This is a genomic window from Salipiger sp. PrR002, assembly GCF_010500775.1.
GTDB lineage: Bacteria > Pseudomonadota > Alphaproteobacteria > Rhodobacterales > Rhodobacteraceae > Salipiger.
The window spans coordinates 1-56507 of sequence record NZ_JAAGOU010000028.1 but is presented as its reverse complement, the minus strand read 5'-3'; the positions used below and the strand labels follow the sequence as shown (position 1 = coordinate 56507).

Below are 56507 nucleotides of genomic sequence, written 5' to 3'. Positions count from 1 at the left end.
TGGTTTGGAGAGATATTCTGACGGAGCTACGCTTTCCGCCTTCGGAGGGCGGAAGGGGCCAGCGAAAGTAGAAAACGCCATGCCGTGAAGGACTTAGATAGGATGACAGCATCATAGGGTGTGTGTCCCACTCTGTGTCACACTCGACCGCTTGGCCGCTAACCCTATGATTTAGAAGTAAATGGAGGCGAGTACCGGAATCGAACCGGTGTACACGGATTTGCAATCCGCTGCGTCACCACTCCGCCAACTCGCCGGGGGTGTGGCACTCCATAAGTTTCTTACGGAGTGCCGTCAAGCAGGTTTCCGAAGCGATGCGCGGCTTTGCTCCGGCACTTTGCGTCAGCCCATTGCGGCGGGAGCCAGATAGCCGAACCGCTCCATGACCGCAGCGCAGTTCTTCTGCACCAGCCCCGCCACCTCGGGGGCCAGTTCGGCGCGGGCGGCGTCGTTGATATCGGCCCGCATGTGGCGATTGACGTGGTCGAACGCATGGAAGGTATCGACCTTGCGGGTGCCGATCACCCGACCAGCCGCATCGGTGATCCGCTCCTTGCTTTGCAGGCAGAGGCCCTGCGTCGCATTCGGAGCGAGACCGCAGAGATCGAACACCTCGTCGACGCATTGGCGAAAATCGCCAACCATATCTTCGAGGCGTACCACCTTCAGCGGCAGCCCGCGCTGTTCGAGCCGCAGCAGGGTCTCGCCGAAATAGCGGTAGAGTTCGAGGATCTTGGTGGGGTTGCCGCCACGGGCCATCATACTCTCGCAGATGCCATAGGGATCGCGCACGAGGCCTACGAAACGGGCACCGGGATAGATACGGTCCAGATCGGCGGCGAGGCCGATGTTGTAGTTCATCACCTTCACCAACATCCGGCCACGCCCCGAGGGGACAGCAGGGCCGAGCCCCTGCGCGGCCAGCGCGCGCTTGTAGCGGCGCACTTCGGACAGGTTGCGCTCCGTGGCGCGGGCCAGTTCGCGGGCGATCCACGCCCGGTCGCGCGGGCGCAACGGTCCCGGTGCCCGGCGCGGGTTCATGATGTCGCCGCTGCGCAGAACGGTCGGCAAATAGCCCGCGAGGGTCTTTGCCGTCGCGCCGCGCAGCGCCGGTTTGGGGCGCAGCACCTCATGCATCTCGCCGTCAGGCCAGATGGTATCGGGGTGCGAGCGCAGCGCGTTGAGCATCTGGTTGGTGCCCCCGCGCTGAAGCCCGAGGATGAAGATGGGTGCCTTGTCGGTCATCTCACGCCTCCCCTGCCCCGGTTGCACGGGCGCCAGCGCCCAACTCGACATATTGGCCCAGAAGTGAGCGCGCGGTCTGTCGAATGTCGTAGTCCCGCGCGACGGTGCGCAGCGCGCACACGCCCAGGCGACCGCGCAGGTCCGGGTCCGCCGCCAACGCTTCGAGCGCGGCGCCAAGCGCCTTGCGGTCGTCGACATCGAAGAGCATCCCGTTCTCCCCGTCCACGACGAAATCCATCGCGCCGCCGGTGCGAGCGGTGACACAGGCCAGCCCGGAGGCACAGGCCTCGAGCAGCGCATTCGACAGACCCTCGCGGGCCGAGGGCAGCACAAAGACATCCACCGCGCGCAGCAGGTTCGGCATGTCGGCCACATGGCCCAGCATCCGCACACCGGGCTGTTGCATCAGCGCAGCGGGAATCTCGTCAGCCTCACCGAAAGTGGCCTGATAGCCGCTGCCCGAGGCACGGTTCGCCCCGGCGATCGCCAGTGTCGCTTGTGGAATGCGCGCGCGGATGTCCGACCAAGCCTCCAGCAGCAGCGGCAGGCGCTTCTGCGCCGCGAGCCGCCCCGCAAAGAGAAACAGCGGTCCGGACGGCAAGCCAAAGCGCAATCGCAGCGTGTCCTTCTCGACCTGCGTGCGGGCGGGACGAAAACGCTCTCCGTCAACGCCATTGGGGATGAAGCGCAGCTTGGTTTCCGGAATGCCAAACCCGGCCAGCTCGTCCTCTATCTCGTGGCTGACCATCGGAAAGCGGTCCACCATGCGCCCCAGATAGGCGAGGCGTTGACGTCCAAAGGGCTTTTGCGCAATCGACGTCGCCTCGCCGCCGCACATTGGCTTTGAAAGAAGCGGCGCGCCGGTGAGACGCTTGCCGAGCGCCCCCGCCAGCGAGGGCGAGAACATCGAATGGCAATGGATCACGTCAGGGTTCAGTTTGCGCACCATGCGCGCCGCGCCCAGAATGAACCCCACACCCTTGATCGGCTTGCGTATGGCGATGCGGCGCACCTCGACACCGTCGATGGTTTCACTGGCCGCGAGGCCCGGATAGCGCCGCGTCAGGATATAGACTTTGTGACCCTGTGCGGTCATCAGACCCGCAAGCTGAGCCACCTGTTTTTCCGCCCCGCCCACGATCGGGTGGTAGGACGAGATAATCATGCAGATCCGCAGCGATTGGCCCGCAGCGGGCTCGGCAAGGCCGGGTTTTTGCGGCAGCGAGGAAGATGAGCCAATCATTGTCCGCCCTCCGACGCCGTCTTGACCTGATCGGCGACGGGAAGCGTGGCCGTGCCTGCGGTCAGGCTCGACAGCAGGTCCACCCATTTCGCCACCATGGTTTCCTTGTCGAACAGGGTCACGGCGCGGTGCCTGCCAGCCTCGGCGTATCGCTCGCGCAGGTCGGGGTCTTGCAGAACACCTTCCAACGCCTGCCCGAGCGCGCCCGTGTCGCCAGCGCTTACGAGTCGACCGCTGATCCCGTCTTCCAGCGCATCCGAACACCCATCGACATCCGTAGAGATACAGCAGCATCCGCTCGCCATGGCTTCGAGCAGGGTGATCGGAAGACCCTCCCAATGCGAGCTGAGCACATAGATGTCGAAGGCCTGTAGCGCGCGCACCGGGTCCGACTGCCATCCCAGCATTTTGACACGCTCTGACAGGCCTGCGGCGGACAGCGCCTGCGCGACCTCGCCCTCCATCCGGCCCTCACCGGCCATGACGAATTGCACATGTGGGTGACGCCCCACCAGGTCACGCAGCGACTTTACATAGTCGAGCGGCGCCTTCTGCGGCTCCATCCGCCCCATCCAGCCGACCACGGGCCGATCAGGATCGAGCCCCAGAGCGGCGCGCGCCGCAGCGCGATCTGTTGCGGGCTTGAAGCGCGCCACATCGACGCCGGTCCGGATCACGCTGATCCGGTCCGCCGACATCAGCTTGGCCGCCAGCGTCTGCTGCCGGGCATATTCGGTGAGCGTCACAATGTGTCCGCCGAACCCCCGTGCAGCAAAGTCGAGCGCCCAGTAGAGCGGAGCCTTGGCCCCCTGCACCCGGCGCTGGAACGGCATCGAGGCCTGACGATAGACCACCGGCCGCCCGGTCAGCCGCCCCGCAGCGCGCCCGATAAAGCCGGATTTGCTGCCATGACAGACGATCACATCCGCCGCGTGCTCGCGGCTTGCCGAGACGACCTGGCGCAACACACGCGCGTCGCCACGCGGATCTATACTGTAGCGCGCCATCTCGACCGGCTCTGCACCCAGCCCCCGTTTGGCAAGATCAGCCGCATAGGCTTCGGCGTTTTCAGACAGGCACAGCGTATGAGACCGCACTCCGATCCGCTGGAGTTCGGTCAGTAGGAGCTTGTTGTAGAGGGCAATGCCACCTGTCGACTTCGTCAAGGCGAGTAGACTGATCTGTCGCATGGGAATCCACTAATGAGAAACAAAAAGACTTTGGTGTTCAAAAATCCGCGCCGCGGTGGACCGCGAGGGCGGCGTTGATTCGGCCTCAAATGACCGTCACCGCCCTGCCAGCTTACGACGCTTGTGGCGATTATGCCGCAGCGCACCCCCGCGGAACAGGGCTAACTGCGGTGGCGCCCAAATTTTAGGCACGGCGCTTTGGGCAAAATTCCGCAGCTCGCGGCGATCGACCAAAATAAGTCCATTACCTTGGGTTAACTTAACGTTAACGTACAAAACACATTCAATCTCAACTGTCTCTGTACTGACACAGTGCAGACGGTCGACGCAATTGGACAGATTCCCGCCATTTTTAGCCCCTGATCGCCCGCTTTGATCGGTCGAAATTCTCGATCTGAGCGGGAAACCCCACTCCTGGGGTCGGCGGAAATTCACTCAGTAACCATGGGGAAACTTTCAAACTCGGTGCGTCGCGGTGCGTCCAAAGTTATCCATTTGGCACCGCAAAGGGACTACTCACACACAACATAAGACAGAAAGTCGGGACAAAGGTACACATGGTAGTAGAAAATTCGGAACTCCTTGCGTTTGAGGGGGCGCAAGGGTTTGGAGCAAGTGCGACCGGAGGACGTGGTGGTGAAGTTGTTAAAGTTACAAATCTGAACGACTCCGGCGAAGGTTCTCTGCGTTGGGCTCTGGAAGATCTGGATTATCCGCGCATTGTTGTTTTCGAAGTTGGCGGACAAATCGACCTCGAAAGCCAAATCCAAATTAACGGTGATGTAACCTTGGCAGGCCAAACGGCCCCGGGTGGCATCACAGTCACCGGCGCGCGCCTGCGCGTGGTGGACAGCAACGTGATCATTCGCGGCATGACCGTGCGTCCGGGCGACGATCCCGATGCGCAGAACCCCGATGACCGCGATGGCGTCTCCATCGGGAAAGCTGGCGAAACGGTCGAGAACGTCATTCTCGACAGCAACTCGCTGAGCTGGTCCATTGATGAGGTCGCCTCGACCTGGGGCAGCCCCAGCAATGTCACGATCTCGAACAATATCATCGCCGAAGCCCTGCAGGACTCGCTGCATCCCAAGGGTGACCACAGCATGGGGATGCTGATCGGCGATGAGAGCTCGAACATCAGCATCATCGGCAACCTGCTTGCCAGCAACGAATTCCGCAACGCACTCGTGAAAGATGACGCGCAGAACATCGAGTTCATCAATAACGTCATCTACAACTACGGTCAGGAAGGCCTCGTCGTCGCGGGCAATTCGACCGTCCATGTGATCGGCAACGTCTTCATCAAAGGTCAGGACTCCGGCGGCCGCGAAGCGATCCGCTTCATCGGAACCGACGGCGGCGCCGCCTTCTACGTGCTCGACAATGATGGCGACGTCGGCGGCACCAACGCCGGCAAGATCGTCAGCGATTTCGTCTTCGATCCGGCCACGACCGAAGTGCTGTCTTCTGGCGCCGTGGTGGACTGGGTGCTCTCGAACGTCGGCGCACGCATCGACGGCGAGCTGAGCGAGATCGACCAGCGCATCATCAACTCGGTGCTGAACGACACCGGCAAAATCATCGACTCGCCCGACGATGTGGGCGGCTATGGCGACGGCTCGCAGACCAAAGCGCTGACCGACACCGACGATGACGGCATCCCGGATTTCTACGAGTACATCATCGGCTCGGACGCCAAGACCGCCGATGCCCAGCTCGACGCCGACGGCGACGGCTACGCCAACATCGAGGATTACATCAACGGCCTGCTCGACGGGTTTGATGAGGTCAGCGACGGCGGCAACACCGGCACCCAACCGGACCCGGACACCGGCACCGGCGAAGATGGTGACGACACGGCCACCCTGCTTCCCGAAACCGGTGGCGACACCGGCGCGGGGGTCGGCACCGTGATCACCCTCGAGGCCGAAGACCTCACGCTTTCCGAAGGCTTCGCCGTGAAAAGCGTCGGCCCCGCTTCGGGCGGCGCGGTGATCCAGAACGAGACCGGCGAGGCTCAGACCGCATCCTATGCGTTCGACGGCGACGCGGGCGTCTATGCGCTCACGCTGAACTACTTCGACGAGAACGATGGCGTCAGCACCCTGCGCGTCCTGATCAACGGCGAGGAAGTCACAAGCTGGAACTGGGATGCAGAGCTTGGCAGCGGCAACGCTGACCGCGCGACGCAGACCTCGAAGCTGATTGACGGTCTCGAACTGCAGGCGGGCGATGTTCTGTCGTTGCAGGGCGTGAACGACTCCGGCGAACCGCTGCGCATCGACAGCCTCAGCCTCGAGATGACCGGCACGCTCGACTCGACCGACAGCGATCTCGACGCTGGCACCGAGATCGGCACCGGTATCGAGCCTGGCAACAGCGACGCGATCGGTACTGTGATCAGCTACGAGGCCGAAGACCTCGACCTGTCCGACGGTTTCGCCGTGAAGAAGATCGGGCCCGCTTCGGGGAATGCGGTGATCCAGAACGAAACCGATGAGGCGCAGACCGCATCCTTCGATTTCGACGGTGATGCTGGTGTCTACGACCTGACCGTGAACTACTTCGACGAGAACGATGGCGTGAGCACGCTCAGCGTTCTGGTCAACGGTAAGGAAGTGGCAAGCTGGGACTGGGACGCTGAACTCGGCAGTGCCAATGCCAGCACGTCGACGCAGACCGCAAAGCTGATCGAAGGGCTGGAACTGCAGGCGGGTGACACTGTCACTCTGCAAGGCATCAACGATGCACGCGAACCGCTGCGCATCGACAGCCTCAGCCTCGAGATGACCGATACGCTGGGCACAAATGGCTCCAACGACGTCATCGAAGAGGTCGAGCAGCCGGCGGGTGGTGCCGCAGAGTGGGTCTTCATGGAAGCCGAGGAGTTTGTCTTCGACGCGGATGTCCGCAAGGGTTTCGAAGTGACCAGCCTGATGGCGGCCTCCGGCGGTAAGGTGCTCAGCGCGCTTGGCGACGCACATGCCTCCGCCGACTTCGAAGGCAGTTCGGGCACCTACGACGTGGGCATCGACTACTTCGACGAAACCGATGGCGTGTCCTATCTGGAATTCCGCGTCAACGGCGAAGTGATGGACGCGTGGCACTGGGACGCCGACCTTGGCGACAGCCTCGCGAACAAGTCCACGCTGACCCGTCATGTGATCGAGAATGTCGATATCGACGCGGGCGACGAGCTTGTCCTTGCCGGTTATGGCGACGGCGGCAGCGAGCCCCTGCGGATCGACGCGCTCGAATTCATGCCGAGCGACACAATCCTGGGCTGAACCAGGCAAAGCTGTCGAGCAGCTTCTGGCCGGGCGGTGCGTTTCCTGCACCGCCCGGTTTTTTCATGTCGGGCTGACGTCAGGCCCCCGCAGGATCGCCGCGCCCAACGCTTTCGTAATCGCTGAAGCCCGCGGCCAGCGCATCCTCGTAGGTGTAGATGTTGCGCAGGTCCGCCATCCGCGGCGTGGACATCTTCTTTGCCAGCACGGAAAGATCCAGCGCGCGGAACTCGTTCCACTCGGTCAGGATGACCAGCAGGTCGGCCCCCGATGCAGCCGCGTAGGGATCCTCCTCCCAGGTCACGCCCGGCAGCAGCGCCTCACCCTCGCGCTTGCCCTGCGGGTCGACCACCGACACGCTCGCCCCGCCGCCGACCAGCGACGGCACGATGGTCAGCGCCGGTGCGTCGCGCATGTCGTCGGTGTTGGGCTTGAAGGTGACACCCAGCACCGCGACCTTCTTGCCGTTGAACGAGCCGTCGCAGAGGTCGAGCAGCTTGTCGGTCATCCGCCGCTTGGTGTCCTCGTTGACCTTGATCACTGTCTCGACGATGGAGATCGGCGAGGCATGCTCCTGCCCGATACGGGCCAACGCTTTGGTATCCTTGGGGAAACAGGAGCCACCGTAGCCCGGCCCGGCGTGCAGGAACTTGTTGCCGATGCGCCCGTCGAGCCCCATGCCCTTAGACACGCTTTTCACGTCCGCGCCGACCTTTTCGCAGAGCGCGGCGATCTCGTTGATGAAGGTGATCTTCGTCGCGAGGAAGGCGTTGGCGGCGTATTTGATCATCTCGGCGGACTCGAGATCGGTGGTGACGATCGGGAAATCGCGCAGGTAGAGCGGCCGGTAGATGTCTTCCATGACCTTCGCCGCGCGGTCGGTCTCGACGCCGACGACCACCCGGTCGGGCTTCATGAAATCGTCGATCGCCGCGCCTTCGCGCAGGAACTCGGGGTTGGAGGCGACGTCGAACTCGAGGTCCGGATTCGCGGCGGCGACCACCTCCTGCACCTTGCGGTTCGTCCCCACGGGGACGGTCGATTTGGTGACCACGACGATATAATGATCGGCGGTCTTGGCGATTTCTTCGGCGGCGGCCATGACGTAGGTCAGATCGGCGTGGCCGTCGCCGCGGCGGGTCGGCGTGCCGACGGCGATGAACACCGCCTCGGCGCCATCGATGGCCGACTTCAGATCGAGGGTGAACGACAGTCGCCCGGCCTCGACGTTCTTGGCCATCAGCGTGTCGAGCCCCGGCTCGTAGATCGGCACCTCACCGCGCTCCAGCATCTCGATCTTGCGCGGGTCCTTGTCCACACAAACCACCTCGTGGCCGAAGTCGGAAAAACAGACGCCAGACACAAGCCCCACGTAGCCGGTGCCGATAATCGCAATTTTCATTTCGGGTAATCCTCAAAGAACAATCAATATTTACGGTCTACTGCGACAAAGTCACAACTCAAAGAAGAAACGCAAGACGGTGCCTGTTTCAGCAAACAGCGTCAGGGTTTGTATATTGGGCAGGCAGAAATTCGCGCGTCGCACCAATGGCTCAGAGACGCTTCACTCGGGTGTAGAAGGGTTTCACCAGCGCCCACTCAGCCTCGCCGAGCCGCGGATACCGCGCCTTCAGAAGACGTCGTCGATGCAGCAGCGCGGTGAGCGGGGATATCTTGAACGGCAAGGTGCGCCGCATCCCAAAAAGCTCGTGCAGCATCAGCATCTGCAGATCGAAGGCGAGGCGAAAGCGCCGGTCGCGGCGCAATTTCAAGAGCCAAGGCCAGTCCAGCGCAGCCTCGTTTTGCAGCTGCTCGCGCAACGGCAGAAGGTAGCGCAGGCTGATGCCCCCGCGCGCAAGGCCGGAGTGATGCAGCATGTCGTGGCTGACGTTGATCAGCAGCCGGAAAGAGGGGTCAGGAATGTAGAACCGCAGCCCGTCCCGCTCGCAAAGGATCCGCCGCCTCTGCCAGTCGTCGCCCGAGAGAAACCGCGCGATGTCCTCTTGCAGACCAGCGTGCAGATCGAGCGTTCCGGCATAGCCTTCTTTCCAGAAGCACCCCGGAGAATGCGCATATTCGCTGTCTTCGAGGCACTCGAACCCGGCCTCTGCCAGAAGGCTCTGCGCCTTTGCAGCCTCATGGCGTTCGACCACCATGTCGACGTCGATCATCAGCCGGTAAAAGCTGGCGGGATCCTCCTGCAGCGCCATCTCGCTGGCGCCCTTGATCAGCGTCGGGACAATTCCGGCACCGTTGAGCAGCGCGGTGATTTCAGACACCAGCGCCCAGAGGCTGAGGTTGCGCTGACAGTTGAGCGTGTCGATCTCGCCGAGATAGGCCATGGCCTCGGGCTCGGCGGCGCTTGCAGGCACCTCACGCAGTCGGTGAAACAGGGCGGGGGTGACAAATTCGTCGTTCGCCGTACGGATGAGATCGGCCCAGTTCGGAGCCCGTTCCTTCAGTTGCTCGACGTCCCCCTGAAGGATGCGGCCGAGCGTTTCGAGGGGAGAGGAGGCCAGAGCGCCTGCTTTCATGTCCTTCTCCAATACCAATAAAAATGGAGGCTAACGCCGTTACGCGCGCAGAAAAAATTGCGCTCGAAAGAATATATGAAAAATCACTTAGACAAAAATCACTTACCAAATTGAATTCAGAACTCACGACCTCCGTAAGATCAGGTCACTCTTCGCAGAACCGCGACACCACTTCGAGCGCGCGCGGCAAATCGGAATAGGTCAGGCGACCAAACTTCGCACCGTGCAGACAGGCCGCCATCGCCTCAAACACATCGGGCGACATGGCGTCTTCTCCTGACCACGCGGCGCGCAATAGCGCCCCAAAGACGTCGGACAGGCTCAACTCACTGATCGAGGCTGGCCCGCTCTCCTGCCGGTCCAGCACCAAAATCCAGCCCGCCTTCATCCAGCTGCTGTCTCCTGTCAGCCCCACGTAACGCACGCTCAGCGCGTCGGGTCTGAGATGCTGCGCCGCACCGTCAATCTCATCGCGGCGATGCTCCAGCAGCCGCCACGACCCTTCTTTCAGCGTCACCGGAAACGGCAGCGCGCCAAGTGTCCCGGTCTGCGACATCACCACGATGTCGTCGCTCTGCAGCCGGAAACCGGCAGGCTCCAGCGCCGTCGCGAGGGTGCTTTTCCCCGCTCCGGCATCACCGAGCAGCAAAAGGCAGCGCCCAGCCCTTTCGAGCTGCGCCGCATGCAGCATCACATGATCGGTGTGATCAAAGAGGACCTCGGTCATCTTGATCTTCAGCAGCGGCACCGCCTCATGCGGAGCCACCCAGTCAATGTCTTCATCGCGTCGCCCGATGCCGATATTTCCGGCACCGTCGTTGGCATCGCGCTGGATCACCACATGGTCGTCACCGCGCCGCGGCACGGTGGCGAGATGCGCGAAACTCGGCATGAGTGCGTCGCGCAGGTCTGCGTCCTCGAAGGCGAGCATCACACAAAGCCCGGCCAGTTCGAGTGTTTCGCAACAAGCGACCCGTGCAGGACCGTCCGAGGTGGACAAAGCCTCGAGCGCGCCGATCTGCAACAAATCGCTGAGGATGCCGCCGTCTGGGACGTCGGCGGCATCCGGTCGCACGGTCATAACGCCGAGCTCGAACCCGGCCCATGCCTCTGCCACCGGGGGAGTGGCTGAAAACAGAAGTTCCTTCTCTGGGACCAAGAGAAGATGCTGGCTGTTCACTTCAGCCAGCGTGACCCCTGCTGCGGGGAGGACGAAAAGGTTTTCACTCAACGAAATACGTCAGATTAAAGAAAATAAGACCTAAAGGCCGGGAAATCGGCCTTCAGCGGCTCAGTGGTAACCACCACCGTGCTTTTTCATCTTCATCTTCATCTTGTGCTTATGCTTGTGCTTCATGCCGCCCGAACGGAAGATGCCACCGGCATCGGCCTTCATCGAGGTGGACAGAAGTGCAGTCACTGCCAGCGGCGTAACGGCGGCATACTTGCCCGCCTTGCCCAGCAGTTCGCGGCGGCCCGGGGATTCCAGGGACTCACCTTGCGTGGTCTTATCCGTCATCGTTAAAAACTCCTTTTTACAATGAGTCGGACTATAGCTCAGCGAATGGGGTCTGCCAATTATCTTTAACCACGAGTTAACCTACGAATCCTCGGAATCTTTGTGCCGCCAGGATCGCCCCCGGATCCGCATCGCCAGCACCTCGCCATTTTTGTCTTTAATACAATATCTTAACAGGCCTCGATCCGTTCGCATCGCAACGAAGGCAAGTGAACGCTTTGGCGAGGGATGCCCAAGTTTAATGCCAATTGATGTTGCAGACTCTAGCCGAAAGTCGCCTAACTTACTCAATTGTAGGCCAAGCCACGCCATCTCGTTTCAAAGGCGACACGCCTTGGAAGGAGCGGCTCTCAACCCAAGGTGGTAACGCTCGCAAAGCGCAGCCCATGCCTCGGGCGTCCGCCGCAAAAAAGCAGAGAATTCGCCACCGGATTGAGCCTGTGCCAGAAGCCGGAGGTCGATTGCGATGACGCCAGACAGAAAGATCTTGCTTTGGCACCATCAAGGCCACAAGACATGCTATATTACATTTATTGTCTTATACATTTTTGTAGGAGTTCATTGATGCGCACCGCTTTGGTCACGGGCTCTTCTGGCTTCATTGGGTACCACCTTTGTCAAAGACTGCTGGAGGACGGGTTTCGCGTCATCGGCATCGACAATCTCTCCGACTACTACGATGTGAGCCTCAAACGGCGGCGGCAGGCAATGCTGCTGCAGTCGCCGGGCTTCAGCGTCATCAACCAATCCATCGAGACCGAAGGTTTTCTGGGCGAGGTCTTTGAACGGGAACGCCCCGACGTGGTGGTGCATCTGGCCGCGCAGGCCGGTGTCCGCCACTCTTTGACGGACCCGCGCAGCTACCTTTGCAGCAACATGCGCGGCACTTTCGAACTGCTCGAAGCCGCGCGGGCCACAAAGCCCGCTCATATGCTTCTGGCCTCCACCTCCTCGGTCTATGGCGCCAACGAGACGATGCCCTACTCCGAGACGGACCGCACTGATCACCAGATGTCCTTCTACGCCGCCACCAAGAAGGCGACGGAATGCATGGCGCACAGCTATGCCCACCTCTACGATCTGCCAGCCACGATGTTTCGCTTTTTTACGGTCTACGGCCCGTGGGGCCGCCCGGACATGGCGCTCTTCAAGTTCACCAAGGCGATCCTCAACGGCGAGCCGATCGACGTCTACAACCACGGTCACATGATGCGCGACTTCACCTATGTCACCGATCTGGTGCAGGGCATTCGTCTGCTCATCGACGTGGTGCCCGAGCGTCCGGAAGAAGGTGTCGTGCCGGTCGGAGACTCGCTCTCCCCTGTGGCCCCGTGGCGGGTGGTGAACATCGGCAATTCGCAGGCCATCCCGCTGTCCGAGTTCATCTCGGCCATCGAAGAGGCCACCGGCCTGGAGGCCAAGCGCAACCCGATGAACATGCAGCCCGGAGACGTGCCCGCGACTTGGGCCGATGCCACGCTGCTGCATGAACTGACCGGCTACCGCCCGCGCACCAGCCTTCGTGAGGGGGTTCAGGCCTTCGTCGACTGGTACCGCGATTATTACGATATCGCGGGCTGGCCCGGCACCTCGCTCAGCTCAGGTGACCTGCGCCGAATTTCAGGATGACCGGAACGATCAGATCCTCCTCATCCTCGAGGTGTCGCGACAGCAACCGCTCGAACCGCAGAAGCTCGTCCCGGTAACGGCCGGTCTCAAGCTGGCCCTGTAGCACGCAGTTCGCGGCACCAATGAAGCCGTCGATCAACCCGTCCAGCGCGTGGTGATCGCGGTCCAGAATGTCGAACCCTGCCTGCAGCCGGGGATCGAACCCCTGCAGCACGGGAAAATAATGCGTGTCCTCGATCTCGTGATGCCCGTGTAACTGCTGCACCAGCATCCCGCCCTGACGCGACAGCCGCGCCTGCAGCGCGGCCATCTCCATTCTGGCATCCATCTCCGCCTCGGCGTCACGGCGCAGACCGCCCATCAGCCGGCGGAACATCAGATGCCGGTCGAGCCAGAAGGACACCAGCCCATGAAACTGCGGGTGATGCTCCCACGTCTCGCGCGGCAGACTGTGCAAGAGCACGCGCAGCGCCTCTGGCAGGCCGTCACGCTCTTCCAGTGACAGCGCATCGCGCATGCTCTTCGGGGTGCTGTCGTCGTTGCGGGGCACGGGACCTCGTCATCAAGGGCCCTTCGGGGCCGTTACCGCAGCACGTGTACCGCACAATGGGCATGGCGCACCACCAGCGTCGCGGTGGAGCCGAGGAGATAGTCGCTCATCGCGGGCTGATGCGAGGCGATGACGATCAGATCGTGGCCGTTCTCCTTGGCGTACTCGAGGATGGTCCGACCGGAATGCCCTTCGACCACCAGCCCTTTGCCCTTCGGCAGGTCGGCAGCCATGCCCTGCAGCTCTTTTTCCACCGCTGCGCGGGACTGCACCAGATAGTCCGGCGGCATGTAGGTGGCCGCGTAGCCCGGCACATGCTCCATGACGTGCAGCAAGGTGATCTCCGCCTCGGGCGATGCCAGAGCACGGGCAACCTCGATTGCCTTCTTCGATTTGGAGTCGCTGTCAAACGCGATGGGCACGAGAATGTTCTTATACATGCGAGGCCTCCTTTACTGACCTGCCGCGATCTTGCGCCCCTCGAACGTATAGCGCCTTGATACAAATCATCTCGCGCTGCCCCTGATGCCAACACATTTCGGGCACAATTGCCCCCTATCCCTGTTGGCGGGCTGCAGTATGCGCCGCCTCTCCAGAAGCCTGACGCCAACCAAGCGGGGCCGCGACGGAGAGCGCCCGGCCTCCTTGGATCCGTGTCGATCCGCAGGGAGCACCGGCTGACCCGAAAGAACGGTCACCCTCGCCTTGCAGAACGGATTTGCCGCCCGCCCCGCGCTGGCGGCACTTGGAGGAGCGCGCCCATGCGATACCTGATTGCTGAAACCACTTGGAAAATGATGAGCCTCAGCCACGCGCTGGCCCAAACCGGCACACTGCTGACCAGCTGCGAAGCCGCAGAGGACATCGAGGAATTTCACCGGATCGGCGCCCATGACCTGCTGCTGATCGACGCGGGCGTGCTGCGCCAGCAAACCACGCTCACCCGGCTGCGCGAGTTGAACCCCGAGGTGCCGATCGCCCTGATCGCCCGCGGCGCCGATGGCGCGCAGATCGCCACATGGCTCATGGGGGGCGCCGACACGGTGCTCGCCGAGGATACGCCCGCCGATGAGATCATTGCCCGCCTAGGGGCCGTGGCGCGGCGCGCGCATGGCATCTCGGTGCCGGTCTCCGACTGCGGCCCGCTGCGGATCGACCTTGAAAAGCGCCGCGTCCATATGGGTGCCGCCGTTCTGTCGCTGTCGCCCAAGCTCTACGAGATCCTCGAATTTCTCGCGCTCCGGCCCGGACGGCTTGCAACACGCGAAAAACTCATGAGCCATGTCTACGGCTTCGAGAATGAACCGGCGCCGCGGGTGTTCGACGTCTATATGTGCAACCTGCGCGCCCATCTCGCCTCGCTCGAAGGCGCGCTGACCATCGATACGGTGCGCGGCGAAGGCTACCGCCTGCGTGTCACCGAGCGCCGCAGCGATACGCGAACCATCGCTGCCTGAGCCAGAATGTGTGAGGTGACGGCGTCAGTAGACCGCCGACACCTCGTACATCACCGGCTCGAAGCTGCGGCAAAGGTCGTTGAACCGCCGGTTCCACGCGCGCATCTCGTCGCTGCGCAGCATGGCCTGAAAGTCTTCGCGCCGCTCCCATTGCGAGTAATTGGCGATCCGGGTCTGCGCGTCGTTCACATGCAGGCCCGCCCCGATGAAACCGGCCTGTTTCGAGATGAACCCGGCATAGGCCTCCTCCAGCGCCTCGAGCAAATCCTGACAGGTGCCGGGGCTAGTCTCGAAGGTGGTGATGACCGTCTGGGCGGGGCTTGGATGGCTGATCGTGGGCATGGGCTCTCCTCCTCTGCCCGGGCCAGTGTGCCAGAAAACCCCATTTCGCCAAAGCCTTCCCTTCAAAGGCCGATCCTGTGGCCACAGCGCGCGGAAACCGGCCTGCAGCGCCAGAAAAGGGGGCGCATTCGTATCGCGGACCTGTTAGGCTCTGCGGCAAAACACCGATCACCGCACGGATAGACCGGAACAGGCATGAGCAGTCCCCGAATTGACGAGACGCTGCGCGAGCAGCTCCTCTCGCGTCCCGACATGATTCTCGACGACCGCGATCTGATGCAGGCGCTCATCGCCTCGAATGAGAGCGCCATGGGCAGCAATATCGTCGACCTGCGCGGGCTGGCGATGGAGCGGCTGGAGACGCGGCTCGATCGCCTCGAAGACACCCACCGCAGCGTCATCGCCGCCGCCTACGAGAATCTTGCGGGCACCAACCAGATCCACCGCGCGATCTTGCGCATGCTGGACCCGGTGGATTTCGAACCCTTCCTGCGCGATCTCAACGGCGAGGTCGCCGCGATCCTGCGCGTCGACGTCATGCGGCTGGTGCTGGAGACCGGCCACCCCGATGACACGCGCACCGTCAGCCGCCTTGGCGACGTGCTGTCGCTGGCCGAGCCGGGGTTTGTCGCCAGCTATCTGACCGAGCGCACCGACGCACCGCTGCGGCAGGTCACGCTGCGCCAGCTTGGGACCGGAGACAGCCGCATCTATGGGCCCAAGGCCGACTGGATCCGCTCCGAAGCCTGCCTGCGGCTCGATTTCGGTCCGCGCCGCCTGCCCGGCCTGCTCGTCATGGGCTCGGAAGACAGCAATATGTTCACCCCGCAGCAAGGCACCGATCTTCTGGCCTTCTTCGGCGGCGTCTTCGAGCGCACCATGCGCCGCTGGCTGTCGTGAGCCTCGCGATCACACCCGCCGCGCGCGACGCGCTCGAGGGATGGCTGGACCATGCCCGCGCGCTGAAGAACGCGTCAGAGAACACCATCACCGCCTATCGCGCCGATGTGGCGGAGTTCATCACCTTCCTCACCCGCCACCACGCCGAGCCGCAGGGGCTGAAACCCCTTGCCCGCGTCACCACCCCCGACATGCGCGCCTTCATGGCGCATCTGCACGCAGGCGGCGCGGCGCCGCGCTCCATGGCGCGCAAGCTGTCGGCGGTAAAGAGCTTCTACCGCTGGCTGGCCGAGCGCGAGGGGTTCGAGCCCACCGCCGTGCTCTCGGCCCGCGCGCCGAAGTTCCAGAAGAAGCTGCCGCGCCCGCTGACCGAGGATGCCGCCCGCGCGATGATCGACACGGTCGAGATGCAGGCCACCCAAGGCTGGATCGGCGCCCGCGACGCGGCGGTGGTCACGCTGCTCTACGGCTGCGGGCTGCGCATCTCCGAAGCGCTGGGGCTGACCGGCGCCGACTGGCCCTTTGGCGAGTCGCTGCGCATCCTCGGCAAGGGCGGCAAGGAACGCATCGTCCCGGTGATCCCGGTGGCCCGCCGCGCGGTCGAGACCTACCTGCAGGTCTGCCCCTTCGAGATCACGCCCGAGAGCCCGATGTTCCGCGGCGCGCGTGGCGGCAAGCTGAACCCGCGCCTCATTCAGGCGGTCACCGAAAAGGCCCGCATGCAGCTCGGCCTGCCCGCCAGCGCCACACCCCACGCCATGCGCCACAGCTTTGCCACGCATCTGCTCTCTGCGGGCGGCGATCTGCGGGCCATTCAGGAACTGCTGGGCCACGCCTCGCTCTCGACCACGCAGGCCTATACCTCGGTCGACAGCGTGCATCTGATGAAGGTCTATGAGGCGAGCCACCCCAAGGCCCGCTAGCCTATTGCCCCGCCCTCGCTGCGCGCGCAGAACAGGGGCATGACTGGACCTGACACTTCCCTCGAATCGCCGTTCTGGGCCGAAGGCAAGCGCGTGGCTGGGGTCGACGAGGTGGGCCGCGGCCCGCTCGCCGGCCCGGTCGTCGCCGCCGCCGTGATCCTCGATCCCGCGCTGATCCCCGCTGGCCTGAACGACTCCAAGAAACTCACGCTCAAGCGCCGCGAAGCGCTGGAGCCGATCATCCGTGCACAAGCCATGGTAGGGCTCGGCGTCGCCTCGGTGGAGGAGATCGACGAGATCAACATCCTGCAGGCCACTTATCTGGCCATGCGCCGCGCCGTCGCGGCCCTGCCCCAGAAACCCGACCATCTCCTGATCGATGGCAACCGCCTGCCCACCGATCTGCCCTGCCCCGCCACCCCTGTGGTTAAGGGAGATGGTAAGTCTGTGAGTATCTCGGCCGCATCGATCATCGCCAAGACATGGCGCGACGCGCTGATGCGGGACTTGGCGCAACACCACCCGGGTTATGGCTGGGAAACGAACGCTGGGTACGGCTCAAAAAGCCACATGCAGGCACTCCGAGATTTCGGTGTGACCCCACACCATAGAAGATCCTTCGCACCCATACACAATATCTTGTATCAAGACGGAAACGTAAGGTCCTGATTTAAAAAAACAAATTGACCCCGATTCGCCATTCCCGCATTTTATCCCCAATCCAAGAGCGCAAAAATGCGCCGGGGCAGAGGCAGAGAATGACAGCGATGACCAAGACAAAGGGCGCAACTGCGCTCCCACTCAACACGATTCTTTCCGGCGACTGCATCGAGCAGATGAACGCCCTGCCGGAGGCGTCGGTGGACCTCATCTTCGCCGATCCGCCGTACAACCTGCAGCTGAAGGGCGATCTGCATCGCCCCGACAACTCGCGGGTCGACGCGGTCGACGATCACTGGGATCAATTCGACAGTTTCGCCGTCTACGACCGGTTCACCCGCGCGTGGCTGAAGGCCGCCAAGCGGCTTCTGAAGCCCAACGGCGCGCTCTGGGTGATCGGGTCCTACCACAACATTTTCCGCGTCGGCGCGGCGCTGCAGGACGAGGGCTACTGGATCCTCAACGACGTCGTGTGGCGCAAGTCCAACCCGATGCCGAACTTCCGCGGCAAGCGCTTCACCAATGCCCATGAGACGATGATCTGGGCGTCGAAGAGCGAGGGTGCCAAATACACCTTCAACTACGAGGCGCTGAAGGCGCTGAACGAAGGCGTTCAGATGCGCTCTGACTGGGTTCTGCCGATCTGCAACGGCGGCGAACGCCTCAAGGACGCCAATGGCGACAAGGCGCATCCGACGCAGAAGCCCGCCTCGCTGCTGCACCGCGTGCTGGTCGGCTCGACCAATCCCGGCGACGTCGTCCTCGACCCGTTCTTCGGCACCGGCACCACCGGCGCTGTGGCCAAGATGCTGGGCCGCGACTTCATCGGCATCGAGCGCGAGGAAAGCTACCGCGAGGTGGCGCAAAAGCGCATTGACGCCATCCGCCCGTTCGACCGCTCCTCGCTGGAAGTGACCCGCGCCAAGCGCGCCGAGCCGCGTGTGCCCTTCGGCCAAGTGGTCGAGCGCGGCATGCTCAGCCCCGGCGAGCTGCTGGTCTCCTCCTCCGGCAAAAGCGCCAAGGTCCGTGCCGACGGCACGCTGGTGGGCGACACCGTGAAGGGCTCGATCCATCAGGTCGGCGCCCAGCTCGAGGGGGCCCCGTCGTGCAACGGCTGGACCTACTGGCACTTCAAGCGCGAGGGAAAACTGGTGCCGATCGACGAGCTACGGCAGCAAATCCGCGCCGAGATGGCCGACCGGGCCAACTGAGTTTCCGAGATACCATAAAGGTTTGACGACCGCCGGTGCCTGCTGCGGCAGGCACGACCTGGCCCCGCCTGCGCTTCTGCGCGGCGGGGCATTTTTCGTCCGGCCCCGCGCATTGGCTGCAGGAAAATCGCGTCAATCCGCGCGATCTCGAAGAGTTTGTTTACCCCACGCTGATAGCGAAGACCCGTCCGGCGCGACGCGCCATGTCTTGACGGGAATGGGTGATGAGCAGGTTTTCGATCCGCGTACAGTTGCTGATCCTCGGATCAGCCTTCATGTTCCTGACACTGGCGGTCGCCGTCGCCTCATGGCTCATTCAGGCGCGCATGTCAGACAGCCTCGATTTCGGCAATGATCTCAGGCGGCAGACCTCGGTGCTGATGGCGGCGCAGGGGCGGATCGATCATGCTGGCACGGCGATTCTGCATTTCGAACACAGCGGCACCGAACCGCTGGACGATTTGCGGGCCGATCTTCTGTCGCTGCAGACACTTATCGATGAGTCCAGCAGCGCGTTCCTCGCCCCGGACTCGCGCGAAGCGCGCCGGCCCGAGATGCACACGCGGCTGCAGACGGTTGGGGCCATGGCCACCTCGCTGGTGCCCCAGATCGACACGCTGACCATCCCTGGCTTCACCATATTCGAGCGGGATGCCCATATCAGCACCGTCCTTCTTCCCGCGCTCGACAAGGCGCGCAAAGAGGTCAAAGAGATGCGCGATGCGCTGCGCACTCAGGCCGAGCGCGCCGACAGCATGGCGCGGACCGCGATGGACACAGGCTTCCTGTTGCTCATTGGCGCGAACGGTCTGGCCGTCACCCTGTCGCTGATCTGCGTCGTGGTCTTCGGCAAACTGCTCGCGCGCCCCTTCCAAACCGCTGCCCGCAGCGTCGAGCGTATTGCCCAGCAGGACTTCGAGACCGAAATCGAAGGGCTCGAGCGCGGCGACGAGGCGGGATCCATCGCGCGCAACCTTGAAGCGCTGCGCGACCGCCTGCGGCAGGCCGAAGCCGACCGTACGGAGGAGCAAGCCGCCAACGACCAGAGGCTCGCGCTTTTCAGCGCCCTTGGTGACGCCATGGGCGGGCTGACCCGCGGCGAGACGGGTCATAGGCTCGACGCGACCGACTGGCGACTGTTGGGCGACAACGCCGTGCGCCTGTGCGAGAATTTCAATGCGCTTGCACAGGGCATCAGCAGCCTTGTCGCCTCGCTGCGCGCCTCCACCGACACGGTCCAGCGCAACTCTCAGGAACTCTCCTCCATGTCGCGGGAAATGTCCCGGAGATCCGAGGTGCAGGCCGCCACGCTCGAGGAATCCGCCGCAGCGCTAGAGCAGCTCTCGTCCAGCGTACGCGCCGCGGCAGAACGTGCCGAAGATGCCGACCGCCGCGTTGGCGAAGGGCGCCGCCGCGCCGAGGAAGGCGGCGCCGTGATGGAAAAGGCGCTGACGGCCATGGGCTCCATCGCCGCCTCTTCCGACCAGATCACCCAGATCATCGGTGTGATCGACGACATCGCCTTCCAGACCAATCTTCTGGCGCTCAACGCGGGCGTCGAAGCGGCCCGTGCCGGAGAGTCGGGCAAAGGCTTCTCGGTCGTCGCTTCGGAGGTCCGCTCTCTGGCACAGCGCGCTTCGGAGTCGGCAAGAGAGATCAAAGCGCTGGTGTCCAACAGCTCGCAGCAGGTGAAGGATGGCGGGCAGTTGGTGGAACAGACGGGCACCGCGCTCTCGGACATCGTGCGCAACGTCAGCGAGGTATCGGATCTCGTCGCCGAGATTGCCACCGCCGCCAAGGAGCAAGCGGCGGGACTGCAGGAAATCAACGTGGGCGTGGCGGAACTGGACAAGGTCACGCAACAGAATGCCGCTATGGTCGGCGAGACCAGCACCGCAAGCGATCAGCTCAGCAGCGAAGCGGAACGCCTTTCCACACAGCTCAATCGCTTCATGGGCGTCGAAGCCGCGGATACGCAGGATGTCACGCCGGTGGCCGCGCCTATCGAAAGCTTCGAGCCTGCGCCGCCCTCGGTTCCGGCTGCCCAATCCCAGCCCACACCAAAGCGCGCCGTCGCGGGCGATGACGTGAGCTGGGAAGAATTCTGACCGGGGGCTTCTTGCGGGTCTCTGCGGCGCTGGGTGACCCGCTTTGATCGCCCCCCGCCCCTTAGAGCTCCGTAGCGTGCCTGACGCCACAGGCAAAAGCGACAGAGGCAGTAGCAGTGGCGCCCAGATCAGCCGATCTGACCGCGATTGGACCCAATCTGACCGCGGTGCAGCAGAAGGTGATCGAGGATGACACAGGCCATCATCGCCTCACCTACCGGCACCGCGCGAATGCCGACGCAGGGATCGTGACGGCCCTTGGTGACGATGTCGGTTTCCTCGCCGCCCACCGTCAGCGTCTTGCGCGGCGTCAGGATCGAAGATGTCGGCTTCACCGCGAAACGCACCACCACGTCCTGCCCGGTGGAAATCCCGCCCAGCACCCCGCCCGCGTGGTTCGAGCTGTAGACCGGCCCATCCGGCCCCATGGTGATCTCGTCGGCATTGGCCGAGCCGGTCAACGCAGCCGCAGCCATACCTTCGCCGATTTCCACGCCCTTCACCGCGTTGATCGACATCATCGCCGCCGCCAGATCGGTGTCGAGCTTGCCGTAAATCGGCGCGCCCAGCCCCGCGGGCACGCCGCGCGCGACCACCTCGATCACCGCGCCGACGCTGTCGCCGGACTTGCGCAGACCGTCGAGATAATCCGCCCAGCCCTCGGCGGTTTCGGCATCGGGGCACCAGAACGGGTTGCGCGCGATCTCCTCCCAGTCAAAGCGCGAGCGGTCGATCGCCTGCGGGCCCATCTGCACCATGTAGCCGGTGATCGACACACCCGGCGCCAACTCGGCCAGCGCCGCCCGCGCCAGACCGCCCGCAGCCACCCGCGCCGCCGTCTCACGCGCCGAAGAGCGCCCGCCGCCGCGATAATCGCGGATGCCGTACTTCTGGTAGTAGGTGATGTCGGCGTGCCCGGGGCGGAACTTGGCCGCGATCTCGGAGTAATCCTTGGACCGCTGGTCGGTGTTCTCGATCATCAACTGAACCGGCGTGCCGGTGGTCTGCCCTTCGAAGACGCCGGAGAGGATTTTCACCGCATCGGGCTCGCGCCGCTGGGTGGTGTATTTGTTCTGCCCCGGCTTGCGCAGGTCCAGCCAGCTCTGCAGCGTGGCTTCGTCGATCTTCACGCCCGGCGGGCAGCCGTCCACCGTCGCGCCTAGCGCCGGGCCGTGGCTTTCGCCCCATGTGGTCACACGGAAGAGATGGCCGAAAGTGTTGAGGCTCATGGGGATGTCTCCTGTGTCGGGCCGCGGGGTCTGCTCGCCAAGCCTGTTAGGCCAGCGCGGCCCCTGTCTCAAGGAATTTCCGCAACAAACAGCGACACAAGACGACACCGGACGACACTGGGCACTGCGCGCAATTCCCTTGTCAGAGGCCCCGACCCCGGCTAGGTCTTGCGCTACCTCGGGGTGCCGCGCGATCCGCGCCGGCTGAGATGCGATCCACGCGAACCCGTTGAACCTGACCCGGTTAGCACCGGCGGAGGGAAGGTCACGGCCCAAGGCCCCACGCGCCCCGGCCCATCTTGCCCTCTCGCCGCAAATTTGGAGGATGCCATGAAGGCCATCAGTTTTGCAGCGGGATGTCTCTTTGCCAGCACGGCGCTGGCGCAAGAGCCCGTTCTGACCGTCTACGCAGGCGATTACGTCGTCTCGGAATGGGGCCCCGGCCCGAAGATCGAAGAGATGTTCGAGGCGCGCTGCGGCTGCGATCTGCAGTTCAAGCCCGGCGACCTGCTGCCCCGCCTGCTGCTCGAAGGTGATCAGACCGAGGCCGATGTGGTCTTTGGCCTCAACACCGATGTGACCAAGAAGGCCCGCGAAAGCGGCCTCTTCGCCCCGCATGGCGTGGACCTCTCGCCGCTCACCCTGCCGATCGACTGGACCGACGACACCTTCCTTCCCTACAACTATGGTGAGACGGCCTTCATCTACGACACCACCCGCCTGTCCGAGCCGCCCACCAGCTTTGCCGAGCTGCTCGACGCGCCGGATGATCTGAAGATCGTCATCCAAGACCCGCGCAGCTCGATCTCGGGCCTCGCGATGGCGCTCTGGGTCGAGGCGGTGTTTGGCGATGAGGCCGAAGATGCCTGGCGCAAGCTGGCGCCGAAGATCCTCACCGTCACCAAGGGCTGGTCGGAAAGCTACGGCCTTTTCACCGATGGCGAGGCCGACATGGTGCTGAGCTACACCACCTCGCCCGCCTATCACATCATCGCCGAAGAGGATTACACCAAGAAGGCGCTGATCTTCCCCGAGGGCAATTATTTCATGGTCGAACTGGCCGCGAAACTTGCCAACACCGATCAGCCCGAGCTGGCTCAGGACTTCATGGATTTCATCCTGACGCCCGAGTTCCAGCAGATGATCGCCACCGGCAATTGGTCCTTCCCCGCCGCCCTGCCGCACGAGGACTGGCCGGAAGGGTTCAAGGAGCTCGAACTGCCGAGCAAGGTTCTGTTCTACTCCGAGGACGAGGCCGCCGCGCTGCGGGATGAGGCGATCGAGGCATGGCGTCGCGGCCTCTCGCAATAATCGCGGCGCTTGCCGCGGGCGGGCTGGTGCTGGCACTGGTGCTGGGCCCGGTCGCGGCGGTGCTGGCGCGGGCTGGTGGCTGGGGCAGCCTTGGCCCCGGCGACTGGCAGGCGCTGCGCTTCACGCTCTGGCAGGCCTGTCTTTCGGCGCTGTTCTCGGTGGCGCTGGCGATCCCGGTCGCTCGCGCGCTGGCACGACGGCGCTTTCCGGGGCGCGGGCTGCTGATCTCGCTTCTGGGTGCGCCGTTCATCCTGCCGACGATCGTGGCGGTGCTGGGGCTGCTGGCGGTCTTTGGCCAGAACGGCATGGTCAACGCGGCCCTGCGGGCGGTCGGACTGCCCGGCTTCAGCATCTACGGCCTGCACGGCGTGGTGCTGGCGCATGTGTTCTTCAACCTGCCGCTGGCGACCCGGCTGCTGCTGCAGGGCTGGCTGGCGATCCCCGCCGAACGCTTTCGCCTCGCCGCCTCGCTGGGGCTGTCGCCATGGGCGATGCTGCGCACCCTCGAGGCGCCCATGGTGCTGCGCATCGCGCCCGGAGCCTTCGCGGTGATCTTCGTGATCTGCCTGTCGAGCTTCGCGGTGGCGCTGACGCTGGGCGGCGGCCCGCGCGCCACCACGGTCGAGCTGGCGATCTATCAGGCGGTGCGCTTTGATTTCGACCTCGGACGCGCGGCGCTGCTTTCGGTGATCCAACTGGCGCTGGCGCTGGCGGCGGGGCTGGTGGCGCTGCGGCTTGGCACCGGCGGCGGCTTTGGTGCGGGGCTCGACAGGATGGTGACCCGCTGGGACGGGCGCGCAGGGCTTTCGCGGGCGGCGGACATCGCGTGGATCGCCCTCGCCGCGCTCTTCCTGCTGACGCCGCTCGGCATGGTGGTGGCGCGCGGCCTGCCCGGGCTGGTGCAACTGAGCGCCAGCAGCTGGGAGGCAGCGTGGAATTCGCTGACCGTGGCGCTGGCCTCGACGCTCCTTTGCCTGCTTTGGGCGCTGCCGCTGTCCACCCGCTGGGGCGAGTGGCTGGGGCTCGTGGGCATCGCCGTCTCGCCGCTGGTGCTGGGCACCGGCCTCTTCCTGATCGTGCGCCCCTTCGCCAACCCGCTGTCGCTGGCGCTGCCCGTCACGACCTTGGTGAACGCGCTGGTCGCCCTGCCCTTCGCGCTGCGCATCCTGCGGCCAGAAGCCGAGACGGTGCGCGCCGACTACGGACGTCTGGCGCAGGCGCTGGGGATGACCCCGCTCGCGTGGCTGCGCCTCGTGCTGCTGCCGCGGCTCCGCCGACCGCTGGGCTTTGCCGCCGGGCTCACCGCCGCGCTGTCGATCGGCGATCTCGGCGTCATCGCCCTTTTTGCCGACCCCGACCGCGCGACCCTGCCGCTGCAGGTCTACCGGCTGATGGGCTCCTACCAGATGCAGGCGGCAGCGGGCGCGGCGCTCTTGCTGCTGCTGTTCAGCTTCGGGGCCTTCTGGCTCTGCGACCGGGGAGGCCGCGCCAATGCTGACACTTGAGGCCCTGCGCTACACCGAGGGTGACTTCAACCTTTCGGCCGACCTGTCGCTGGCGCCCGCGCGGCGCGTGGCGATCATCGGCCCGTCGGGCGCGGGCAAGTCGACGCTGCTCGACCTGATCGCCGGGTTCCTCGCGCCCAAGGCGGGCCGCCTGCTCTGGCAGGGTCAGGACATCACCACGACGCCGCCCGACAAGCGCCCCGTGGCCATGCTCTTTCAAGAGAACAACCTCTTCCCGCACCTGAGCCTCGCGCGCAATCTGGGGCTGGCGCTGCGCCCCGGCGGCGGACGGCTGACGGCGGACGAGCGCCGCAAGGTCAACGAGGCGCTGGAGCGTGTCGGCCTCGGCGGGCTCGCTGCGCGCAAACCCGGCGCGCTGTCGGGCGGGCAGCAGAGCCGCGCCGCACTGGCGCGCGTGCTGCTTCAGGCCCGGCCAATCCTCGCGCTGGACGAGCCCTTTGCCGCGCTCGGACCCGCGCTGAAGGCGCAGATGCTGGACCTTGTGCAGGAGGTTGCGGGCGAGCTGGGCGCGCTGGTGCTGCTGGTCAGCCACGACCCGCAGGACGCCCGCCGCTTCGCCGAAGAAACGGTGCTCGTGGCGGATGGCGCGGCGCATCCTCCGGTCCCGACGGACGAATTGTTCGACGCCCCCCCAGAGGCGCTACGCGCGTATCTGGGACTATAGCGCAGCGCGAGCCGGGCGAATGCCCCCCCAAAGCAAAAGGCCCCGCCAGACAGCGGGGCCTTTCCATTCACATCAAGCGAAGATCACTCCGCCTTGTGCTTGAGCGGGCGCCAGATGCGCTTGTTGGTCAGATAGAGCAGCACCGACAGCAGCGTCAGGAACAGCACCCCGACAAAGCCCGCCTGCTTGCGCGCCATCATCTTCGGCTCGGCGGTCCACATCAGGAAGGCCGCGATGTCCTGCGCCTCGTGGTGCAGCTCGTTCGAGTGACCATCGGCGAACTCCACATCCTCCCCAGCGAGCGGCGGGGCCATGGCGATCCAACCGGTCGAAAACGCGTGGTTCTCGTAGAAGGTGGTGCCAGCCTCTTCCTTGGTCTCGCCGGTGTAGCCGGTGAGGATCGAGGCGATGTATTCGGCGCCGCCCATGCCGTTGAACAGCTGCGACAGGCCGGTGCCATACGGGCCGTGGAAGCCTGCACGCGCCTTGGCCATCAGCGACAGGTCGGGCGCGCCGACGCCGTTGTTGACCGGGAAGTGGTCGGTCGGGGTCGCCGGACGGTAGTCCTCCAGCTCTTCGTCGAACACTTCGAAGTTCTGCGCCGCATAGGCACGCACCTGATCCTCGGGCAGGCCGGGGCCGCCCTCGTCACCCAGGGTGCGCAGCGGCACGTAGCGCAGACCGTGACAGGCCGAGCAGACCTCGGTGAAGATCTGCAGGCCGCGCTGCAGCTGGGCCTGATCATAGGCGCCGAAGGGACCTTCGAAGGAGAACGAGAAGTCCTCGACGTGGCCACCCTCACCGGCAGCAAAAGCGCTGCCGGCTGCAAGGCCGAGGGCCGTGACGGCGGAAAGGGCAAGTTTCTTGAACATGACTCTTGGGTCCTTTCTCTTACTCGGCCGGGGTGGACGCGGTCGCGCCCTTGTCCGAGGACTTGCCGTAATGCGCCTCGAAGTCTTCCTCGATGGTCGCGGGCTGCGGCAGCGGCTTTTCGATCACGCCCAGAAGCGGCAGGATCACGAAGAAATAGCCGAACCAATAGGCCGCCCCGATCAGCGAGAAGCTGGCATAGGGCTCTTCCGCCGGCATGGCGCCAAGCCACATCAGCGCGATGAAGTCGATCACCAGCAGCCAGAACCACCACTTGAACTGCGGCCGGTACTTGCCCGAGCGCACCGAGGAGGTGTCGAGCCAGGGTGCCAGCGCCATCGCGATGATCGCGCCGAACATCGCCAGCACGCCGAAGAACTTCGCATCGACGATACCGCCGGTGATGAAGGAGGCGATCTGAACGACCCAGACTTCCGAGGTGAAGGCACGCAGGATCGCGTAGAACGGCAGGAAGTACCATTCCGGCACGATGTGCGCCGGCGTCGCCAGCGGGTTGGCCTCGATGTAGTTGTCGGGGTGGCCAAGGTAGTTCGGCATGAAGCCGACGATGGCGAAGAACACGGCAAGGATCACCGCCAGAGCGAAGAGGTCCTTGATCACGTAATACGGCCAGAACGGCACAGTGTCCTTCGCGGCATCCGCCTTCGACGTGCGGCGAACCTCAACACCCGTGGGGTTGTTGTTGCCGGTGGTGTGGAAGGCCCAGATGTGCACCGCCACCAGCGCCGCGATGACGAAGGGCAGCAGGTAGTGCAGCGAGAAGAAGCGGTTCAGCGTGGCGTTGTCCACCGCCGGTCCGCCCAGAAGCCATGTCTGGATCGGCTCGCCGATGAAGGGGATCGCCCCGAACAGGCCGGTGATCACCGTCGCGCCCCAGAAGGACATCTGTCCCCACGGCAGCACGTAGCCCATGAAGGCGGTGCCCATCATCGCGAGGTAGATCAGCATGCCGATGATCCATGTGATCTCGCGCGGGGCCTTGTACGAGCCGTAGTAGAGCCCGCGGAAGATATGCGCGTAGACCGCCACAAAGAACAGCGACGCGCCGTTCATGTGCAGGTAGCGCAGCATGTAGCCGCCGTTCACGTCGCGCATGATATGCTCGATCGAGGCGAAGGCCATGTCCACATGCGGCGTGTAATGCATCACGAGCACGATGCCGGTGATGATCTGCAGCGCCAGACAGAAGGTCAGGATGATCCCCCAGATCCACATCCAGTTCAGGTTCTTGGGTGTGGGGATCATGATGGTGTCGTAAAGCAGACCGACGATGGGCAGGCGCTTGTGCACCCAGCGTTCGCCACCGGTCTTCGGTTCGTAGTGATCGTGCGGAATTCCAGACATGAGCGCCTCCCCTTAGCCCAGCAGGATCGTGGTTTCTTCCACGAAGGAAGCCACGGGAACGTGAAGGTTCTGCGGCGCCGGGCCCTTGCGAATGCGGCCAGCGGTGTCGTAGTGCGAACCATGGCAGGGGCAGAACCAGCCTCCGACGCCGCCCGCAGTATAATCACCGGCATTGCCCAGAGGCACACAGCCAAGATGCGTACAAACGCCCATCATGACCAGCCACTCGCCCGCCTCGTCGAGGGTGCGGTTCTGGTCGGTGGCATCGGCTCCGGCGGCGACGTTCTCGTTTCGCGCCTCGGTGTCGACGAGCTGATCCATGGTGACCGAGCGGGCTTCCTCAATTTCCGCTTCGGTCCGGCGCCGGATGAACACCGGCTTGCCGAGCCATTTGACCGTAAGCTGACTGCCGGACTCCACCCCGGACACGTCAACACGGATGGTGCTCAGGGCACGGACGTCCGCCGACGGGTTCATTTGGTTGACCAGCGGCCAGACGGCCGCGCCAGTGGCGACTACGCCGGCACCGCCGGTGGCATAGAAGAGGAAATCTCTTCTGGTGCCTTCGTGATCTTCTGCTTGTGACACGGGGTCTTCTCCATTCCTCAGAGGCCGGTTTCGCGGCCGGCCGACACGCAGATAAGGCCGCGCAAGTACGCAGCATTTCCACTGGATGTATTATCGGTCCGCCCTTCGTCCGTAAAGCAAACATAACAGCCACATCCATCAGAGTGCCGATGTGTCGCGGTTGAAACCCTACCGTTGCGGAAGATATTACCCAATTAACAGAACATCCCCAAATGGAGGCAAGGCCATGAAAGCCCTGATTCTGCCCACCGCGCTGCTTGGTTTCGGCTTCGCCGCCCCCGCCTTCGCGCAAGACTTCGAAGCCTCGGTCTACACCGGCTGGCAAACCGCGCCGCACAGCCGCATCACCGGCGAGTATCCCGGCACCGGCGCCGATTTTGACGAGCTCATCGGCTGGGAAGGCAAATCCTTCGAGATGCCCCCCTACTGGGGTCTGCGCGGCACATGGTGGCAAAACGACACCTTCGGCTGGGCGCTCGAATTCACCCACGCCAAAGTCTATGCCAACGACAGCGACCGCGACGATGCGGGCTTCTCGACGCTGGAGTTCACCGACGGCATCAACATCCTGACCGTCAACGCCATGCGCCGCTGGCCCGAGCAATGGGGCAAGCTGACCCCCTTCGCCGGTGCAGGTCTTGGTGTTGCGGTGCCGCACGTCGAAGTGGCCACCACTGGCGGCACGGATGATACCTTCGAGTATCAATACACCGGCCCCGCGGCGCGCCTGCTTGCTGGCGTAAGCTATCCGATCAACGACAAATGGTCGGTCTACGGCGAGTATCAGTTCACCTACTCGTGGAACGAGGCCGATCTCGACGAGGGCGGCACGCTGAAGACCGACATCAAGACCAACGCGCTGAACGTCGGCCTGTCGATGAAGTTCTGATCGGCACCATGCCATCGCGGAAACGACAAAGCGCTCCCCTCGGGGAGCGCTTTTGCTTTGGGGTGGCACCGGGGCCGGAAGAGCCGCCTTAGCGCTTCTTCACGAACTCGGTGCGCAGCACCAGACCCTTGATCGTGTCGTGGCGACAGTCGATCTCTTCGGGATTTTCGGTGAGCCGGATCGAACGGATCACCGTGCCCTGCTTCAGCGTCTGCCCCGCACCCTTCACCTTCAGGTCCTTGACCAGCACCACCTGATCGCCATCGGCCAGCAGGTTGCCCGCGGCGTCACGCACCTCGACCACCGCAGCCGCAGCCACCTCGGAGGCGGGCTTCCACTCGCCGCTGGCCTCGTCATAGACCCACTCTTCGTCTGTGGCCATCTTGGCCTCCCTGCTCAGTCCCGCTCAGTCGGGCGCGCTGCCGCGCATACGTTTCTTCGGAAGCATGATCACCACCGCCACAAGATAGGCCGCACAGAAGAGCGCGAGGGTGATCCATGCGTAGGTCAGCACCGCGGCGCCGACAAATGCCACACCGACCAGCACGTATTTGACGTTCTGGCGCGAGATGCGCGTGGTCTTGAACGACCACGTGGGCACGCGGCTGATCATCGCCAGCCCGGCCAGTACCAGCCAGCCCGCCAGCAGCAGATCGGGGAACATCGGCCCGGCACCGAGCCCAAAGCTCAGATACATCGGCAGCATCGCCAAAAGCGCGCCCGCCGGAGAGGGCACGCCGGTGAAATAGGCGTTGTCGTGATCCTTGTCCTCGGACTTGCGCATCACGTTGAACCGCGCAAGGCGCACCACCGCGCAGACCGCAAACACCAGCACCGCGATCCAGCCGAAGCTGCGGCTGTCTTCCAGCGCCCAAGTGTAGAGCAGCATCCCCGGCGCCACGCCGAAGTTGAGGAAATCGGCGAGGCTGTCGAGTTCGGCGCCCATGCCGCTTTCCGACTTCAGCGCCCGCGCCAGACGTCCGTCGAGCCCGTCGAGCACCGCCGCCAGCAGGATCAGCTGCACCGCCAGTTCGTAAGACCCCTGCAGACCGAAGCGGATCGCGGTGAGACCGGCGCAGATGGCCACCACGGTCAGCACGTTCGGCAGCAGTTGGATCAGCGTCACCTTCTCGGCGGCGCGGACCTTCGGATCCTCTGTCGGCTTCTGATCATTCATTCAGGGGCTCCCCAAGGTCGGCAATGACGCTCTCGCCCGCGATCATGGTCTGGCCGATGGCAACCTGCGGCTCCACCCCCTCGGGCAGATAGACGTCCAGACGCGAGCCAAAGCGGATAAGACCGAACCGATCTCCACGGTTCAGCCGGTCGCCGTCCTTCACCCACCACATGATACGCCGCGCCACAAGCCCTGCGATCTGCACCACGGCGATCTCGCGCCCGTCTTCAAGGCGGATGCGCAGCGCGTTGCGCTCGTTGTCCACCGAGGCTTTGTCGAGCGAGGCGTTGAGGAACTTGCCGGGGCGATAGGCCACCGAGACGATCTCGCCCGTCGCCGGGGTGCGGTTCACGTGGCAGTTGAACACCGACATGAAGACCGACACGCGGGTCAGCGGCACGTCGGGCATACCCAGCTCGGCCGGCGGCACGGCGGGCTCGATCAGCGACACCACGCCATCGGCGGGCGAGACCAGCAGGCCGGGGCGCTGCGGCACCACGCGCTCGGGGTCGCGGAAGAAGTAATAGCACCAGACGGTGAGGCCGACGCCGATCCAGCCCAGCGGGTCCCAGATCAGGAAAAGCACCACGGTGATCGCGGCAAAGATGCCGACGAACTTGCGTCCCTCGGGGTGCATCGGTTTGATGAACGTGTCGCGCATCCGCATGGGGAGGCTCCCTCTTGGCTGGGATTTCGGGGGTGCAGGCAGCTAAGCGCAAGCGCGCCCGCGTGCAAGCCCTTTGGCAACCACGGGGCGCACGGTCAGGCGACGCTGGCGCGGTCAGGCCTCGGCGGCCATCGGGTCGGTCGCCTGCATCGCGGGCCGTTGGGAGAACGCGTCATACCACTCGGCCAGCGCCTCGCGCCCGACACGCCACTTGCGGGCGTCATGGCGGAAATCGAGATACCCCAGCGCGCAGGCGACCGAGATATGCCCCATGTCCACGCGCCCGGCGAGATGGCTCATCCAGCGCGTGTTGAGCGCGTCGAGCGCGCGGCTCACCTTGCTCCACTGGCCCTCGATCCATTCCATCGAGACCTGTTCGCGCGGGCGAAAGCGTTCCTCGTAGATGATCAGCACGGCGGCATCCATGATCCCGTCGCCAGTGGCCTCAAGCGTCAGCGTGTCCCAGATGCGGCTTTCAGGATAGAGCCCGGCCTCGGCGCGGGCATCGAGAAAGCGGCAGATCACCCGGCTGTCGTAGAGCGTCGGCCCGTCGGCACGCACCAGAGCGGGGATCTTGCCCACCGGGTTGGCCGAGACCAGCGCGGGATCAGGTGTCAGCGGAGAGGCGGTGACCTGCACCATCTCGACATCCTCGTACTGGCCGGTTTCATGCAGCGTCACCAGCACCTTACGGACAAAGGGGGACGGTCCGGCCTGCAGCAGTTTCATCGCAGATCTCCTTGCGCGGTTCTCGCTTCGGAGCCTAGCGCGCTGGCCGCGAAAGGAAAATGGCGAAGGCGGCGATGCGCCGAAATGCCCACCGCCCTTGGCAGAGACGCCCCATCGCCAAGGGCGCATCAAACGCAAAACGGGGGGCCGAAGCCCCCCGCCTGCTGCCCGAAGGCAGACGTCCAAATGGACTGGCAGATTACATCATGCCGCCCATGCCGCCCATGCCGCCCATGTCGGGCATGCCGCCGGCCGGCGCGTCTTTCTGCGGCTTGTCTGCCACCATCGCTTCGGTGGTGATCAGCAGGCCAGCAACCGAAGCTGCATCTTCCAGTGCGGTACGCACGACCTTCGCGGGGTCGATCACGCCGAACGAGAACATGTCGCCATATTCGTCGGTCTGGGCGTTGTAGCCGAACTTCAGGTCTTCCGATTCACGCACTTTGCCTGCGACGACCGAGCCGTCGACACCGGCGTTCTCGGCGATCTGGCGCAGCGGAGCTTCCAGAGCCTTACGCACGATGGCGATACCGGCGTTCTGGTCGGAGTTCGCACCGGTCAGACCTTCGAGGGTCTTGGCGCCCTGCACCAGAGCGGTGCCGCCGCCGACGACGATGCCTTCCTGCACGGCTGCGCGGGTCGCGTTCAGAGCGTCGTCCACACGGTCCTTGCGCTCTTTCACTTCCACTTCGGTCATGCCGCCGACGCGGATGACAGCAACACCGCCTGCCAGTTTGGCAACGCGTTCCTGCAGCTTCTCGCGGTCGTAGTCCGAGGTGGTTTCCTCAATCTGGGTGCGGATCTGAGCGACGCGCGCTTCGATCTCGGCTTTCTCACCGTGGCCGTCGACGATGGTGGTCTCGTCTTTGGTGATGTTCACGGTCTTGGCGGTGCCAAGCATGTCCATGGTCACCGACTCGAGCTTCATGCCGAGGTCTTCCGAGATCACCTGGCCGCCGGTCAGGATCGCGATGTCCTGCAGCATGGCCTTGCGGCGGTCGCCGAAGCCCGGTGCTTTCACGGCTGCGATCTTCAGGCCGCCGCGCAGCTTGTTGACCACGAGGGTCGCCAGCGCTTCGCCTTCGACGTCTTCAGCAATGATCAGCAGCGGCTTTTGCGACTGGATCACCTGCTCGAGCAGCGGGACGAGCGGCTGCAGCGACGAGAGTTTCTTCTCGTGCAGCAGGATCATGCAGTCGTCGAGCTCTGCGATCATCTTGTCGGCGTTGGTCACGAAGTACGGCGACAGGTAGCCGCGGTCGAACTGCATGCCTTCAACGACGGTGGTCTCGGTCTCGAGGCCTTTGTTCTCTTCGACGGTGATGACACCCTCGTTGCCGACCTTCTGCATCGCGTCTGCGATCTGACGGCCGATTTCGGCTTCGCCGTTCGCCGAGATGGTGCCGACCTGAGCAACTTCGTTGCTGTCGTTGACCGGGCGTGCAGCTGCCTTGATGGCTTCGACGACTTTGGCGGTTGCCAGGTCGATGCCGCGCTTGAGGTCCATCGGGTTCATGCCAGCGGAGACGGCTTTGATGCCCTCTTTCACGATGGCCTGAGCCAGAACGGTCGCGGTGGTGGTGCCGTCACCGGCTTCGTCGTTGGTGCGGGAAGCGACTTCCTTCACCATCTGCGCGCCCATGTTCTCGAACTTGTCTTCCAGTTCGATTTCCTTGGCCACGGACACACCGTCTTTGGTGATGCGCGGTGCGCCGAACGACTTGTCGAGCACAACGTTGCGGCCTTTCGGGCCGAGGGTCACCTTCACCGCGTCGGCGAGGATGTTCACACCCTTGAGCATACGCGAGCGGGCGTCGCTGTTGAACTTCACGTCCTTTGCAGACATTTGCGAGTTCTCCTAAATCTGTATTGAGGTCAGGCGTATCGGGCCCAAGGGCCCGGAGCGATCAGCGGATCAGGCCGCCTCGGTGATGCCGAGGATGTCCGATTCCTTCATGATCAGCAGCTCTTCGCCGTCGATCGTCACTTCGGTGCCGGACCACTTGCCGAACAGCACGCGGTCGCCGGATTTCACGGCCATCGCGATGAGCTCGCCGGAATCCTTGCGGGCGCCTTCGCCGCAGGCAACGATCACGCCCTCAGCGGGCTTCTCTTTTGCGCTGTCGGGGATGATCAGACCGCCCTTGGTCTTTTCGTCGCTCTCAACGCGGCGAACCAGCACGCGGTCGTGAAGCGGTTTGAATGCCATCTTCGAGTCTCCATAGCTCAAAGGTTGTCCCTGTAGGCCCCCGCTGATAGCCAGACGGCGTCTGACCCGAGAGCCGTTAGCACTCACCCTTGTGGAGTGCTAACGAGGCATAGCTAGGCAGGCCCACGTTTTGAGTCAACACTCCCGTCCGAGAAAATTTCATGACACCCGGCAGAGCGTATCGACCCGCGCCCGAGACATGTGCACGGTCCGGCGCTCTCGCAAGGCAAGCCACGCAGGCCATGGCATATCTCCGCCGAATGTGGTGACCTGACTGAGATCACAGAATCGAGACCCACATGGCCATTCCCTACGCGCCGATCTCGGCGCCCTCCCCGCTGCAGCAGCCGCCGCACGACAATACGCGTGGCTTCCTGTTCATGGCGCTCGGCTTTTTCGGCTTCGGCATCACCGACATGCTGGCCAAATTGCTGACAGAACATCTGCCGCTGATGCAGGTGATCTGGTTCCGGCAGTCGGGTCTTTTCATCGGGGTGATGGTTCTGCTGATGATGCGCGGCAGCCATATCCTGCGCACGCCCCACCCGGTGCTGCAAATCCTGCGGGGGGTGATCGCTCTGGGCTCGGCGGCCTGTTTCGTCATGTCGCTGCGCTTTGTCGGACTGGCCGATGCCACGGCAGTCACCTTCACCGCGCCCTTCATCGTCACCCTCTTCGGCGCGCTCTTGCTCAAAGAGCCGGTGGGGCCGCGCCGCTGGGCCGCAGTGATCACCGGGTTCATCGGCATGCTGGTGGTGATCCGCCCCGGCATGGGCGTCTTTCACCCGGCCATCGGCTTTGCCTTCATCGCGGCGCTCTGCTTCGCCGCCCGGCAGCTTCTGTCGCGCTACCTCAGCGGCGCGGACAGCATCGCCACGACGGTCAGCTACACCTCGCTCACCTCTTTCCTGCTGTGCTCGGTGCCGCTGGTCTTCGTCTGGCAGACGCCGCCCAGCCTTGGCGTCTGGGCCATGTGCCTGATCATCGCCACGACGGCGGGCCTTGGCGAGTTCCTGATCATCCGAGGGCTCGACGTGGGTCAGGCCGTGGTGATGGCCCCGGTGCAATACACGATGATCATCTGGAGCACGCTCTACGGCTTCCTCGTCTTCGCCGATCTGCCCGATCTGTGGACCTTCGTCGGCTGCGGGATCATCATCGCCTCGGGGCTCTACACGCTCTACCGAGAGCGCGTGCTGGCCAAACGCGCGAAACGCGCCGCCGCCGCCGCGCAGGCAGAACTGCAAGCCACGCCAAGCGAGGCCTAAGCAGACGGCCCGAGGGGCGGCGTCACTCCGCCGCCTCGTCCTCCCAACTGCCCGCCCAATGCACCAGCCCCTCGCGTCCCGCATCGGTCAGATCGTAAACCCCCACGCGCACGCGGGTGAACCAGCCATAGTGATTGTCGGCCATCAGCCGCGTCGCCACCTTGACCCCGGTCGCCGCCACCACATCCCGGCCCCGGCTCTCGCCCGCCTCGATCAGGAACGCCGCACAGCGCAGCGCGTCCTGCCGGTAGCCGGTGACGATGCCATGCCGCGTGGCACCGCCGTCGTTGGGATCGCCGGTGATCCGCCGGAACTCGCGCAGCAGCTTGGCCTGCCCCGCCTTGCTCTTGCGCGGCGCATAGGGGCCCGGATCGCAATGCACCTCGGCGCGCCCGTCCTTGACGGTGATGAACCCCAGCCCGAGCCGCCGGCACATGGCCAGATTGTCCTTCAGCGCCCGCCGTGCCGTGCGCCCGCCGGGTTTTGGCACCGCGATATAGACCAGATCGGACAGCCGCAGCCGCGCCAGCGCCTGATGAAACAGCGCCAGCGTGATCTTCAGCTTCAGCTCGACGATCACCGGCGCTTCGTCACCGCGCACCGCCACGAGGTCGGCCGCGCCCACCTCGCCCTTCACCTCGTAGCCCTGCCGGACCAAAAGCGCCTTTACCGGCGCATAGAGTTCACTTTCCCGCAACATGGCCGCCACCATCGCCCCGCCGCTTGCCGCTGGCAAGCCGCTGCCCTAGCCTGCCCCGGTTCCGCGTTCCCCGTGAGGTAGCCCCCGCATGTTCCGTCCGCTCATTGCCCTGCTCCTGATGCTCGCGCCCGCCGCGCTCCATGCCGCCTGCGAAGGCAGCGATCTGCGCGGCACGCTCACCGAGGCCGAACAGGTCGAGCGCAGTCGGATGCTGGCCGAGATCCCTTTCCCGGCGGGAAACCATTGGCGCGCCACCCGCGGCGATGAGGTGATCCATCTGATCGGCACCATGCATCTTGGCGATCAGCGTCTCGACGGGCCGGTGGAGCGCCTCGCGCCGCTGGTCGAGGGCGCCAGCACGCTGCTGCTGGAGATGACCCGCGCCGACGAGACCCAGCTGCAGCAGGCGCTGGCGGCAGATCCGGGGATGCTGACCCTCAAAGACAGCAGCCTGCCCGATCTTCTGCCCGAAGAGACGTGGCAGGCGCTGGCCGAGGCGGCGCGCGACCGCGGCATCCCGGCGATCCTCGCCGCGAAGTTCCAGCCTTGGTACCTGTCGATGATGCTCGCCACGCCGCCCTGCGCCATGGCGCAGCTGCAGGGCAAGACCGGGCTCGACAAACGGCTTGAGGATCTGGCCGAGGGTGCGGGTGTGCCGACCCGCGCGCTCGAAAGCTATGACACGGTGTTCCGCCTGTTCAACGCCGAGCCGATCGAGGAACAGCTCGAAATGCTGCGCACCGGCATCCTCGACACGAAAACCGCCGAAGATCAGTTCGCCACCATGTTCGCCGCCTATTTCGAAGAGGCCCATGCCGACACGCTGGTGATCTCGCGGCTGATCGCCCGCCGGGCTCTGCCCGAGGCCCCCGCCGAGGTCGACAAGATGATGGATGAAACCGAGGCGCAGCTGCTGGTCGCCCGCAACCACGCGTGGATCCCGGTGCTGCTGGAGGCTGCCGAGCAGAGCGAGGAGCCGGTGGTGGCCGCCTTCGGCGCCGCGCATCTGGGCGGCCCCGAAGGGGTTCTGAACCTGCTGGCGGATGAGGGGTTCACCCTCACCCGCGAGGCTTTCTAGGCCGCCAGCCCGCGCCCTTTTAGCAGCGCTTCGACCCCGGGCATGCGCCCGCGGAACGCGGTGTAAAGCTCCTCCGCCTCGACCGAGCCGCCCTTCGACAGGATGAACTCTTCGAGCTTTGCGGCGGTCTTGGGATCGAAGGCACCGCCCGCTTCCTCGAAAGCCGCAAAGGCGTCGGCGTCCATCACCTCGGACCACATGTAGCTGTAATAGCCCGAGGAATAGCCGTCGCCCGCGAAGACATGGGCGAAATGCGGCGTGGCATGGCGCATGGTGATCGCCGAGGGCATGCCGATGCTTTCCAGCACCTGCGCCTGTTTCGCCATCGGATCATCGGCGGCCTTGCCCGAATGGAACTCCAGATCGACCAGCGCCGAGGCAACATATTCCACCGTCTGGAAGCCCATGTCGAAGGTCGCCGCCGCCAGCACCTTGTCGAGCAGCGCCTTGGGCATCGCCTCTCCGGTCTCGGCATGGGTGGCAAACTCGGCCAGCACCTCCGGCACTTCCAGCCAGTGCTCGTAAAGCTGGCTCGGCAGTTCCACGAAATCGCGCGCCACCGAGGTGCCCGAGACCGAGCCGAACTCCACATCCGACAGCATCTGGTGCAGCGCGTGGCCGAACTCGTGGAACAGCGTGCGCGCGTCATCGTAGGAGAGCAGCGCCGGCTTGCCCTTGGACGGTTTGGCGAAGTTGCAGACGTTGATCACGATGGGCGCTTTCGTGACCGGGCGCTTGGCTTGGCTTTGCATCGCCGAACACCACGCGCCCGACCGTTTCGAAGCGCGGGCGAAGTAATCCCCGATGAACACCGCCAGATGCTCGCCGTTCCGCGTGACCTCCCACGCCCGGCAATCGGGATGATAAAGCGGCTGATCCAGCGCGCGGAACTCCAGCCCAAACAGGCGGTTGGCGCAGGTGAAGGCCGCCTCGATCATCCGCTCCAGCTGCAGATAGGGCTTCAGTTCCGCCTCATCGAGATCATGCAGCGCGCGGCGCCGCTTCTCGGCATAGTAGCGCCAGTCCCACGCCCGGAAATCATCGTTGATCCCGTCCTCGCGCAGCATCTCTTCCATCTGCGCCTGATCGGCCATCGCCGCGGCGCGGGCGGGCTGCCAGACCTGCATCAAGAGCTCGCGCACCCGCTCGGGGCTGCCCGCCATCTCGGTCTCGAGCTTGTAGGAGGCAAAATCGGGATAGCCCAGCAGCGCCGCGCGCTCTTCGCGCAGTTTCAGCACCTCGGCGGCAATGCCGCGGTTGTCGGTCGCCCCGCCGTTCTCGCCGCGCGAGGTCCAAGCCCGCCACGCTGTCTCGCGCAGGTCGCGCCGGGGCGAGAACTGCAGGAACGGCACGATGAGCGAGCGCGACAGGGTGATCACCGGCCCGTTATGCCCGCCAGCCTCGCCCGCCGAGAGCGCGCCATCGACGACGAACTCCGGCAGCCCTTCGAGATCGGCTTCGGTGAGCGGCATCACCCAATCAGCCTCGTCCTTCAGCAGGTTCTGGGTGAACTCGGTGCCGAGCACCGCAAGCCGCGACTTCACCTCTTTCATCCGCTCCGCCTCGGCCCCCGTGAGCGCGGCCCCTGCGCGCACGAACCCGCGGTGGGTGAGCATCAGCACCCGCGCTTCCTCATCCGTGAGCCCCAGCGTATCGCGCTGCGCCCAGAGGTCCCGCACCCGGCCAAACAGCGCCGCATTCGAGTAGATCGCCGAGCTATGCGCCGCCAGCTTGGGCGAAAACGCCCGCTGCAGCGCCTGCCGCGCCTCGTTGCTGTCCGCGCCCGCCACCGAGAAGAACACCGACAGCACCTTGTCGAGCGCCTCGCCCGCGCCCTCCATCGCCTCGATGGTATTGGCAAAGCTGGGTGCCTCGGAATTGTCGGCGATCGCCTCGATCTCGGAGAGATGCGCCGCCAGCGCCTCGTCAAACGCCGGGGCGAAATCCGCGTCGGAGATACGGTCGAAGGGGGCGAGGCCGAAGGGCGTGTGCCATTCGGCAAGCAACGGGTTGGTCATATGCAGACTCCTTTTGCAGCGAAGCTATGACCTTCGCCCGCCGCCTTCAATGGGGCTGGCGGATGCCTCCGGCGGGCGTATTTGCGGAACAATGAAAGCCGGGCACCGCGCGCGCGTCTTCGTCTAGATCAAAATATCCCCGCCGGAGGCTCCGGCTTGTGCCACCCGCGCCGCGCTCAGGGCCGCTCGCGCAGCCGCGCCTCGAGGTGCCGCAGCAGCAGCGACAGGGAAATGGTCAGCGTCAGATAGATCAGCGCCACCACATTGTAGGTCTCGAAATAGCGAAAGTTGCCCGCCGCGGTAACTTTGCCCAGTTGCGTCACATCCAGAACCCCCAGCACCGAGACCAGCGAGCTGTCCTTGACCATGGCGACGAAATCATTGCCCAGCGGCGGCAGGATGGTGCGGATCGCCTGCGGCAGCACGATCAGTCGGAACACCTGAAAGCGGCTCAGCCCGAGCGCCTCGGCGGCCTCGATCTGCCCTTCGTCCACCGACAGCAGCCCGGCGCGGAACACCTCGGCAATGAAGGCCGAATAGCCGATGGTCAGCGCGAGGATCGCCCGCCAGAGCAGCGAGAAGTCCCGCACCCGGATCGGCTCGATCCCGAGCTGTCCGGCCAGCCAGTTCCAGCCCGCCACCAGCCCCGGCGCCAGCACGAAGGCGACGTAGAGCAGCAGCACGAGGATCGGGATGCCGCGCAGGATTTCCGTGTAGAACCGCGCGATCTGCCGCAGCACGAGGCTGCCCGAGAGCGACATTAGCGCCACGCCCATGCCGATGAGCGAGGCCAGCGCAAAGCCCACCAGCGTGACAAAAAGGGTGATCTGCACGCCCTTCAGCAGCGTCAGCAGCACCTGCGCCTGGACCTCGCTGGTCAGCACCGCGCCATAGGCCAGCACCCCCAGCACCCCGGTGGCCAGCAGCCACCAGGGAAAGTCTTTCTTCGCCTGCGGTTTCATGCAGCGCGGGCCGGGCTCATTCGCCCATCTTGTAGTCGAGGAACCATGTCTTGTTCAGCGCCTCCAGCGTGCCATCGGCACGCATCGCCTCGATCGCCGCATTCACCGGCGCCACGAGGTCCGAGCCCTTGGGGAAGATGAAGCCGAAATCCTCGGTCCCCAGCTTCTCGCCGACGATCTTCAGCGCGCCCTCCGAGGAGGCCACATAGCCCTCGCCCGCGGTGCCATCGGTCAGCACCAGATCGATATCGCCGACGCGCAGCGCCTGCACGCTGGCGCCGAAGGTTTCGAAAAGGGTGATGCGCGGGGTCTGCTCATCACCGTCGAGCACATCGTAGACGCCGACGTAGAAGGGCGTGGTGCCCGGCTGCGCGCCCATCAGCAGGTCTTCATTGGCGGCAAAGGAGGCGGCATCGTCAAAACGATCCTCGTCGCCGCGCACCAGCATGACCATTTCCGAGCGCATATAGGCTTCGGAGAAATCCACCATCTCGGCGCGATCCTCGCGGATGGTGATGCCGGTCATGCCGATGTCGAACTGCCCCTCGCTCACCGCCGGGATCATCGCATCCCACGAGATATTCTCATACGCGACGCTCATGTTCAGCCGCGTGGCGATCTCGGCCATGGCGTCATATTCCCAGCCGATCGCCTCGCCGCTTTTCGGGTCGACGAATTGCAGCGGCGGATAGGCGTTCTCGGTGACCACCACCACCTCGCGGCCCTGAAGATCGGGCAGGTCCTGCGCCAGAAGCGGCGTGGCGGCAAGCAGCGTAGCGGCAAGCGCCGAGGCAAACGCAGGGGCAAGCGCAGGGGCGGCATGGGTCTTAAGCATCGGGAAACCTCTCGGGAATTTGGTGTGGCGCCAGTATGGCGCGCGCCCTGCCCTTGGCAAGACCGGCGCGCCGCGCCCGCCGTGGGGTCAGCTGCCGCCGCCGCAGACCGGGCAATCGCTGCGCGGCTTCACGGCGATCTTGCGGGTCTCGCCCCAGAGCGCGTCATAGATCAGCATCTCGCCGCGCAGGGGCTGTCCGGCCCCGGCCAGCAGCTTCACCGTCTCCACCGCCATCATCGCGCCGATGACGCCCGGCAGCGGCCCCAGCACCCCGGCCTGCGCGCAGGAGGGCGCCAGCCCCGGCGCCGCGGCCACCGGAAAGACGCATTGATAACAGGGCGCGCCATGGGCCGGGTCGAAGACCGAGATCTGCCCCTCCCATTGGCTGAGCGCGCCCGAGACCAGCGGCTTGCCCTGCGCCGCCGCCACGCGGTTCACCAAATAGCGCGTGTCCGTGTCGTCAGTGCCATCGAGGATCAGATCGTAGTCGGCGATGAGGTCCTCGGCGATGCCGGGGTCCATGCGGCGGTGATAGGGTTTCACCGTCACATGCGGGTTCTGCGCCTCCATCGCCGCCTGCGCGGAAAACACCTTGGGCATGCCGATGCGCGCGTCGGTGTGGATGACCTGCCGCTGCAGGTTGGCGTTCTCGACCAGATCATCGTCGATCACCCCGATCGTGCCCACACCCGCCGCCGCGAGATACTGCAGCGCCGGCGCACCGAGCCCGCCTGCGCCGACCACCAGCACCTTGGCCTCGCGCAGTTTCTTCTGCCCCGGCCCGCCCAGTTCGCGCAGCACGATATGGCGGGCGTAGCGCTCGAGCTCGCTGTCCGACATGCGACCGGGCTTGGCGGGCACCTCGGCGGCCCGCGCCGCCTCGCCCGCCTGCGCCCGCGCCTTCACCCGGCGCAGCACCAGCGCATAGGCCAGTCCCAGCGCCACGAAACCACCGAGGATCAGCCAGAGCGCCGGGCTGCCGCCGGTCAGCTGCCGCAGACCGTGGCCCTCGGGCAGCGCCACCTGGATCATCAGCACGATCACATAGAGCAGCCCCAGCATGTAGAGCCGCGCCGTTTTGGAGGCGCCGAGCAGATGCCCGAGCCCCCAGATCGCCGCGCCGATGCCCAGCACCAGCAGCATCAGCGCGTGCCTGTCGAGCCGAAGCCGCCCTCGCCGCGCACCGTCTCCGGCAGGCTTTCGACCAGCTCAAAAGCGCTCTGCACCACCGGCGCCACGATCATCTGCGCGATGCGCTCGCCATGGGCCACGGTAAAGCTCTCCTGCCCGGCGTTCATCACGATCACCCCAAGCGGACCGCGATAGTCGCTGTCGATGGTGCCCGGCGTGTTCGGCAGGGTGATGCCATGCTTCAGCGCCAGACCCGAGCGCGGGCGGATCTGCACCTCAAAACCCTCGGGGATCGCCATACGCAGCCCCGTTGGAATGAGCGCCCGCGCGCCCGGCGCCAGCACGACCTCGCCCCGGTCGGGGAAATTCGCCCGCAGGTCCGCGCCCGCCGCCCCGGAGCTGGCATAGTGCGGCAGCCCCAGTTCCCGGTCCGCGCCCTCGTCCCACATCATCGCCACAGAAACCACGGCTCATCCTTTCCTTGTCGCGGCGCTGCCCGCTCCCGGGCCAGCACCTTCATTGTTCCCAAAATACGCAAATCTGCCGCCTCCGGCCCGCGCTCAGGCCCGCGCTCGGGCCAGTCTTCAGCTCAGCCCGCCAGCGCCCCGGCAATTCGCTCTGCCAGCCGCGCCGCCACCGCCCGCTTGCCCATGCGCGGCCAATCCTCGGCGCCAGTTTCGGAAATCAGCACCACGGCGTTCTCGCTGCCGCCCATGATGCCGGTCGCCGGAGAGACGTCATTCGCGACGATCCAGTCACAGCCCTTGCGGGCGCGTTTGGCAGTGGCATTAGCCACCACATCGTCGGTCTCGGCGGCGAAGCCCACCACCAGCCCGGGCCGTCCCTCGGTCATTTGCGAGACCTCGGCGAGGATGTCGGGGTTTTCGGCGAACTCCAGCGCGGGCAGTTTCCCCGCCTGTTTCTTGATCTTCGAGTTGGTCTCCGTCGCCATACGCCAGTCGGCCACGGCGGCGGCAAAGATCGCGGCATCGGCGGGAAGCGCAGCCAGCACCGCTGCCCGCATCTCGCGCGCGGTCTCCACTTCGATCACCTCGACGCCCACGGGGCGCGGCGCATCGGCAGGACCGGTGACAAAGACCACCTCGGCCCCGAGATCGCGCAGCGCCTCGGCAATCGCTGTTCCCTGCGCGCCCGACGAGCGGTTGGCGATGTAGCGCACCGGGTCGATCGGCTCATGGGTGGGGCCGGAGGTGACCAGCACTCGGCGTCCCTTCAGCGGGCCATCCGACAGCGCCGCGTCGATCGCCGCAAGGATTTCCATCGGCTCGGCCAGCCTTCCCGGTCCGAACTCGCCGCAGGCCATGTCGCCATCATTGGGGCCGACCACGCGCACGCCGTCGCCCTGCAGCAGCGCAAGATTGCGCTGCGTGGCGGGATGCTGCCACATGCGCACATTCATCGCGGGCGCGATCAGCACCGGCGTGTCGGTGGCCAGCAGCAGCGTCGAGGCCAGATCGCCAGCCATGCCCTGCGCCATCTTCGCCATAAGGTCCGCCGTCGCCGGAGAGACCACCACCAAATCGGCCACGCGGCTGAGCTGGATATGGCCCATCTCGGCTTCCTTGGTGAGGTCGAAGAGATCGCGGTGGACCTCCTCCCCCGCCAGCGCCGAGACCGAGAGCGGCGTGACGAACTCTTCCGCCGCCCGCGTCATCACCGGCGTCACCGAGGCGCCGCGCTCGCGCAGGCGCCGGATCAGTTCCAGCGACTTATAGGCCGCGATGCCGCCGCCGATGATCAGAAGTATCCGCTTGCCGGAAAGCATGCTGCCGCGCCCCTCGCCCATCGGGGCCGCCTGCCCCGCTTTCGGCCCCAAGTGTTAGAGGCCGCGCCGGGAAAACTCAATCCGCCCGCGCCACCTCATCACAACGCGGCTCAGTTGCTCTGCGGCATCTGGAAGTCTTCGCAGGGATCGTCGCGCTCTGCCGGGGCCGCGTCCTCGACCAGATCGAAGCTGCCATCGGGCGCATCCATACCCTCGGCATCGCCAGAGGTCTCCCCCTGTCCCAGCGCGGCCACCGTGACCTCGCCCGCCGCGCGCTCCACCAGCGCCGGGGCGCCCCAGTCGCGGCGCGCGTGCCCATTGCCGGTGATCACCACCACCGGGCCGCCAAGGTCGGCATAGGCACTGAGCGCGGTCTCGGCCAGTCGCGCGTCGCGCAGACGCTGGATGTCGACCATCATCGGCAGCATCTCGATCGGCAGCGCGTCGCAATGGGCGGCCATCTGCATCTGCTGCCGTGCCGCCTGCTCGTCCCGCTCAAGCGGCTCGTCGAGCCCATAAAAGCCCGCACTCGGCCCGAACACCTCGGCCAGATCGCGCTCCCGCACCGCGCGCGCTTCCTCGCGCGGCAGTTCCGCGCCAAAGACCGCTGCCTCGGGCGCCGCCGCAAAGATCGGGTAGTACATGGAAAAATCCGGCCAGCCGCTGTCGTTCCACGCCAGAGCCACTTCCAGCGCCGCTTCGTCGCGCATCAGATCGGGCGTCACCTGAGCGGCCTGTTCGGCGGTCAGCATCTCGAACACCAGCGCCACCGGCTGGATCTCTGCGACCAGTTCAGCCTGACGCGCATGGTGGGCCGGGTTGTCGTGAATTTCGCCCAGAAACACGACGTCCGCCCCGGTGAGGGCGGACAGGTCGCCCGTCGCGGGCGTCTCCTGCGCCAAGAGCGGCGCAGGCAATGTGAAGGCCAGTAAGGCCGGGAGGGCAAGGGCTCGCATCATGCGAGGAAGTGTTGCACCTCTTGCGATTGCCCTTCAAGCGACTTGCGCATCTTGGCAAAGGCCGCAGCCTCAAGCTGGCGCACCCGCTCTTTCGACAATCCCAGTTCCTGACCAAGGCTTTCCAGCGTCCGGCTCTCGTCGCGCAGCTTGCGCTCGCGCACGATGAACCTTTCGCGATCATTCAGCGATGTGAGGGCGGACACCAGCCATTCGCGCAGTTGTGCATTGTCGAGCTTGCCTTCGACGAGCATCGAGCTTTGCTCGCCCTCGTCTTCCAGCGTGTCGATCCACTCGCGGCCATCTTCATCGGTGCTTTGCGTGGCGTTGAGCGAATAGTCAGACCCCGACAGGCGGCCTTCCATCATCTCGACGTCATGCAGCGGCACGCCGATCTCGGTGGCGATCATCTCGCGCAGCTTCACGCGATCCACCGCTTCACCGCGGGCCGTCGCCTCGCGCTCGAGCCGGGCCTGAACGCGGCGCATGTTGAAGAACAGCGATTTCTGAGAAGAGGTGGAGCCGGTGCGCACCATCGACCAGTTGCGCATCACGTAGTCTTGGATCGAGGCCTTGATCCACCACACCGCGTAAGTCGAGAAACGGACGCCGCGGTCGGGGTCGAATTTGTCGGCGGCTTTCATCAGGCCAAGGCCCGCTTCCTGAACCAGATCGTTCATCGGCGCGCCGTAGCGCTTGAACTTCGCCGCCATCGAGATCGCAAGCCGCATATAGGCGTTGATCAACCGATGCAGGGCCTGCTCGTCGCGCTGGTCTCGCCAAGCATAGGCGAGCCGCAATTCCGTCTCGGCATCAAGCAGTTCCGCTTTCATAGCGCGACGCGAGAGAGTCTGGTCGTTAAAGCTGGTGTCCAATGCCATGAGAGGCCCCCGTTGGGTTCGGCCGGCGGCGCCAGCCTTCCGTTTCTCTTTGGTGTAATAACGTCGCGTCCCGGCATTTGGTTTCCGAGAAAATTGCACGAGCGAAGATCCGCACCTCCGAACCACCGGATTCAGCGGGTCAGGGACGTCACACAGGGGCGCTGCATCCTTTGGCCCCGCGATGACGCAGGGCAAGAAGCATCCCATCAAGGCATTGGAATCGCGCGCGAACCCCAAGGTTACATAGGCATGGGCGGGGACCGTGTCCGCCGCCGTTCCATTGCACTTAGCTGGGTTGCAGAAAAAATCACGTGGCAAGCGGGTTTCCACCGCCAAACCGGCGATCCTCCGCGCGCCAGCTCTCCAGAAGTGATCGTGCTTAACCAAACCTAAACATCTGATCCGACAAGCTCTCCGGATCAGCGAGCGGCGAGCGAGGGGGGATGCCATGGCGGCCTGCGCCTATACCGTCGCCTTCGACGGGGTCGAGGCGCGTACCGTCGAGGTTCAATGCGCGGTCACCCCCGGCGTGCCGGGGTTTGCCGTCGTCGGCCTGCCGGATAAGGCCGTGTCCGAGGCGCGCGAGCGGATCCGCGCGGCGCTTCAGGCGCTCGCCATCGCTCTGCCGTCCAAACGCATCACCGTGAACCTCTCGCCTGCCGATCTGCCGAAAGAGGGCTCGCATTTCGATCTGCCCATCGCGCTCGGCCTGCTGGCCGCGCTCGAGGTGATCCCGTCTGATGAACTCGCCACCGCCGTCGCCCTCGGCGAACTCAGCCTTGATGGCGCGCTGGTCGCCGTGCCGGGGGCGCTGCCCGCCGCCCTGACCGCCGCCGCAGAGCAACGCAGCCTGCTCTGCCCGGCAGCCTGCGGCCCCGAGGCCGCGTGGGTCGAGGCCTGCCGCGTGCTCGCCGCCGCCAGCCTCTCGGAAGCGATCCGCCATTTCACCGGCGCCGGGCCGCTGGAGCCCGCACGCCCCGGCGCTGCCGAAACCGCCGCCCCCGGCCCAGACCTGCGGGACGTCAGCGGGCAGGAGCGGGCCAAACGCGGGCTCGAAATCGCGGCCGCCGGGCGTCACCACCTGCTGTTCACCGGCCCGCCCGGTACTGGCAAATCCATGCTGGCGCGGCGCCTGCCCGGCCTGATGCCGCCGCTCAGCGCTGGCGAAGCGCTGGAAACCGCTATGATCCGCTCGCTGGCCGGGGAGCTTTCAGAGGGACGGCTTTCGATGGTGCGCCCATTCCAGCAGCCGCATCACACCGCCTCGATGGCGGCGCTCACCGGCGGCGGACGCGGCGCGCGCCCCGGGCAAATCAGCCTTGCGCACAATGGGGTGCTGTTCATGGACGAACTGCCCGAGTTCCCGCGCAACGTGCTCGACGGGCTGCGCCAGCCGCTCGAGACCGGCGAGATCACCGTCTCGCGCGTCAATGCCCATGTCACCTACCCCTGCCGCTTCCTGCTCGTCGCCGCGGCCAACCCGTGCAAATGTGGCCACGCTGGCGATCCGGCCCGGGCCTGCTCACGCGCGCCGCTGTGCTCGGAGGATTATCTCGGGCGCATCTCCGGCCCGCTGATGGACCGCTTCGATCTGCGCCTCGAGGTGCCGCCGGTGACCATCGAGGAGATGGCCCTGCCGCCCAGCGGCGAGGACAGCGCCACGATCGCCGCGCGTGTCACCGCCGCCCGCGCCCGTCAGACCGCGCGCTATGCCGGACACCCGAGGCTGCGCACCAATGCGGATGTCGACGGACGGTTGCTGGACGAGGTCGCCGCCCCCGACGCCGAGGGGCGCGCGCTGCTGTTGCGGGCCGCAGAGCGTTTCGGCCTGTCGATGCGCGGCTATCACCGGGTGCTGCGGGTGTCCCGCACCCTCGCCGACCTCGAAGGCACAGACGCGATACGCCGCCCGCATGTGGCCGAGGCGCTGAGCTACCGGCTGGTCTCGCGCAGCACGCCCTGAACGAACGCCGCCGCGCGGCGCACCCGGCGATCACGCGACTTGCCGGCCCGCATTCGGAGCCACCTCAGGCCCCGTCTTTGGCCCCGTTTTCGGCTCTTCTCAAACCCGTCTCAGGCGCATCCGGTCAGCCGCATTTGGCCTCTATCGCCTCCCAGACTTTGGCGGCGACATTGATCCCGTCGAAGCGCTCAAGCTCTTGGATGCCGGTGGGCGAGGTCACATTGATCTCGGTCAGCCAGTCCCCGATCACGTCGATCCCGACGAAGACCTGCCCCTTTTCCTTCAACACCGGGCCGATGGTGGCGCAAATCTCGCGGTCGCGCTCGGTCAGTTCGACCTTCTCGGGTCGGCCGCCCACATGCATGTTCGAACGCACCTCGCCCGCCGCCGGAACGCGGTTGATCGCACCCACCGGCTCGCCGTCGACGAGGATGACCCGCTTGTCGCCCTTGCTCACCGCCGGAAGATATTTCTGCACGATGAGCGGCTCGCGCGAGAATCCGGTGAACAGCTCATGCAGCGAGCTGAGGTTGCGGTCGTTCTGATCGAGGCGGAACACCCCCGCGCCGCCGTTGCCGTAGAGCGGCTTGAGGATCACGTCGCCATGCCGCTCTTTGAACGCCTTGATGGTTCCCAGATCGCGCGCGATCGTGGTCGGCGGGGTCAGTTCGGGGAAGTTGAGCACCAGCAGCTTTTCGGGAAAGTTGCGCACCCAGAACGGATCATTGACCACAAGCGTGCCCGGCGCGAGACGGTCGAGCAGATGCGTGGTGGTGATGTAATGCATGTCAAACGGCGGGTCCTGCCGCAGCCAGACCACATCCACATCCGCCAGATCGACAGCCTCTTTCGGGCCCAGCACCGCCGGCTGCTCGGCAACGCGCTGGACCGTCATCCAATGGCCGCGCGCGGTGATCCTGCCTTCTTCGTAAGCAAGGTCATCCGGCCCGTAGTAGAACAGCTCGTGCCCACGCGCCTGCGCCTCTTCGGCAAGGCGGAAGGTGCTGTCGGCATTGATGTTCACGGACCCGATCGGGTCCATCTGAAAGGCAATTTTCATGGCGGTCTCCGCGCGTGACTTTCGCCATACATGGCGCAGCCACGCCCGAGGCGCAATGCCAGCCCGGTCCGGCTTAGCCTCAACGGCCGCCCCATCTCTTGCCCAATGCTCTCAATCTCAGCGACACCTCTGGCATGACAGAGACGCCGCAAGACGCTGCTCACGGGCCGATGGCGTTTTCGATGACCCGCAGCATGCCATGCCGATTGAGCAAAGCCACATCGAAGCGCATATCGCTCAGCGCGCCACGGGGCTGCGTGCCGACAAATTCCTCGGCCGTTTTTTGCAGGCGCCGGATTTGAGGCCAGCGCAGATGCTCGAGCGCCTGATCGAAACTCCAACTGGCCTTCACCTCGACAAAGACGAAACCCTCGCCATCGCCAAAGATCAGATCGATTTCACCGCTCCGGCCGCGCCAGCGCCGACGCAACAGCGGATAGCCCCGGCGCTCGAAGTCGCGCGCCACCTGATCCTCCGCCGCCAGACCCGCATGATAGCTGACCTCGCCGCGGGTGCGGCGCCTGCGCGCTTCTGCAGGCGCAAGGCGGGCACCATCCGGCACAGCGCGCGCCGCGCGGGGCACCACCGGGGCGGCAAAATCAAACTCCATCTGAGACGCATGCAGTGACATTCAGACCCCTATCCGACGACAGTCCCTGACCGACCGTACCCGACCGATTTCGCCCCGGCACAGCCCTGCCAACCCGTCGCTATTCGGCACCCTTCGAAAGCGTCAAAGCAAGCTGGTAGACTGGCCGCCGCGCAATCCCATGTTTCTGGGCCACATGATCCGCCGCATCCCGCACCGACATCTCGCCCAGCACCGCCTTCAGATCCTCTTCTAGAACAGAGTCGCTAATTTTTTCCGAATCCCCCTTGCCGATCAGCACGACGATCTCGCCCTTCGGCGGGGTCTCGGCGTAGACCTCGGCAAGCTCGTCCAGCGTGCCTTCGCGCACCTCTTCGAATTTCTTGGTCAGCTCCCGGCAGACCGCCGCGGGCCGGCTGCCGCCGAGCGCCATCGCCGCATCGGCGAGCATCGCCCCGAGCCGCTTGGGGGATTCGTAAAAGGCCAGCGTCGCCTTCTCCTGCTTTAGCGCCGCCAGCGCATTGCGGCGGGCGCCCTTGGCGTTGGGCAAAAAGCCCGCAAAGAGGAACCGGTCGGTGGGCAGCCCGGCCACGGTCAGCGCGGTGATCACTGCCGCGGCGCCGGGCGCCGCCGTCACCGCGATGCCCTCGGCCCGTGCCGCGCGCGCCAGATCGAAGCCTGGGTCCGAGATCATCGGCGTGCCCGCTTCGGAGGCATAGGCCAGCGACTTGCCCTCGGCCAGCATCGCCAGCAGCCGCGGCCGCATCTTGCCGCCATTGTGGTCGTGGTAGGCGAGGCAGGGGCGCTCGCCCAGCGGAATGCCGTGGATTTCCATCAACCGCTTGAGACTGCGCGTATCTTCCGCCGCGAGCACATCCGCGTCGCGCAGCGTGTCGAGCGCGCGCAGGGTGATGTCGCGGGCGTTTCCGATCGGCGTCGACACGAGGTATAAACCCGGCGCCAAACCGCTTCTTTCGGGATTCATCACTGGACCCGGTCCTTTGCTGCTCTATGATTGCCCTCAAATGCTCATGGTGAATTACGCCATGCGCGTCAACGAGGGAGCCAGCCACCAATGTTCGCCGTTTTCGCCCGCGCCCGCAAGGCGCTGCGCCCGATGACCGTGCTCGCGACTGCCGCGCTGCTCGGCGCCTGCGACGTCTCGACGATGACCGATCTGAGCTCCGCCAGCAGCGGCGGCCCCAGCATCAACCCCGGCGAGACGGTGCGCGTGGCGCTGCTGGTGCCGCAGTCCGATCCCGCCGCCGCCGCCGTGGCGCGCGATCTGGAAAACGCCGCCCGACTGGCCATCGCCGATCTTGGCGGCGCGCAGATCGATCTGGCGGTCTATGACACCGCAGGCCTGCCCGCGCAGGCCGCGTCGCAGGCCCAGCGTGCGGTCGATGAAGGCGCGCGCATCATCCTTGGCCCGCTGCGCGGCGAGACCGCCGTCGAGGCCTCCAAGGTGGTCGCCGACGAGGGCGTCAACGTGCTGTCCTTCTCCAACAACGCCTCCGTCGCGGGTGGCAACCTCTTCATCCTCGGGCCGACCTTCACCAACACCGCCGACCGGCTGATGGGCTACGGCACCCGCCGCGGCATCAATTCGGTCGCCGTGCTCTATTCACAGGACGTGCCGGGCGAGTTTGGCCGCACCGCGATCGGTCAGGCCGCCGCGCGCAATGGCGTCTCGGTGGTGGCAGAGCAGGCCTATCCGCTCAGCGTCGAAGGGGTGACCAACACCGCGCAGCAGATGGGCAACATCATCGGCAGCTCCGGCGCGCAATCGGTGTTCATCACCTCGGATGCGACCAATGCCGCCATGCCGCTGCTGCTGCAGATCATGCCCGAGTCCGGCGTGAACCCGGCCACCACCCAGTACATCGGCCTGACCCGCTGGGATGTGGCGCCGCAGCTCTACAGCTACCCCGGCGCCGAGGGGGCGTGGTTCGCCATGCCCGATCAGAGCATGCAGCGCAATTTCAACGCCCGCTACCGCGCCGCCTATGGCGCCGAGCCGCACCCGCTCGCCGGTCTTGCCTTCGACGGCATCGCCGCAGTGGGCGCACTGGTGGAACAGGGCCGCAGTGACGCCCTCACCGGCCGCGCCCTCACCCAGTCCGCTGGTTTCCAAGGCACGGGCGGTGTATTCAGGCTGAAATCGGACGGCACCAACGAGCGTGGGCTCGCCGTCGCAACCATCCAGAACAGCCAGGTAACGATTCTTGACCCTGCCCCCTCCAGTTTCTCAGGCGCCGGTTTCTGAAACACACGAAGCTCTGACGGGTGATCTGCCAGACGATCTGATCGCCCCGGCCACCGAGATCTTCGACATCGCGGGCCTGCGGGCCCGGGTCTTCGCCGCCCTCCCCGAAGAGGGCGGCGAAGGCGCTGTACGCTCCGCGGTGGTGAAACTCCTCTCCGCCGCCCGCGACGAGAGCCGCGCCACCATCGCCCGGCTGTTCGCCGAGCAGCCGCACAATGCCTTCCCCGTCACTCATGCCTACACATGGGTCACCGATGGCATGGTCCGCATCTGCTTTGACGTCGCCACGCAATATCTGCACCGCAACCCCAACCCCACCAAGGGTGAGCGCCTCTCGGTGCTGGCAGTGGGCGGCTATGGGCGCGGCGAGATGGCGCCCTTCTCGGACGTCGACCTGCTGTTCCTGACCCCGCATAAGATCACCCCCTGGGCCGAGAGTGTCATCGAGTCGATGCTCTATATGCTGTGGGATCTGAAGCTGAAGGTCGGCCATGCCTCGCGCACGGTGAAAGACTGCCTGCGGCTCGGGGGCGAGGATTTCACCATCCGCACCGCCATGCTCGAGCATCGCTATCTGACCGGCGAGAAGACTCTGGCGGACGAGCTGGAACAGCGCCTCTGGGACGATCTGTTCAAGGGCACCGAGCGCGCCTTCGTCGCCGCCAAGCTCGAAGAGCGCGACGCGCGGCACCGCAAGCAGGGTCTGCGCTATGTGGTCGAGCCCAACGTCAAAGAGGGCAAGGGCGGGCTGCGCGACCTGCAGTCGCTCTACTGGATCACCAAATACATCCACCACACCGACGACACCGAGGATCTGGTGCGGCTCGGCGTGTTCAGCCCCGAGGAATACCGCACCTTCTACAAGGCCGAGGAATTCCTCTGGGCCACCCGCTGCCATATGCATCTCGCCTCAAACCGCGCGGTCGAGCAGCTGACCTTCGACATGCAGGTCGAAGTGGCCGAGCGCATGGGCTACACCGACCGTGGCGGCCGCCGCGCGGTGGAGTGGTTCATGCAGGATTACTTCCGCCATGCCACCTCGGTGGGCGACATCACCCGCATCTTCCTCACGTCGCTGGAGGCCGAGCAGCAGAAGGACGCGCCGCTGCTGCTGCGCATGTTCAAGCGCGGCCCCAATGTGAAGGACGGCTATGAGGTGGTGCACAACCGCCTAGCCATCGTCGATCCGGTCGCCTTCCTGTCGGACAAGATCAACATCCTGCGCTTCTTCGAGGAGGGGCTGCGCACCGGCCTCTTGCTGCATCCCGACGCCATGCGTCTGGTGAAGGCCAACCTGCATCTCATCGACGACGAGATGCGCAATGACCGCGAGGCGCAGCGCATCTTCATGGATCTGCTGCTCAAGCACGGCAATCCCGAACGCTCGCTGCGGCGGATGAACGAGCTTGGCGTGCTCGCCGCCTTCATCCCAGAGTTCGAACCGATCGTGGCGATGATGCAGTTCAACATGTACCACAGCTACACGGTGGACGAACACACCATCCAGTGCATCGGCAACCTGTCGCACATCGAGCATGGCGAGATGGTCGAGGATCTGCCCGTTTCGTCCGAGATCCTGCGCGAGGGGCTGAACCGCAAGGTGCTCTACACCGCGCTTCTGCTGCATGACATCGGCAAAGGGCGCGACGAGGATCACGCCGTGCTGGGCGCGCAGATCGCCCGCAAGGTCGCCCCGCGCCTCGGGCTCACCAAGCAGGAAAGCGCGACGGTGGAATGGCTGGTGCGCTATCACCTGCTGATGTCCGACATGGCGCAGAAACGCGACATTGCCGACCCGCGCACCGTGCGCGATTTCGCCAAGGCGGTGCAAACGCGCGAGCGGCTCGACCTGCTGACCGTGCTTACCGTCTGCGATATCCGCGGCGTCGGACCGGATGTGTGGAACAACTGGAAGGCGGCGCTGCTGCGCGCGCTCTACCGGCAGACCCGCCGCGGGCTCGAGGACGGCATGGAGGCGCTCAACCGCGAGAACCGCGGCGCCGAGGCCAAGAAGGCCCTGCGCGAGGCGCTCGCCACGTGGGAAGCCAAGGACCTGCGCACCGAGACCAGCCGCCACTACGAGGCGTACTGGCAGGGGCTGCATGTCACCGCGCATGAGGTCTTTGCCCGCATGCTGCAGGACATTCAGGATGACGAGATCAAGATCGACATCCACCCCGACGAGGACCGCGACGCCACCCGCGCCTGCTTTGCCCTGCAGGATCATCCGGGGATCTTCGCCCGGCTCGCCGGGGCGCTCTCGCTGGTCGGCGCCAACGTCGTGGACGCGCGCACCTTCACCTCCAAGGACGGCTACGCCACCGCCGCCTTCTGGATTCAGGACGCCGACGGCACGCCCTATGACGAGGCCCGCCTGCCCCGCCTGCGCGAGATGATCCGCAAGACGCTGATGGGTGAGGTCAAACCGCGCGAGGCGATCGAATCCCGCGGCCCGCTGAAGAAACGCGAGCAGGCCTTCAAGGTGCCCACCTCGATCAGCTTCGACAACGAGGGCTCGGATATCTACACGATCATCGAGGTCGACACGCGCGACCGTCCGGGGCTGCTCTACGATCTGACGCGCACCCTGTCCGAAAGCCATGTCTACATCGTCTCGGCGGTCATCGCGACCTACGGCGAGCAGGTGGTCGACACCTTCTACGTGAAGGACATGTTCGGGCTGAAGTACTTCACCCCCTCCAAGCAGAAGATGCTCGAACGCAAGCTCCGCGCCGCCATCGCCGCAGGCGCCCAGCGCGCGGGGGTGTGAGCGGGGCGCGCCGGGGGAGCGCCTGCCCGTGGGATGGCGCTGCCAACCTGCGGCATGCGCGCTTTATCTTGGCCATCTCCGCAGGAGGCCCGAACGCTGCATAGCGGTGACAAAGCGCCAGCCCGCCGGGACGGGCAGGCGCTCGCCCGGCGCGCTCCGCGCTTGTTCCGGGCAAACAAGCCACCCCCAAAAGCAAAAGAGCGGACCCGAAGGCCCGCTCTTTCGAAACTCTCGGCAAGGCTAAATCCCTGCCTAAACCGGCTTACACCAGTTCCAGGTTCACCGCCGACTCGCGGCCGTCACGGCCTGCTTCGATGTCGAACGACACTTTCTGGTTGTCGGCCAGGCCGGTGAGGCCCGAACGCTCAACAGCCGAGATGTGCACGAAAACGTCTTTCGAGCCGCCATCAGGTGCGATGAAGCCGAAGCCTTTGGTGGTGTTGAACCACTTGACGGTACCAGTTGCCATGGTTGTATTCCTCTATCTGTGTCGCCCACAAAGCGCAGCGACTTGGCGTCTCAACGTCGAATGCTGAGCCGTGGAGGAATCAGGAAACGAAATTCAGTAGCGCGCTGTAGATGCGCTGTTGCGGCGGAAATTGCAACGGCCAATATCGTGTCATGCATTTCGCGCGCCGTTCGCCGCCCATCTGCCGCGCATGACCCCTCGTCATCGCCAGCATTGACTTTTCCGCCGATTGGCCCCATTTAGCCCCTCGTGATCGCCGGTTCCTTACCGGCCGGGGCCCAAGGCTCCGTGCCTGCGATGCCAGTTTTCCCGCGTTGGGTGTCCTGACCTTCAGGGCCTGATGTCGCGAAGGGGCTCTCGCGATCGCCGCAGCGGGGCAATCCGGCCCCCGGTCCGATCGCAACCCCTCCCGTCGCAGCCCGACACGTTCTTTGCGCCTCTCGCCGCCTCCCTTTGTGCCAGAGACGCCTCCTCCTCTCATACCTCCATGGGACAGCGGCCCTCAGACGGCCCTCCCGAAAGGACATTCATGACATTCGACACGCTGGGGCTCCGCCCCGCCCTCCTCGCGCGCCTTGCCGATCAGAACCTGACGGACCCCACCCCGATCCAGCAGCGCGCCATCCCCGAGGCGATGGCTGGCCGCGACGTGATGGGCCTCGCCCAGACCGGCACCGGCAAGACCTTTGCCTTCGGCCTGCCCATCGCCGACGCGCTGCTTGGCACCAACAAGCGCTGCGCCGCGAAATCGGCGCAGGCGCTGATCCTTGCCCCGACCCGCGAGTTGGCCGCGCAGATCCACGACACGCTGTCGTCGGTGCTGAAAGACGCGCACCTGCGCCTGACGCTGGTCGTCGGCGGCAACTCGATCAACGTACAGTCGCGCAAGCTGGAAAAGGGCACGCATCTGCTCATCGCCACCCCGGGCCGTCTCATCGACCTGATGGACCGCGGCGCGCTGAAGCTCGACCAAGTCAGCCATTTCGTGCTCGACGAGGCCGACCAAATGCTCGACCTCGGCTTCATCCACGCGCTGCGCCGCATCGCCCGCGATCTGCCCAGCCAGCGCCAGACGCTGCTGTTCTCGGCCACCATGCCCAAGCAGATGAACGAGATCGCCAGCGCCTATCTCAACGATCCGGTGCGCATCGAGGTCGCCCCTCCGGGCAAGACCGCCGACAAGATCGAGCAATCGGTGATCTTCGTCGAAACCCCCAAGCGGATCGAGACCCTCACCGGGCTGCTCGACGATCACCGCGACGAGCTGGCGCTGGTCTTCTGCCGCACCAAGCACGGTGCCGAGAAACTCTCGCGCAAGCTCGACCAGGCCGGTTTCGCCGTCGGCGCGATCCACGGCAACAAGAGCCAAGGCCAGCGCAACCGCGCGCTCGACGCCTTCCGCAAGGGCGAGATGCGCGTGCTGGTGGCCACCGATGTGGCGGCCCGCGGCATCGACATCCCCGACGTGCGCCACGTCTACAACTTCGACCTGCCCAACGTGGCCGACAACTACGTGCACCGCATCGGCCGCACCGCGCGCGCCGGTCGTGATGGCCGCGCTGTCAGCTTCTGCGGCGTCGAAGAGATGGGCGATCTGCGCGGCATCGAAAAGCTGATCGGCCAGCAGATCACCACGCTCGGCGGCGAGCGCCCGGCAGAGCCCGCAGGCGGCCAGCGCCGTGCGCGCGGCGGCAATGGTGGCGGTCAGGGCCGTCCCGGTGGCGGCAAACCGGCGGGCAAGCCCGGCGGC

General features: G+C 65.1%; 51 protein-coding genes, 1 tRNA gene and 1 riboswitch. Of the genes, 18 read left to right on the top strand and 34 right to left on the bottom strand.

Translation table 11 applies throughout. From position 1 onward, the window contains the following. Positions 1–182: 182 nt before the first annotated feature. From G0A00_RS20740 to G0A00_RS20725, 4 genes are all read right to left on the bottom strand, one after another. Positions 183–256 (bottom strand) — tRNA-Cys (locus G0A00_RS20740). Between the two features lie 86 nt (positions 257–342). Continuing rightward, positions 343–1245 (bottom strand): sulfotransferase, encoded by a 903-nt coding sequence (locus tag G0A00_RS20735; protein WP_164185430.1) that lies wholly within the window; start codon positions 1243–1245, stop codon positions 343–345. A gap of 1 nt (position 1246) precedes the next feature. Beyond that, positions 1247–2488, bottom strand: a complete 1242-nt coding sequence (locus G0A00_RS20730) for a glycosyltransferase family 4 protein (RefSeq protein ID WP_164185428.1) — start codon at positions 2486–2488, stop codon at positions 1247–1249. Next, positions 2485–3654 (bottom strand): glycosyltransferase, encoded by a 1170-nt coding sequence (locus tag G0A00_RS20725; RefSeq protein WP_164214272.1) that lies wholly within the window; start codon positions 3652–3654, stop codon positions 2485–2487. Before G0A00_RS20725 ends, G0A00_RS20730 begins: the two co-directional genes overlap by 4 nt. An 812-nt stretch (positions 3655–4466) precedes the next feature. Here G0A00_RS20725 and G0A00_RS20720 point away from each other — a divergent pair. Continuing rightward, the gene (locus G0A00_RS20720) at positions 4467–6968 is read left to right on the top strand and encodes a right-handed parallel beta-helix repeat-containing protein (protein ID WP_164185423.1); all 2502 of its coding nucleotides are present in this window, start codon (positions 4467–4469) and stop codon (positions 6966–6968) included. Positions 6969–7047: 79 nt separating this feature from the next. Here G0A00_RS20720 and G0A00_RS20715 read toward each other — a convergent pair whose 3' ends face one another. The 4 genes from G0A00_RS20715 to G0A00_RS20700 all read right to left on the bottom strand — a co-directional run bounded on the left by G0A00_RS20715 (position 7048) and on the right by G0A00_RS20700 (position 11021). Then, on the bottom strand, positions 7048–8370 hold the full coding sequence (locus tag G0A00_RS20715) for a UDP-glucose/GDP-mannose dehydrogenase family protein (RefSeq protein ID WP_164214271.1): 1323 nt from the start codon (positions 8368–8370) through the stop codon (positions 7048–7050). A gap of 151 nt (positions 8371–8521) precedes the next feature. After that, a complete protein-coding gene (locus G0A00_RS20710) occupies positions 8522–9502 on the bottom strand; it encodes a nucleotidyltransferase family protein (protein ID WP_164184623.1) in 981 nt (326 codons plus the stop codon). 145 nt (positions 9503–9647) lie between these two features. Next, positions 9648–10583: a hypothetical protein gene (locus G0A00_RS20705; protein WP_164184624.1), complete on the bottom strand. Its 936-nt coding sequence runs from the start codon at positions 10581–10583 to the stop codon at positions 9648–9650. 210 nt (positions 10584–10793) lie between these two features. Continuing rightward, positions 10794–11021, bottom strand: coding sequence for a hypothetical protein (locus G0A00_RS20700; RefSeq protein WP_164184625.1), 228 nt, complete (start codon positions 11019–11021; stop codon positions 10794–10796). A 564-nt stretch (positions 11022–11585) separates the two neighbouring features. Here G0A00_RS20700 and G0A00_RS20695 point away from each other — a divergent pair. Further along, positions 11586–12650 (top strand): NAD-dependent epimerase/dehydratase family protein, encoded by a 1065-nt coding sequence (locus G0A00_RS20695; protein WP_164184626.1) that lies wholly within the window; start codon positions 11586–11588, stop codon positions 12648–12650. On the opposite strand, the gene G0A00_RS20690 is transcribed toward G0A00_RS20695, so the two are convergent. Together G0A00_RS20690 and G0A00_RS20685 are read right to left on the bottom strand one after the other, a co-directional pair. Further along, positions 12616–13200 (bottom strand): hemerythrin domain-containing protein, encoded by a 585-nt coding sequence (locus tag G0A00_RS20690; protein WP_368667730.1) that lies wholly within the window; start codon positions 13198–13200, stop codon positions 12616–12618. The genes G0A00_RS20695 and G0A00_RS20690 overlap by 35 nt on opposite strands. A 32-nt stretch (positions 13201–13232) precedes the next feature. Further along, positions 13233–13640, bottom strand: a complete 408-nt coding sequence (locus G0A00_RS20685; protein WP_164184627.1) for a universal stress protein — start codon at positions 13638–13640, stop codon at positions 13233–13235. Between the two features lie 321 nt (positions 13641–13961). On the opposite strand from G0A00_RS20685, the gene G0A00_RS20680 reads away from it, so the two are divergent. Beyond that, the gene (locus G0A00_RS20680; RefSeq protein WP_066102391.1) at positions 13962–14657 is read left to right on the top strand and encodes a response regulator transcription factor; all 696 of its coding nucleotides are present in this window, start codon (positions 13962–13964) and stop codon (positions 14655–14657) included. Positions 14658–14681: 24 nt separating this feature from the next. On the opposite strand, the gene G0A00_RS20675 is transcribed toward G0A00_RS20680, so the two are convergent. Beyond that, positions 14682–14999, bottom strand: a complete 318-nt coding sequence (locus G0A00_RS20675; RefSeq protein WP_066102395.1) for an antibiotic biosynthesis monooxygenase — start codon at positions 14997–14999, stop codon at positions 14682–14684. A gap of 195 nt (positions 15000–15194) precedes the next feature. Here G0A00_RS20675 and G0A00_RS20670 point away from each other — a divergent pair, with 195 nt between their 5' ends. The 5 genes from G0A00_RS20670 (at position 15195) to G0A00_RS20650 (ending at position 20801) form a co-directional block, all read left to right on the top strand. Further along, on the top strand, positions 15195–15899 hold the full coding sequence (locus tag G0A00_RS20670) for a DUF484 family protein (protein WP_066102396.1): 705 nt from the start codon (positions 15195–15197) through the stop codon (positions 15897–15899). Beyond that, the gene (locus tag G0A00_RS20665; RefSeq protein ID WP_066102398.1) at positions 15896–16822 is read left to right on the top strand and encodes a tyrosine recombinase XerC; all 927 of its coding nucleotides are present in this window, start codon (positions 15896–15898) and stop codon (positions 16820–16822) included. The genes G0A00_RS20670 and G0A00_RS20665 overlap by 4 nt, the downstream gene beginning before the upstream one ends. Positions 16823–16861: 39 nt before the next feature. Further along, complete coding sequence (locus G0A00_RS20660; RefSeq protein WP_066102402.1) at positions 16862–17491, top strand: ribonuclease HII; 630 nt, start codon at positions 16862–16864, stop codon at positions 17489–17491. A gap of 89 nt (positions 17492–17580) precedes the next feature. After that, complete coding sequence (locus G0A00_RS20655; protein ID WP_066102405.1) at positions 17581–18693, top strand: site-specific DNA-methyltransferase; 1113 nt, start codon at positions 17581–17583, stop codon at positions 18691–18693. Between the two features lie 224 nt (positions 18694–18917). Next, entirely contained in the window at positions 18918–20801 is a 1884-nt protein-coding gene (locus tag G0A00_RS20650; RefSeq protein WP_164184628.1) for a methyl-accepting chemotaxis protein, read from the top strand. 128 nt (positions 20802–20929) lie between these two features. On the opposite strand, the gene aroC is transcribed toward G0A00_RS20650, so the two are convergent. Then, the gene (aroC, locus tag G0A00_RS20645; RefSeq protein WP_164184629.1) at positions 20930–22030 is read right to left on the bottom strand and encodes a chorismate synthase; all 1101 of its coding nucleotides are present in this window, start codon (positions 22028–22030) and stop codon (positions 20930–20932) included. A gap of 169 nt (positions 22031–22199) precedes the next feature. Then, positions 22200–22309, top strand: a riboswitch (TPP riboswitch). Between the two features lie 51 nt (positions 22310–22360). Here aroC and G0A00_RS20640 point away from each other — a divergent pair. Genes G0A00_RS20640 through G0A00_RS20630 form a run of 3 tightly spaced genes read left to right on the top strand, consistent with a single transcriptional unit; the run spans position 22361 to position 25531 of the window. Then, positions 22361–23341 (top strand): thiamine ABC transporter substrate binding subunit, encoded by a 981-nt coding sequence (locus G0A00_RS20640; RefSeq protein ID WP_164184630.1) that lies wholly within the window; start codon positions 22361–22363, stop codon positions 23339–23341. After that, entirely contained in the window at positions 23317–24846 is a 1530-nt protein-coding gene (locus G0A00_RS20635; protein ID WP_164184631.1) for a thiamine/thiamine pyrophosphate ABC transporter permease ThiP, read from the top strand. The genes G0A00_RS20640 and G0A00_RS20635 overlap by 25 nt, the downstream gene beginning before the upstream one ends. Then, a complete protein-coding gene (locus tag G0A00_RS20630; RefSeq protein ID WP_164184632.1) occupies positions 24833–25531 on the top strand; it encodes an ATP-binding cassette domain-containing protein in 699 nt (232 codons plus the stop codon). Before G0A00_RS20635 ends, G0A00_RS20630 begins: the two co-directional genes overlap by 14 nt. Before the next feature lie 83 nt (positions 25532–25614). Here G0A00_RS20630 and G0A00_RS20625 read toward each other — a convergent pair whose 3' ends face one another. Genes G0A00_RS20625 through petA form a run of 3 tightly spaced genes read right to left on the bottom strand, consistent with a single transcriptional unit; the run spans position 25615 to position 28354 of the window. Further along, positions 25615–26403, bottom strand: a complete 789-nt coding sequence (locus G0A00_RS20625; protein WP_164184633.1) for a cytochrome c1 — start codon at positions 26401–26403, stop codon at positions 25615–25617. A 19-nt stretch (positions 26404–26422) separates the two neighbouring features. After that, entirely contained in the window at positions 26423–27766 is a 1344-nt protein-coding gene (gene petB, locus G0A00_RS20620) for a cytochrome b (protein WP_164184634.1), read from the bottom strand. 12 nt (positions 27767–27778) lie between these two features. Beyond that, complete coding sequence (petA, locus tag G0A00_RS20615; RefSeq protein WP_066102424.1) at positions 27779–28354, bottom strand: ubiquinol-cytochrome c reductase iron-sulfur subunit; 576 nt, start codon at positions 28352–28354, stop codon at positions 27779–27781. 226 nt (positions 28355–28580) lie between these two features. Here petA and G0A00_RS20610 point away from each other — a divergent pair, with 226 nt between their 5' ends. After that, positions 28581–29243 (top strand): outer membrane protein, encoded by a 663-nt coding sequence (locus tag G0A00_RS20610; protein ID WP_164184635.1) that lies wholly within the window; start codon positions 28581–28583, stop codon positions 29241–29243. Between the two features lie 88 nt (positions 29244–29331). On the opposite strand, the gene G0A00_RS20605 is transcribed toward G0A00_RS20610, so the two are convergent. The 6 genes from G0A00_RS20605 to G0A00_RS20580 all read right to left on the bottom strand — a co-directional run bounded on the left by G0A00_RS20605 (position 29332) and on the right by G0A00_RS20580 (position 34025). Next, complete coding sequence (locus G0A00_RS20605) at positions 29332–29625, bottom strand: alkylphosphonate utilization protein (RefSeq protein ID WP_164184636.1); 294 nt, start codon at positions 29623–29625, stop codon at positions 29332–29334. 24 nt (positions 29626–29649) lie between these two features. Further along, complete coding sequence (pssA, locus tag G0A00_RS20600) at positions 29650–30420, bottom strand: CDP-diacylglycerol--serine O-phosphatidyltransferase (RefSeq protein ID WP_066102433.1); 771 nt, start codon at positions 30418–30420, stop codon at positions 29650–29652. Then, a complete protein-coding gene (locus tag G0A00_RS20595) occupies positions 30413–31087 on the bottom strand; it encodes a phosphatidylserine decarboxylase (protein ID WP_164184637.1) in 675 nt (224 codons plus the stop codon). The genes pssA and G0A00_RS20595 overlap by 8 nt, the downstream gene beginning before the upstream one ends. 114 nt (positions 31088–31201) lie before the next feature. Beyond that, positions 31202–31816 (bottom strand): glutathione S-transferase, encoded by a 615-nt coding sequence (locus tag G0A00_RS20590; protein WP_066102437.1) that lies wholly within the window; start codon positions 31814–31816, stop codon positions 31202–31204. A 199-nt stretch (positions 31817–32015) separates the two neighbouring features. Beyond that, on the bottom strand, positions 32016–33662 hold the full coding sequence (gene groL, locus G0A00_RS20585) for a chaperonin GroEL (RefSeq protein WP_164184638.1): 1647 nt from the start codon (positions 33660–33662) through the stop codon (positions 32016–32018). A 69-nt stretch (positions 33663–33731) separates the two neighbouring features. Then, positions 33732–34025 (bottom strand): co-chaperone GroES, encoded by a 294-nt coding sequence (locus G0A00_RS20580; protein ID WP_164184639.1) that lies wholly within the window; start codon positions 34023–34025, stop codon positions 33732–33734. A gap of 299 nt (positions 34026–34324) precedes the next feature. Here G0A00_RS20580 and G0A00_RS20575 point away from each other — a divergent pair, with 299 nt between their 5' ends. Beyond that, positions 34325–35293, top strand: a complete 969-nt coding sequence (locus tag G0A00_RS20575) for a DMT family transporter (protein WP_164184640.1) — start codon at positions 34325–34327, stop codon at positions 35291–35293. A 22-nt stretch (positions 35294–35315) separates the two neighbouring features. Here the strand turns inward: G0A00_RS20575 and G0A00_RS20570 are convergent, their stop codons facing one another. Continuing rightward, positions 35316–35993 carry a DUF2161 domain-containing phosphodiesterase gene (locus tag G0A00_RS20570; protein ID WP_164184641.1) on the bottom strand — a complete coding sequence of 226 codons (678 nt, stop codon included), beginning with the start codon at positions 35991–35993 and terminating at the stop codon, positions 35316–35318. An 88-nt stretch (positions 35994–36081) separates the two neighbouring features. Here G0A00_RS20570 and G0A00_RS20565 point away from each other — a divergent pair, with 88 nt between their 5' ends. Then, entirely contained in the window at positions 36082–37071 is a 990-nt protein-coding gene (locus tag G0A00_RS20565; RefSeq protein WP_164184642.1) for a TraB/GumN family protein, read from the top strand. Here the strand turns inward: G0A00_RS20565 and G0A00_RS20560 are convergent. From G0A00_RS20560 to G0A00_RS20525, 8 genes are all read right to left on the bottom strand, one after another. After that, positions 37068–39089, bottom strand: a complete 2022-nt coding sequence (locus tag G0A00_RS20560; RefSeq protein WP_164184643.1) for a M3 family metallopeptidase — start codon at positions 39087–39089, stop codon at positions 37068–37070. The two genes, G0A00_RS20565 and G0A00_RS20560, sit on opposite strands and share 4 nt — an antisense overlap. A 176-nt stretch (positions 39090–39265) precedes the next feature. Continuing rightward, positions 39266–40051: an amino acid ABC transporter permease gene (locus tag G0A00_RS20555; protein WP_164184644.1), complete on the bottom strand. Its 786-nt coding sequence runs from the start codon at positions 40049–40051 to the stop codon at positions 39266–39268. A gap of 16 nt (positions 40052–40067) precedes the next feature. Continuing rightward, entirely contained in the window at positions 40068–40886 is an 819-nt protein-coding gene (locus tag G0A00_RS20550; RefSeq protein WP_164184645.1) for a transporter substrate-binding domain-containing protein, read from the bottom strand. A gap of 87 nt (positions 40887–40973) precedes the next feature. Continuing rightward, positions 40974–42029, bottom strand: a complete 1056-nt coding sequence (locus tag G0A00_RS20545) for a molybdopterin-synthase adenylyltransferase MoeB (protein ID WP_164184646.1) — start codon at positions 42027–42029, stop codon at positions 40974–40976. After that, positions 42029–42484, bottom strand: coding sequence for a dUTP diphosphatase (gene dut / locus G0A00_RS20540; RefSeq protein WP_164184647.1), 456 nt, complete (start codon positions 42482–42484; stop codon positions 42029–42031). Before dut ends, G0A00_RS20545 begins: the two co-directional genes overlap by 1 nt. Before the next feature lie 122 nt (positions 42485–42606). Beyond that, positions 42607–43803, bottom strand: a complete 1197-nt coding sequence (gene coaBC / locus G0A00_RS20535) for a bifunctional phosphopantothenoylcysteine decarboxylase/phosphopantothenate--cysteine ligase CoaBC (protein ID WP_164184648.1) — start codon at positions 43801–43803, stop codon at positions 42607–42609. Positions 43804–43913: 110 nt separating this feature from the next. Continuing rightward, entirely contained in the window at positions 43914–44762 is an 849-nt protein-coding gene (locus G0A00_RS20530; protein ID WP_164184649.1) for a ChaN family lipoprotein, read from the bottom strand. Continuing rightward, the gene (locus tag G0A00_RS20525) at positions 44759–45640 is read right to left on the bottom strand and encodes an RNA polymerase factor sigma-32 (protein WP_066102465.1); all 882 of its coding nucleotides are present in this window, start codon (positions 45638–45640) and stop codon (positions 44759–44761) included. Before G0A00_RS20525 ends, G0A00_RS20530 begins: the two co-directional genes overlap by 4 nt. Before the next feature lie 448 nt (positions 45641–46088). Here G0A00_RS20525 and G0A00_RS20520 point away from each other — a divergent pair, with 448 nt between their 5' ends. Then, positions 46089–47603, top strand: a complete 1515-nt coding sequence (locus G0A00_RS20520) for a YifB family Mg chelatase-like AAA ATPase (protein ID WP_164184650.1) — start codon at positions 46089–46091, stop codon at positions 47601–47603. Positions 47604–47727: 124 nt separating this feature from the next. Here the strand turns inward: G0A00_RS20520 and gshB are convergent, their stop codons facing one another. The 3 genes from gshB to rsmI form a co-directional block, all read right to left on the bottom strand. Beyond that, entirely contained in the window at positions 47728–48663 is a 936-nt protein-coding gene (gshB, locus tag G0A00_RS20515; RefSeq protein ID WP_066102474.1) for a glutathione synthase, read from the bottom strand. A gap of 160 nt (positions 48664–48823) precedes the next feature. Beyond that, positions 48824–49294: a YraN family protein gene (locus G0A00_RS20510; protein ID WP_164184651.1), complete on the bottom strand. Its 471-nt coding sequence runs from the start codon at positions 49292–49294 to the stop codon at positions 48824–48826. Between the two features lie 79 nt (positions 49295–49373). Further along, positions 49374–50237: a 16S rRNA (cytidine(1402)-2'-O)-methyltransferase gene (gene rsmI, locus G0A00_RS20505; RefSeq protein ID WP_164184652.1), complete on the bottom strand. Its 864-nt coding sequence runs from the start codon at positions 50235–50237 to the stop codon at positions 49374–49376. A 90-nt stretch (positions 50238–50327) separates the two neighbouring features. On the opposite strand from rsmI, the gene G0A00_RS20500 reads away from it, so the two are divergent. Together G0A00_RS20500 and G0A00_RS20495 are read left to right on the top strand one after the other, a co-directional pair. Then, positions 50328–51518 carry a penicillin-binding protein activator gene (locus tag G0A00_RS20500; RefSeq protein ID WP_164184653.1) on the top strand — a complete coding sequence of 397 codons (1191 nt, stop codon included), beginning with the start codon at positions 50328–50330 and terminating at the stop codon, positions 51516–51518. Then, positions 51478–54288: a [protein-PII] uridylyltransferase gene (locus tag G0A00_RS20495; protein ID WP_164184654.1), complete on the top strand. Its 2811-nt coding sequence runs from the start codon at positions 51478–51480 to the stop codon at positions 54286–54288. Before G0A00_RS20500 ends, G0A00_RS20495 begins: the two co-directional genes overlap by 41 nt. Positions 54289–54550: 262 nt before the next feature. Here G0A00_RS20495 and G0A00_RS20490 read toward each other — a convergent pair whose 3' ends face one another. Then, positions 54551–54757 carry a cold-shock protein gene (locus tag G0A00_RS20490; RefSeq protein ID WP_066102486.1) on the bottom strand — a complete coding sequence of 69 codons (207 nt, stop codon included), beginning with the start codon at positions 54755–54757 and terminating at the stop codon, positions 54551–54553. Between the two features lie 529 nt (positions 54758–55286). Here G0A00_RS20490 and G0A00_RS20485 point away from each other — a divergent pair. Then, on the top strand, positions 55287–56507 hold a 1221-nt coding region (locus G0A00_RS20485; RefSeq protein ID WP_164184655.1), incomplete at its 3' end, for a DEAD/DEAH box helicase.

Excerpts from the sequence above, each read along its gene's own strand:
- G0A00_RS20735 (WP_164185430.1), bottom strand. The coding sequence starts at position 1,245 with ATGACCGACAAGGCACCCATCTTCATCCTCGGGCTTCAGCGCGGGGGC.
- G0A00_RS20730 (WP_164185428.1), bottom strand. The coding sequence starts at position 2,488 with ATGATTGGCTCATCTTCCTCGCTGCCGCAAAAACCCGGCCTTGCCGAG.
- G0A00_RS20715 (WP_164214271.1), bottom strand. The coding sequence starts at position 8,370 with ATGAAAATTGCGATTATCGGCACCGGCTACGTGGGGCTTGTGTCTGGC.
- G0A00_RS20710 (WP_164184623.1), bottom strand. The coding sequence starts at position 9,502 with ATGAAAGCAGGCGCTCTGGCCTCCTCTCCCCTCGAAACGCTCGGCCGC.
- G0A00_RS20705 (WP_164184624.1), bottom strand. The coding sequence starts at position 10,583 with ATGACCGTGCGACCGGATGCCGCCGACGTCCCAGACGGCGGCATCCTC.
- G0A00_RS20700 (WP_164184625.1), bottom strand. The coding sequence starts at position 11,021 with ATGACGGATAAGACCACGCAAGGTGAGTCCCTGGAATCCCCGGGCCGC.
- G0A00_RS20695 (WP_164184626.1), top strand. The coding sequence starts at position 11,586 with ATGCGCACCGCTTTGGTCACGGGCTCTTCTGGCTTCATTGGGTACCAC.
- G0A00_RS20685 (WP_164184627.1), bottom strand. The coding sequence starts at position 13,640 with ATGTATAAGAACATTCTCGTGCCCATCGCGTTTGACAGCGACTCCAAA.
- G0A00_RS20680 (WP_066102391.1), top strand. The coding sequence starts at position 13,962 with ATGCGATACCTGATTGCTGAAACCACTTGGAAAATGATGAGCCTCAGC.
- G0A00_RS20675 (WP_066102395.1), bottom strand. The coding sequence starts at position 14,999 with ATGCCCACGATCAGCCATCCAAGCCCCGCCCAGACGGTCATCACCACC.
- G0A00_RS20670 (WP_066102396.1), top strand. The coding sequence starts at position 15,195 with ATGAGCAGTCCCCGAATTGACGAGACGCTGCGCGAGCAGCTCCTCTCG.
- G0A00_RS20660 (WP_066102402.1), top strand. The coding sequence starts at position 16,862 with ATGACTGGACCTGACACTTCCCTCGAATCGCCGTTCTGGGCCGAAGGC.
- G0A00_RS20655 (WP_066102405.1), top strand. The coding sequence starts at position 17,581 with ATGACAGCGATGACCAAGACAAAGGGCGCAACTGCGCTCCCACTCAAC.
- G0A00_RS20650 (WP_164184628.1), top strand. The coding sequence starts at position 18,918 with ATGAGCAGGTTTTCGATCCGCGTACAGTTGCTGATCCTCGGATCAGCC.
- aroC (WP_164184629.1), bottom strand. The coding sequence starts at position 22,030 with ATGAGCCTCAACACTTTCGGCCATCTCTTCCGTGTGACCACATGGGGC.
- G0A00_RS20640 (WP_164184630.1), top strand. The coding sequence starts at position 22,361 with ATGAAGGCCATCAGTTTTGCAGCGGGATGTCTCTTTGCCAGCACGGCG.
- G0A00_RS20635 (WP_164184631.1), top strand. The coding sequence starts at position 23,317 with ATGGCGTCGCGGCCTCTCGCAATAATCGCGGCGCTTGCCGCGGGCGGG.
- G0A00_RS20630 (WP_164184632.1), top strand. The coding sequence starts at position 24,833 with ATGCTGACACTTGAGGCCCTGCGCTACACCGAGGGTGACTTCAACCTT.
- G0A00_RS20625 (WP_164184633.1), bottom strand. The coding sequence starts at position 26,403 with ATGTTCAAGAAACTTGCCCTTTCCGCCGTCACGGCCCTCGGCCTTGCA.
- petB (WP_164184634.1), bottom strand. The coding sequence starts at position 27,766 with ATGTCTGGAATTCCGCACGATCACTACGAACCGAAGACCGGTGGCGAA.
- G0A00_RS20610 (WP_164184635.1), top strand. The coding sequence starts at position 28,581 with ATGAAAGCCCTGATTCTGCCCACCGCGCTGCTTGGTTTCGGCTTCGCC.
- G0A00_RS20605 (WP_164184636.1), bottom strand. The coding sequence starts at position 29,625 with ATGGCCACAGACGAAGAGTGGGTCTATGACGAGGCCAGCGGCGAGTGG.
- pssA (WP_066102433.1), bottom strand. The coding sequence starts at position 30,420 with ATGAATGATCAGAAGCCGACAGAGGATCCGAAGGTCCGCGCCGCCGAG.
- G0A00_RS20595 (WP_164184637.1), bottom strand. The coding sequence starts at position 31,087 with ATGCGGATGCGCGACACGTTCATCAAACCGATGCACCCCGAGGGACGC.
- G0A00_RS20590 (WP_066102437.1), bottom strand. The coding sequence starts at position 31,816 with ATGAAACTGCTGCAGGCCGGACCGTCCCCCTTTGTCCGTAAGGTGCTG.
- groL (WP_164184638.1), bottom strand. The coding sequence starts at position 33,662 with ATGTCTGCAAAGGACGTGAAGTTCAACAGCGACGCCCGCTCGCGTATG.
- G0A00_RS20580 (WP_164184639.1), bottom strand. The coding sequence starts at position 34,025 with ATGGCATTCAAACCGCTTCACGACCGCGTGCTGGTTCGCCGCGTTGAG.
- G0A00_RS20575 (WP_164184640.1), top strand. The coding sequence starts at position 34,325 with ATGGCCATTCCCTACGCGCCGATCTCGGCGCCCTCCCCGCTGCAGCAG.
- G0A00_RS20570 (WP_164184641.1), bottom strand. The coding sequence starts at position 35,993 with ATGTTGCGGGAAAGTGAACTCTATGCGCCGGTAAAGGCGCTTTTGGTC.
- G0A00_RS20565 (WP_164184642.1), top strand. The coding sequence starts at position 36,082 with ATGTTCCGTCCGCTCATTGCCCTGCTCCTGATGCTCGCGCCCGCCGCG.
- G0A00_RS20560 (WP_164184643.1), bottom strand. The coding sequence starts at position 39,089 with ATGACCAACCCGTTGCTTGCCGAATGGCACACGCCCTTCGGCCTCGCC.
- G0A00_RS20555 (WP_164184644.1), bottom strand. The coding sequence starts at position 40,051 with ATGAAACCGCAGGCGAAGAAAGACTTTCCCTGGTGGCTGCTGGCCACC.
- G0A00_RS20550 (WP_164184645.1), bottom strand. The coding sequence starts at position 40,886 with ATGCTTAAGACCCATGCCGCCCCTGCGCTTGCCCCTGCGTTTGCCTCG.
- G0A00_RS20545 (WP_164184646.1), bottom strand. The coding sequence starts at position 42,029 with ATGCTGCTGGTGCTGGGCATCGGCGCGGCGATCTGGGGGCTCGGGCAT.
- coaBC (WP_164184648.1), bottom strand. The coding sequence starts at position 43,803 with ATGCTTTCCGGCAAGCGGATACTTCTGATCATCGGCGGCGGCATCGCG.
- G0A00_RS20530 (WP_164184649.1), bottom strand. The coding sequence starts at position 44,762 with ATGATGCGAGCCCTTGCCCTCCCGGCCTTACTGGCCTTCACATTGCCT.
- G0A00_RS20525 (WP_066102465.1), bottom strand. The coding sequence starts at position 45,640 with ATGGCATTGGACACCAGCTTTAACGACCAGACTCTCTCGCGTCGCGCT.
- G0A00_RS20520 (WP_164184650.1), top strand. The coding sequence starts at position 46,089 with ATGGCGGCCTGCGCCTATACCGTCGCCTTCGACGGGGTCGAGGCGCGT.
- gshB (WP_066102474.1), bottom strand. The coding sequence starts at position 48,663 with ATGAAAATTGCCTTTCAGATGGACCCGATCGGGTCCGTGAACATCAAT.
- G0A00_RS20510 (WP_164184651.1), bottom strand. The coding sequence starts at position 49,294 with ATGTCACTGCATGCGTCTCAGATGGAGTTTGATTTTGCCGCCCCGGTG.
- rsmI (WP_164184652.1), bottom strand. The coding sequence starts at position 50,237 with ATGAATCCCGAAAGAAGCGGTTTGGCGCCGGGTTTATACCTCGTGTCG.
- G0A00_RS20500 (WP_164184653.1), top strand. The coding sequence starts at position 50,328 with ATGTTCGCCGTTTTCGCCCGCGCCCGCAAGGCGCTGCGCCCGATGACC.
- G0A00_RS20490 (WP_066102486.1), bottom strand. The coding sequence starts at position 54,757 with ATGGCAACTGGTACCGTCAAGTGGTTCAACACCACCAAAGGCTTCGGC.